This is a genomic window from Microbacterium sp. MTN4-26 (assembly GCF_042846595.1).
Lineage (GTDB): Bacteria > Actinomycetota > Actinomycetes > Actinomycetales > Microbacteriaceae > Microbacterium > Microbacterium luteum.
The window spans coordinates 57,672-115,342 of sequence record NZ_BTGO01000006.1; the positions used below are offsets into that span (position 1 = coordinate 57,672).

Below are 57,671 nucleotides of genomic sequence, written 5' to 3' on the forward strand. Positions count from 1 at the left end.
GCGGCATCGAGCAGAGTGAGGTGGGTCATACGTCAGTCCAGGCTCAGGGCGGGCAGCTCGACCTTGCGGCCCTCGCGGCTGGATTCCAGGCCGGCCTCGGCGAGGAGCACGCCGCGTGCGCCGGAGAGCAGGTCGAACGCGTAGTCGGTGCCGAGCACGTACGACTCCAGGAACTCCTCCCACTGCTGGCGGAAGCCGTTCTGGAACACGTCGTTCGTCGGAACGGCGGCCCAGTCCGCGTCGTAGTCGTGGTCGTCGGCGAGGTCGGGATTCCACACCGGCTTCGGGGTGGCGTTGCGGTGCTGGATCTTGGCGCCGAACAGGCCCACAACGGCCGAGCCGTGGGTGCCGTCGACGTGGAACTCGACCAGCTCGTCCCGGTTGACCCGCACGGTCCACGACGAGTTGATCTGCGCGACGATGTTTCCGTGCTCGGGGTCGCCTTCGAGCTCGAAGATGCCGTAGGCGGCGTCTTCCGCGGTGGCGGTGTAGTGCTCGCCGTTCTCGTCCCAGCGGTCGGCGATGTGCACGGCCGCCTGGGCGTAGACGCTCTTGACCTCGCCGAACAGGTTCTCCATGACGTAGTTCCAGTGCGGGAACATGTCGACGATGATGCCGCCGCCGTCTTCGGTGCGATAGTTCCAGCTCGGACGCTGCGCGGGCTGCCAGTCGCCTTCGAAGACCCAGTATCCGAATTCGCCGCGCACCGAGAGGATGCGGCCGAAGAAGCCCGAATCGATGAGGCGCTTCAGCTTCTGCAGGCCCGGGAGGTAGAGCTTGTCGTGCACGACGCCGGTCTTCACGCCGGCTGCCGCGGCGAGCTTGGCCAGCTCGAGTGCTTCGGCCGCGGTCTCTGCGGTCGGCTTCTCGGTGTAGATGGTCTTGCCGGCCGCGATCGCCTTGCGGAGAGCCGCCGAACGCGCCTTGGTGACGAGGAAGTCGGCGTAGATCTCCCAGCGGGGGTCGGCGAGGGCCGCGTCGAGGTCGGTGGTGTAGTCCTCGATGCCGTGCTTGTCGGCGAGGTCGGCGAGCTTCGCCTCGCTGCGGCCGACCAGCAGCGGCTTGACCGTGACCTTCGTGCCGTCGGAGAGCACGATGCCGCCCTGGTCGCGGATCGCGAGGATCGAGCGCACCAGGTGCTGCCGATACCCCATGCGTCCGGAGACGCCGTTCATGATGATGCCGATCTCGCGGACGGCCGGGCGGACCTCGGCCTGGGGCGGGGCGATCGTGGTGTCGGTCATGCGGTCCTTCTCTCTCGTATCCGGCGACGTCACGGTCGCGGAAAAGCCGGGGAACCCCGAGGGGTAAACGCTTTCCCCAGTGTGCCACGCCCCTGTCTGCCACGCAAGCGCTTTCCCGTGCGTGGCCACGCCGCCCCGCGCGCCCGCCCGGCCCGCACCGCCGCCGCACGGCGCCCCCGCCGCCGCCGCACGCCGCGCGGCGCTCGCACGGCGCCGGCCCGCACCGCCGCCGCCCACCCCGGCGCCGTCCCAGGCCGCCCACCCCGGCCCGCACGGCCGCACGGCGCCGGCCCGCACCGCCGCCGCACGCTGCCCACGCCACGAGAGTCGCTCTGCAGTCACTTTGTGCGGGTGCGTGGCCTCTCCACCCACACAAAGTGACTGCGGGAGGGCGGGGTGAGGTGACTGCGGAGGGTGGGATGGGTGACTGCGGAGCGGGGCGAGGTCGGCCGGAATACGGCCGGTCGCTCAGCTCAGGCGGATGCATCCCCACGACACCGCGGGAAGGGGAATGCGCAGGGTCGTGTCCTCGATTGTTGCCTCCAGTGCCGTGATGCCGACCCGCTCGGGGCTCTCCAGGGTGTTGGCGGCGTAGATGTCGTCGTCGTGCAGCAGGTGCGCCTCGTCGATGGCCATCTCGCGGCCCAGGTCGCCGAGGAGCGGCCGCAGGTCGACCGACAGGGTCGTGGGCTCGGCCGTGGACCGGTTGACGACGAAGAGCGACACACCGTCGTCGTCGATCGTCGCGACGGCGTTCACGGTTGCCACCTCGCCCAGCGCGGGACTCGTGAAGGTCGGTGCCGACACCGGAACGCGCACCGCGCGCCCCTGCGCCCAGCGCGAGGTGAGCGAGAAGGGGAAGAACGTGGTCTGGCGCCACGCCGGGCCCCCGGGCTCGGTCATGATCGGAGCGATGACGTTCACCAACTGCGCCAGGGATGCGGAGCGCACGCGGTCCGCGTGCTGGAGCAGGGTGATCATCAGGTCGCCGAACACCACGCCGTCCAGAACGCTGTAGCGGTCTTCGAGCAGGCGCGGAGCGACCGGCCATCCCTTCTCCTCGGGCTTGTCGTTCTGCCCGCCGTCGTCATCGTGGAGGTACCAGACGTTCCACTCGTCGAAGGAGATCATGATGCGCTTGTCGCTCTTCTTCGCCGCCGCGACCGCGTCTGCCGTGGTCACGACCGACTCGATGAACCTCGCCATGTCGACGCTCGACGCGAGGAACTCCTGCGCGTCGCCGTTCCGCTCTTGGTAGTACGCGTGGCAGGAGATGAAGTCGACGTCGTCGAGGGTGTGCTCCAGCACGGTGCGCTCCCACGAGCCGAAGGTCGGCATCGACCGCGCCGACGAGCCGCAGACGACCAGTTGCAGTCCCGGATCGATCATGCGCATCGCCTTGGCCGTCTGGGAGGCGAGCTTGCCGTAGTCGTCGGCGTTCTTGTGACCGATCTGCCACGGTCCGTCCATCTCGTTGCCGAGGCACCACATCCTCACGCCGAACGGCTCCGGATGCCCATTCGCCGCCCGCCGGTCGGTCCATGCCGTCTGTGCGTCGACGTTGGCGTATTCGAGCAGGTCGAGCGCCTCCTGGGTGCCCCGGGTGCCGAGGTTGACGGCGAGCACGAGGTCGCTGCCGACGAGCTCGAGCCACGCGGCGAATTCGTGCAGGCCCACCTCGTTCGTCTCGGTGGAGTGCCACGCGAGGTCGAGGCGGCGGGGTCGTTCGTCGACGGGGCCGATGCCGTCTTCCCAGCGGTATCCCGACACGAAGTTGCCGCCCGGGTAGCGGATGGTGCTGACGCCCAGTTCGCGCACGAGCTCGATGACGTCCCGCCGGAAGCCGTCGGCTCCGGCTGCGGGATGACCCGGCTCGTGGATGCCGTCGTAGATGTGGCGGCCGAGGTGCTCGACGAACCCGCCGAACAGGCGACGGTCGATGTCGGCGATCTCGTGATGGGGATCGAGGCGGGCGGCGGCGACGGCCATGGTTCCTCCGGGGATGGTCGGGGAGATGTCTGGTGGGGATGAGGCAGAGCCCCGCCCCCACCAGGGGTTCACTCGAGGATGACGTCGGCCTCGGTGAAGAAGCGGTCCACCGCCTCGTCGACCGTGATCGTCCCGAGCCCGAGCTCCTTGCCGACGTCCCAGAACGTCTGCTCGAGCGAGCCGTATCCGATCACGGGCACGGGCGGGGCTTCGCCCACGCGGTCCGCCACCGACTCGATGTAGTCGGCGACCTGCTTGTCGACGCCTTCGAGCGTCGTGCCCGCGAGCTTGCTCGACGAGGCCGGGAATCCGAGGGTGGTGCCGAAGATCTCGCCGGCTTCGGGGCTGTTGACGACGTAGTCGAGGAAGATCGCCGACGCCTCGGGGTGGTCGGTGTTCGACGCGATGGCCATCTGCAGACCGCCCTGCTGGTAGAGGTCCTTCGAGCCCTCGACGGCGGTCGGGGGCGCGACGATCGAGATCGACTCGGCGCCGGAGTCCGCGAGATAGCCGCCCAGGAAGTTGCTCCAGCTCATCTCGCTCGCCGTCAGGCCGGCCCCGAAACCGGACACGGGGCTGATCGCCTCGAGCTCGACCTGCGGAACGGTCACGCCGTCGCGGATGTCGTCGCCGGAGGCCCAGAAGTCGCGCAGCTCATCCTCGGTGAAGCCGAGCTCGCCGTCCTCGGTGTAGAGGTTTCCGCCGTTCGCCCGGAGAACCAGTTCGAACACCTGGATCCGCTGGGTGTAGTCGGTGCCGCCGTAGACCGTGCCGTCGGTCGCATCGGTGACCCCGGCCATCCACTCGTCGAACGCGTCGAAGGTGGAGCCGCCTTCCGGGGCGGCGATGTCGTACTCGGCCAGCACGTCGTCGTTCACGAAATTCGCCCACATGCTGTATCCGGTCGGCAGGGAGTACTGCACGTCGTTCAGGCGACCCGTGCCGAGCAGGGCGTCGTCGAAGGTGGAGAAGTCGATGTAGTCCGACACCTCGCCGAGATCGAGCACGTGGCCGGGCTCGGCGACTGCCGCAGATAGCTGTCGGAGAACTGGAAGACGTCGGGAAGGCCCCCGCCGGCCACTTCGGTCTGCCGCTTCTCCCAGTAGCTGGGGAAGTCGGTGAAGGTCGTGTTCACCGTGATGTTCGGATGCTCGGTCTGGAACGCCTCGATCAGCTGGTTGTAGCGGTCGGCGCGATCGTCGTTGCCCCAGAAGGCGAAGGTGAGCGTCACGTCGGCGTCGGGGTCGTACTCTCCCGAGCTCCCGCCATCGCCCGCGCACGAGGCGAGGGTGAGGGCGGCGGCGGAAACGACGGCGGCGGTGACGACGAATCGAAGGTGTCTCATGGTGGTCCTGTCAGGAGGAGAGGGATGCGAGGGCGCCGTTCGCGTCGGACGGCGCGGGCGAGGGATGCGCCGGGATGGGCGCGAAGGCGAAGACGACCTGCTGCGGTGACAGTGCGGTGCGTCCGAGGGCGGCGCCGGTTTCGGCGTCGCTGCCGTTCAGGGAGACCGTGACGGTCTCGTCGGAATGGTTGATCACGGTGACGAGGGCGCCGCGACGCGCGACCTCGACGCCCGCGGGGAGGTCGTCGATGACCGGTCGCACGCCGCGGTCGGCGACGAGGCGGCCGACGATCGCGTCGACACCGGCGGCGTCGGGCATCGTGGCGACGTACCACGCGGCGCCGTCGCCGTGGCGTTGACGGGTCACCGCCGGTCGCGCCGCGTTCGGACCGTCGTCGAAGGTCGCGATCACCTCGGCGGTCTCGGCGTGGACGGCCTCGGCGACGAGCGTGCCGCGAGCGGCACAGCCGTCGAGCGTGAACGACACCGTCTCGGGCTCGCCGTCGCCGACCGCACCGAGCGCGCCGACGCCCGTGCCGCTCGCGGGAGGGCCCGCCAGTGCTCCGAAGTCCTCGTAGCGGATGCCGAGTGCGGCGCCGAGGCGCGTGAGGAACCCGCCGTCGCAGAACTGGTCGTGCTCGTCGACGATGTCGCTGAAGGGTCCGGTGAGCAGCGTTCCACCGGCTCGCGCGAACCGGTCGAGCGCGGCTGCTCCCTCCTCGCGCAGCAGGTAGAGGGCGGGCGCCAAGACCACCTCGTACCCGCGCTCCGCCTCCTCGGGCCCGATGATGTCGACCATGATGCCGCGGCGATGGAGTGCGCCGTACCACTCCAGGGCAACGGCGAGGTAGTCGATCCGGAAGGGATGGTCGCGCTCCTCGACCGCCCACCAGTTCTCCCAGTCGAAGACCAGCGCGACCCGCGCATCCGAGCCCGGTGCCGGCAGCTCGCCGAGCTCGCGCAGGCGCTCGCCGAGGGAGACGACCTCGCGCCACGTGCGGGTGCGCGTGCCGGCGTGGGGGAGCATCGCCGAGTGGAACTTCTCGCTGCCGGCGCGGGACTGCCGCCACTGGAAGAACATGATGCCGTCGGCGCCGCGCCCGATCGACTGCGCGGTCTCGGCCGCGAGCGCCCCCGCGGCCTTGCCGGGGTTCGCCGGGCGCCAGTTCACGGCATCGGTGGCCTGCTCCCACAGCAGCCACGGCACGCCGGGCTTGAGCGAGCGCACGAGGTCGCGCTGGAACGCCGAATCGCGCACACGCGTGGGATGCGCCGGGTCGGGATAGCAGTCGTCGGCGATGACGTCCATGTGCGGCGCCCACCGGCGATAGTCCGCCGGCTTGAACGGGCCCATGAAGTTCGTCGTGATCGGCTGCGTCGCGCCCGCCTGCAGCAGGATGCGCCGCTCCGCCAGGTAGCACTCCAGCAGCATGTCGGAGGTGAACCGGCGGAAGTCGAGCATCGACGACGGATTGTGGCTGTAGGGCGCCAGCCGCGGAGGGAAGACCTCGTCGAACGTGCTGTACCGCTGCGACCAGAAGTTCGTGCCCCACGCCGCGTTGAGCGCGTCGACGGTGCCGTACTTCTCGCGCAGCCAGCGACGGTACGCATCCCGCGCGGCATCGGAGAAGTCCATCCAGAGGTGGCAGCCGAACTCGTTTCCGACGTGCCACATCACCACCGCCGGGTGGTCGACGTAGCGCTCGGCGATGCGTCGCACCAGCTCACCGGCGAGGCGTCGGTAGACAGGGGAGGAGGGTGCGAAGTGCTGCCGGCTTCCCGGCCAGTACGACGCGCCGGATTCGTCTGCGGGCAGCGTCTCGGGGTAGTTCGCGCTCACCCACGGCGGCGGCGAGGCCGTTGCCGTGGCGAGGTTCACGGCGATGCCGCCGGCGTGCAGGGTGTCGATGACCCGGTCGAGCCAGGCGAAGTCCCACACGTCTTCGGCGGGCTGGATGCGCGACCAGGCGAAGATGCCGAGGCTCACGATGTTCACGCCCGCCTCGTTCATGCGGCGGACGTCGTCTTCCCAGACCTCTTCGGGCCACTGGTCGGGGTTGTAGTCGGCGCCGTACAGCACGCATGACTCCTTCGAGGATGGGGGTGGAGGCTTCAGCCGGCGTGGCGCCGCGGGCGCTCGGGAACGGCGACCACGGCCAGTGCGGCGCATCCGAGGGCGGGGATCACGAGGGGCACGAGCGCCCACGTGACGATGACGACGAACGCGGCGGTCGCGGCCAGGTAGAGCGCTCCCGGCACGTCGTGGCGCACAAGCGAGGGGACCGCGCCGATCGCGCCGCGCCATCCGGTCTCCGGCGTCCACGCCCCCGCGGCGGTGAGCACGGCGATCGCGAGGGCGGCCAGGCCGGCCCATCCGACCACGGCGATGACCGGGCCGCCCGGCAGGGCGCCCGACGCGGCCAGGTCGATGTCGAGCACGAACAGGCCGGTGAGCACGAGCACGGCGAGGCCCAGGAGCGCGCCGCCGGCGAGTCCGCGGCGCACATCCGACCAGAACGCCGACAGCGGCGAGCCCTCGGCGCGCACGAACCGCCGCAGATGACGGATGCCGGCGGCCAGCGCGACGGGCAGGGTGATGACCGGCACCGCCACCAGCGTGACGAGCAGACCCGTCATGAGCACCTCGCCGAGCAGGCCGAACTTCGCCGTGGCACCCGGGAAGCGGGCGGGAGCGCGCTCGTCGAGCGTCGGCCCGCTCCCGTCGCGGTCTCCGCGACGGGCGGCCCTCAGCTCGCGACGCTCCCGCGCCCGCTCCGACGATGTGGTCATGGGCGTCAGCCTTTCAGGCCTTGGGTGGCGACGCCGTCGACGAGGAAGCGTTGGAAGACGATGAAGAAGATCAGGATCGGCACCAGCGCGAGGAACGATGCGGTGACCGTGGCGCCGTAGTCGCTGGTGGAGGTCTGGTCGTTCCAGAGGCGCAGCGCGATCGGGAGGGGGTAGTTCTCGGGGCTGGTGAGGTAGATGAGGGGGCCGAGGAAGTCGTTCCAGGACCAGATGAAGGAGAAGATCGCGCAGGTGATGAGGGCGGGTTTGATCAGCGGGACGATGATGGCCCAGAAGATGCGGAGGTGTCCGGCGCCGTCGATGCGGGCGGCTTCGTCCATGTCGCGGGGCATCTGTCGCATGAACTGGACGAGCAGGAAGACGAAGAACGCTTCGGTGGCGAGGAATTTCGGCAGGACCAGCGGCCAGAAGGTGTCGATCATGTCGAGGGTGTTGAACAGCAGGTACTGGGGGATGATCACGACGTGGAACGGCAGCAGCAGGGTGCCGATCATCGCGGCGAAGAGGATCCCGAGGCCTTTGAACTGCACGCGGGCGAAGGCGTAGGCGGCGAGGGCGGAGCTGAGGACGGTGCCGATGACGGCGAGGGTGGCCAGCACGAGGGAGTTCCAGAAGAACTTCCACATCGGGATGCCGGCGATGCCTTCCATGACGGTGAGGTAGTTGCCCACGGTGGGGTTCTCGGGGAGGATGCCGGGGTTCTGGCCGAACTCGGAGGTCGGCTTGAACGTCGCGAACAGCAGCCACACCAGCGGGTAGAGCACGACCGCGGTGATGACGATGAGGACCGTGAACCAGATGATGGTCTGCCAGGTCTTCCGCTTGACCTTGCGGCGGCGGGGCGGGGTGCGGTCGGGGAGGTCTTCTTCGATGTCCTGCTGTTCGAGGACCTGGACGGCCGGTTCGCCGAAGCTCTGCGTGCTCATCGGTTGTCTCCCGAGTAGTGGACCCAGTTCTTCTGGGTGCGGAAAAGGATCACGGCGATGATGGCGACGACGACCAGCAGCACCCAGGCGATCGCGGCGGCGTAGCCGTACTGGCCGTCGGAGAAGCCGCGCTTGTAGAGGTAGAGGGTGATGAAGTTCGTCATGCCGGCGGGGCCGCCGGTGCCGTTGGAGATGATGTAGGCCGAGGCGAACACCTGGAACGCGCCGATGATGCCCAGCAGCAGGTTGAAGAAGATCACCGGGGAGAGCATCGGCATGGTGACCGCGCGGAAGCGGTGCCAGGGTCCGGCGCCATCCATCTCGGCGGCTTCGTAGAGCTCTTTCGGGATCTGCTTGAGACCGGCGAGGAAGATGACCATCGTCGCGCCGAACTGCCACACCGCGAGGATGATCATCGCCGGGAGCACCAGCGAGGGGTTGCCGATCCAGGAGCCGAGGTTGATGCCGAAGAAGCTGAGGAAGTTGTCGACCGGGCCCTCGCCGGCGAACATCGCCCGCCACACAATCGCGACCGAGACCGACGCGCCGATCAGCGACGGGGCGTAGAACGCCGAGCGGAAGAACGCCGCCCCGCGGTCGCGGTAGTTCAGCAGCATCGCGACCGCGAGAGCGGCGGCGAGCATGATCGGGGTTCCCACCAGCACGTACACGAGGGTGATCTGTGCGGACTGGATGAACTGCGGGTCGTTGGTGAACAGCCGGATGTAGTTGTCGAAACCGACCCACCGGGGCGGCTGGAAGATGCTGTACCGGGTGAAGGAGAGGTACAGCGAGTAGACCATCGGGATGATCGTGAGCCCGAAGAACCCGATCAGCCAGGGCAGCAGGAACCCGTACCCGGCAAGGGTCTCCTTGCGCTGACGACGCTTCTGACCCGGACGAGTCGCCTCGTTCTCAGCCCGCCGACGCTGCATCAGCGAACGCCGCGAACTCTTTCCCGTGACGATCACTCTCGTCGCTGTCGTACTCACTGCTCACTCCATCCACAGAGGGGAAACGATGGGCGGGGGCCCGGCCGTGGCGGCCGGACCCCCGGCGTGTGTCACGCGTTGTTGCTGAGGACCACGTCCATCTCGGTGAAGAAGCGGTCGACCGCTTCGTCGACGGTGATGGTTCCGAAGCCGAGCTCCTGCCCGATCACACGGAACTCCTCCTCCAGGGTGCCGTAGCCGACGATCGGCACCGGCGGGGCGTCGCCCAGGCGGTCCTGGATCGAGACCTCGTAGTCGGCGATCTGCTGGCTCAGCGGGTCGAGCTCGGCGGCGGCGAGGGCCGTCTCCGAGGCGGGCAGGCCGCGGTTGGTGCCGAAGATCTCACCCGACTGGGGCGAGTTCACCAGGAAGTTCACCAGGGTCGCAGCGGCCTCGGGGTGCTCGGTGTTCGCGCCGATGGTGTGGAGCATCGAGGGCTTGAGGTAGAGGTCCTGCGCCCCCTCGACGGTGATCGGCGGGGCGATCAGCCCGAGCTCGGTGTAGTCCTCGCCCAGCTCGCCGAGGTAGCCGGCTCCGAAGTTGTCCCACGTCAGTTCGCTGGCCGTCTCGCCGGCGCCGAATCCGGAGGTGGGGAAGAGCTCCTCGAGGCGCTGCGACGAGATGACGGCGCCCGAGTCGATGAGCTCCTGGCCGTCCTCCCAGAACTGCGCGAGGCGCGCCTCGTCGAAGCCGGGCTCGCCGTCCTCGGTGAACAGGGCGCTTCCCTCGGCGCGCAGCTGGATCTCGAAGTTCTGGATGCGCCCGGCGTAGTCCGAGCCGCCGTAGACATCGCCGCCGCTGGCGTCGGTCACCTCGCCCATCCACGCGCTGTAGTCATCCCACGTGCCGCCGGCGAACTCGTCCACGCCGACCTGCTCGAGCAACTGGGGGTTGGTGTACATGCCCCACGCGTTGGTCGACGTCGCGATGCCGTACGTGGTGCCGCCGACGACGCCGATGTCGAGGATGTTCTGCGGGATCGGGTCGGTCTCGATGATGCCGCCCAGGAACGGGTCGAGATCGAGCAGCAGGCCGTTCTCGGAGTACTGGCGGAGGTACGAGTAGTCGAACTGCATGACGTCGGGCAGGTTGCCGCCCGCGGCTTCGGTCTGACGACGCTCCCAGAAGGCGGGGAAGTCGAGGAACGAGGAGTTCACCGTGATGTTCGGGTACTCCTCCTCGAACGCCGCGATGACCTCGTTGTAGAGCTCGGCGCGCACGTCGTTGCCCCAGAAGGCGAGGTCGAGCGTGACCTCCTCGTTCGGGTCCATCGTGTCGGCGGGCTCGGATCCTCCCGAGCAGCCGGCCAGGACGAGTCCCGCGCCGGTCGCCAGCGCGACGGCGGCCATGGTCCGCTTCTTGCTGAACATCCTTGTCCTCTCTTCGAACGCCTGTGTTCTCTCACCAAGACGCTCGTTGTCCGTTGATGCGGTGTCGGCACGTTCCCTGTTGCAGGTGGTGCGGGATGGGAAAGCGCTTGCCTGATACCGTAGGCTACGGAAAAACGTTTCGCAAGCGGGGTCGCGGAAAAACCTTTGAACGATTCATAACGGTCGGATCACAAACCCGGCCCGTCGCGTCTCGAAGGGTCAGCGCACGCAGACCAGCACGTCGTCGACGACGTGCAGGCGCGCACGCTGCACGGAACTGCGTCGATGCAGGTCGTCGGAGGCGTCGGCGATCTCGGATCCGTCCCACCACGGGTGGGAGAAGAAGTAGATCCACGCCGCGTCGTCGCCGTCGGCGAGGGCCATCGCGTGGCGTCCGATCTGCAGGCCGGATTCCGGGGGTCCGACCGTGTCGAGGAGGAGCCCCTCCTGCCGCTCCCACACGACCGCATCGGCCGAGCGGTGCACGGCGAGCCCGCGCCACTCGTCGGTGAGCATCCACCACCATCCGCCGAGATCGATCACGAACGGCCCCTCGTGCGGGCGGCCCTCGATAGCGGTTCCGCCTGCCGACCAGTCGGCGAGATCCTGCGACACGGCCACCTTCGTGACCGAGTCAGCCGCCTCGTCCTTGTACCAGAGCCGCCATCGGCCGTCGGGGCACCGTCTGACGGCGGCGTCGATCACGCGGTCGCTGTCGAGGGTGACGGGGCCCACGCGACGCCAGGTGCGCAGGTCGTCGGAGGTGTACTCCACGATGTGGCGCGCGTGGCCCTCCCACCGATCGGGGACGCCGGCGATCTCGGTCAGGTACATCCGCCAGCGAGTGCCGTCGTGGATCACCTCCGGTGCCCAGTGCGTGCGATCGACCTCGAGCGGCGGCGGTCCGGGTGTGAGTGCGAGGGCGCTCCCGTCGCCGGGCGCGAGCGTTCCCTCGTATTCCCAGCGATCGCCGTCACCGCTTCGCGCGACGCCGATGCGGCTGCCGTGCACCCACGCGACCCCCGGGCCGGGTGCGGGATGCGTCGCACGGCGCTGCGTGTAGAACATCCACCACCCCCCGGGTGCGCGGACGACGGTCGGGTCGGTCGCGCCGTCGTAGACGGGGTCGCGGTACACCTCGCCGGGTGCGGGGACAGCGGGATCCCAGGGCGATGCCGGCATGTCAGCGCGGCCGCAGATCGGTCACCGGGCTCTCGAAGCCCGTGCGGTGCGTCGGATGCGTCGCGAGCTCACCGGGGGTGATCGGGCGCCCGTCGGCGGCGGCCGACGCATACATCGCTGCGACGATCTCCAGCGACCGTGCCGGCGCATCGGCGGTCGGCGGGAGCGGCCCGCCGGCGCGCAACGCGGTGAAGACGTCGTGCAGCAGGGGCGCATGACCGCTCGGGATCTCACGCGACGGCAGCTCCCACGTGGCCGCCTCGTGCTCGAACCCGGGCGCCGGGGTGATCGCCCAGTTCTCGTGACCGTGGCCGTAGAGGTGGTCGACCGTCACGGTGGCCTTCTGCGTGTCGATGCGGATCGAGCTGGTCTGGCGCGGGGAGACCGTGCTCGCGACGACCTGCGCGACGGTGCCGCCGGCGAAGCGAACCGTGGCGGTGGACGCGTCTTCGGTCTCGGTCTCGCGGTCCAGCCGCCACATCCGCGCCTCGACGCTCGCCCAATCGCCGAGCAGGAACGCCAGCAGGTCGAGCTGATGGATGCCGTGCCCGAGCGTGGTGCCCCCGCCCTCCGTGCTCCACCTGCCGCGCCACGGCACGGCGAAGTAGTCCGCGTCGCGGAACCACAGCGTCTGGCACTGGGCGATCAGCGGGCGGCCGAGGGCGCCGCTGTCGAGGAGGTGCTTCACGTGCGCGGCGGCGGTGCCGGTGCGCTGCTGGAAGACCACCGCGAGGCGCCGATCGGCTGCGTCGGCGGCGCGCCGCATGTCGTCGAGCTCGTCGAGGCTCGGTGCGGGGGGCTTCTCGACCACCACGTGCGCTCCGGCCGCGAACGCCGCGAGCGCCTGCTCCCGGTGCACCGCCGGGGGCGTGCAGATCAGTACGACGTCGGGATGCTCACTCGTCAGCAGGGCCTCGAGGTCGTCGTGAACGGCCGGAACGTCGTGCATCTCCGCGAACGCGCGGGCGGCCTCGGCGGAGAGGTCGGTCACCGCCACCAGCCGGGCGGCGGGGTCGGCGGCGACGGCCTCCGCGTGCAGGCGGGCGACGTTGCCGGTGCCCACCAGGGCGCACCGCAGAACGCGGTCGGGGTCGGTGGTCATGAGCTCTCCTCCATGGGAAGACGTTCGGGGTCGGCGGGGGACGGAGGGGGTCAGCCCGCGGGCCATCGCCAGGTCTGCAGGCGCCCGCACATCCCGAACCCCCGCGGGCCGGGGGTCGGCTCGGCGCGCACCACGGCCGCGTCGGACATCAGGCCGGGGCTGCCCTCGGCGAGGGCAGCGAGCTGGTCACGCGTGCGCTCCGTCTCGGCGACCACGGTGCGCGTCCACTGCTGCTGCCACTGCGCGACGCGGGGCTGCACGAGCTTCGCGGCGCGGCGGTGGAACTCCGCGTACGCCTCCGGTCCCCGGTCGCGGATCTGCGCGCGCAGCAGCCCGTAGCCCTCGAGGGCGAGGTCGCGGCGGCGACGCGCGGCCGAGGCCCGCACATCGGGGTCGCCGTCGGGAAGGGTTGCGGCGGCGGCGTAGGCGTCGGGATCGTCGAGGACGTCGGGCGGAAAGGTGAGCACCGCATCCCCCGCCTCGGGGAGGCCCGCATTCTGCATGACCACGACCAGGCGCAGATCGCCGCGGTTCACCAGCCGGTGCACGGTCCCGGGCGAGAAGTGGACGACCTCCCCGGGAGCGAGCGGATGGATGGCCGCGCCGGCGTGCGAGAGGGTGTGCACCTCGCCGGTGCCGCCGGTGACCACATAGCCCTCGCTCGAGGCCGTATGCAGGTGCGGCGAGCCGCCCGCCAGCCCGTCGGCGCCCTCGGTGTCGTAGACGCACAGGTCGCTCACCGCGACTCCGCCGGGGAAGAGGGGCGGTACGCGGATCGGCCCGGTGAGGGGGTGACCCGCGGTCACGGTGCCAGCTCCGTCGCGATCGCGCGGGCCTCGTCCTGATCCCACATGCGGTCGCCGAAGACGTATCGGTGCGCGAGGGTGATCTCGGTGTCGGGCGCGAAGGCGATGTGCTCGTCGAACGACGGCGAGGGGCTGAGCACCGGGAACGGCTCGGTGCGCACGAACCACTTCACTGGAGGCGGCGCCGACGACCGCCCGGCGTAGCAGAGCACCGTGCCCCCGCCGTCCACGTCGTCGTGCTGGCCGGAGAAGGCGACCCACGGCGCCTCGGCGCCCATGAGCGCGCCAGGATCGGAGGTGACGGGCGAGGTCACCGTCCCCCCGGTCCACGCCCGCGGCATCCGCAGGAAGAAGCCCGTGTAGCCGGCGTTCGGTCGCCCCTGCGTGGTGGGACTGCCGAGTTCGAGGGTTCCGCCGCTGACGTTGTGCAGCGTCGTCTCGAAATCGAGGACCCACAGGCCCCGCTCGCGGTCGACGCCGCCGAAGCGGTGCGTGCGCCGCTCGGTGATCCACTCCCGGCCGGCCTGGGTGATCCACGTGAGGTCTTCGCGGAACGAGACCTCGTCGCCGGCGGTGCGCATCGCGGTGAAGCCGTCATGGCGCATGCGGCCGACGTTGTCGCGAGCGACGTAGCCCTCGCCGTCGATGTAGGTCGGGCCGCCCCAGAAGTTCTCGCCCGAGACATGCGTCCACGTGAACTGCAGTCCCTTGTGCCAGCGGTGGTCCCACGGGCGGAAGCCGGTGAGCAGCCCACCATCGAGGGCGCGGATCGGATGCAGGTAGGGCTTGGGTCCCTCGAAGGCCGGCGCATCGGCGTCGAAGACGTAGGTCGCGATCTCGACCGTGTCGGCGGTCACTCTCAGCCGGGTGTCCTCGCGCGTGATCATGAGCGTCATGCCGCGGTCTCCTTCACCGGCGCCCAGGGCGCCCCGTCGCCGTCCATCCGGGTCATGAAGGCATCGTCGCCCGAGATCTCGCCCGCCGCCACCCGCACGCCGCGGAAGGCCGAGGCGTAGGTCGCCGCGGCGAATTCCAGCGTGCGTCGCGCATCCACGATCGACACCTCCGGTTCGCCGCCGTCGGCGAGGGCGTCGATGATCGCCGCGAGCTGCAGGCGGTGCCCGCTCACGACGTCGTCGTCGCCGGCGCCCGTGTGCCACAGATCGGCGAGGTGCTCGTGGCCGGGAGCGGGGGTGAACCTCCAGTCGGCATCGGTGTAGCCGTAGAGGTGCTCGAGTTCCACCGTCGCGAAGGCGAAGTCCACGCGCAGCCGCGTGGTCTCTCGCGGCGACACGACCGAATTGACGACGGTGGCCAGGGCGCCGTTGTCGAACCGGGCGAGCACGAGCGACACGTCCTCGGTGTCGGTCGGCCGCGACTGCCGTGCCGCCATGGCCGACACCTCCGACCACGGCCCCAGGATGCTCAGCAGCAGGTCGAACTGGTGGATGCCGTGCCCCATCGTCGGCCCGCCGCCCTCGGTGTCCCAGCGCCCGCGCCACGGCACGGCGAAGTACTCGTCGGGGCGGTGCCAGAGCGTCTCGCACGTCGCCACCAGCGGGCGTCCGAGCACGCCGTCGGCGACGAGCCGGCGCAGCCGCAGCGCCGCCGCGCCGAACCGGTGCTGGTAGACCGTGAGAACCGGAACCCCGGTCGCGTCGCTGACGGCGGCAAGCTCGTCGACCTCGGCGAGGCTGAGGGCGGTGGGCTTCTCCACGAGCACCGGCACCCCCGCCCGCATCGCCGCGATCGCCAGGGGCGCGTGGGTCTGCGGCGGTGTGCACACCGAGACGATGTCGAGGTCCGCGGCGGCGAGCAGCTCATCCGCGGTTGTGTAGGTCGCCGGCGCACCGAAGCGATCCGCGAACTCGACCGCGCGCGCAGGGTCGAGGTCGGCGACGCCGACGAGGGTGATCCGGGGGGCGAGCTCGGCGATCGCGGTCGCGTGGGCCTGGGCGATGGCGCCGGCGCCGATGATGCCGGCCCGCAGCGGTGGGGATGCGGTGGTCACGAAGACTCCTCCTCGAGTCGGTGTCGGTTCAGATCGACCCGGCCTGCGTGAGGTGCAGGTCGGCGTAGCGGCCCTCGAGATCGAGCAGCTCGGCGTGATTGCCCTGCTCGACGATGCGTCCGCGTTCGAGCACGACGATGCGGTCCGCCTGGCGGATGGTCGACAGCCGGTGGGCCACGATGAGGGTGGTGCGCCCGGCCATGAGGCGACCGAGCGCCTCCTTCACCAGCTGCTCCGACTCGGGGTCCAGCGCGCTCGTGGCTTCGTCCAGGAGCAGGATGCGCGGGTCGCGGATGAGCGCCCGGGCGATCGCGAGGCGCTGACGCTGGCCGCCCGACAGGCGCGCACCGCGCTCGCCCACGAGGGTGTCCAAGCCGTGCGTCTGCGCCTGCACGAACTCCAGGGCGTTCGCGTCGGCGAGCGCCTGCAGGATCAGCTCTTCGGAGACGTCGTCGAGGCCGTATCCGATGTTCTCGCGGATCGTCCCCTCGAACAGCACCGATTCCTGCGGCACCACCGATACGAACCGGCGCGCGGTGCGCAGGTCGAGCTCCTGCATGTCCACGCCGTCGAGCAGGATGCGCCCACCCGTGGGGCGCAGGAAGCCCAGCACGAGGTTCAGCATCGTCGACTTGCCTGATCCGCTGGATCCGACGAAGGCGACGGTCTGCCCCGCGGGGATGCCCAGGTCGACCTCGTGCAGGGAGTCCTCGTCGGCGCCGGGGTAGCGGTGCGACACCTGCGCCAGGGTGATCTCGCCGCGGACGGCGTCGACGGGGCGCTTGCCCTCGTTCATCTCGAGGTCGGGCTCCTGCATGACCTCGGCGATCGATCGCACCGATTCCAGCCCGCGGGCGCCCACCGGGATCAGCATGAGCAGCTGGGTCAGCCCCTGGGTCAGGAGCGTGAAGTAGGTCGACAGCAGCACCACCTCACCGGGGGTGATCGGGAGGAACCCGGTCAGGGCGAAGACTGCCGCCAGCACGAGGCAGCCGACTCCGAGGAGCTGCATCGCCACCCACGAGATCGAGGCGACGTGTCCGTTGAGCATGTCGAGGTTGAGGCCGGCGCGCCGCACGCCGTCTGCGCCGGTCGCCACGCGCGTGACGGCGGTGCGCTCGAGGCCGTGCGCGCGGGTCACCGGCATGAGCGAGGCCATTTCGCCCACGCGCGCCGAGAGCACCTCCACCTCGCGTCGGAACAGCTCGTTGCGGCTGCGCGAGCGCTTGCGCAGGCCGTAGCGGATGCCGATCGCGATCGGCACGGCGAGTGCGTACACGGGAAGAAACTGCGGCACCGCGATCGCGGTCATCGCGAGGGCCCCGATCATGACCATCGTCGCCGACAGCAGCGGGTGGGTCACCTGCTGCAGCATCAGCTCGACGTTCTCGACGTCGCGCACCACCTTGGTCTGCACGATCGAGGAGCTGACGCGGGAGTGGTATCCGATCGACAGACTCTGCAGGCGCTGCGCGAGAGCGTTGCGCAGATCGGCGCCGGTGTCGCGCACCACGGTCATGAACTGCCGCGTGTAGAGGATGTGGTTGGGGTAGTTCTGAGCGAGGAGCACCACCGCCAGCAGGAACCACCACAACACGGCGGAGACGTCGCCGCCGTCGGCGACGATGTCGATGATCGCGGCGGTGATCACCGGCAGGAACCACAGCGGGATCTCCTTGAGGGCGAACGCGAGAACCGCCACGAGCATCCGCCACGGGCGTCGCAGCAGCAGCCGGAGCACCGACCGGGTCGGGCGCTGGCCGTCGATGGCGTCCGACAGGTCGGGAAGCGTTTTCCGAGACATCGTGTCCATGGTAGCGCCGATGCTGCGCGCCGTCACCGGCGGATGCGCCGCGGTCGCTGTTGCTCCGCGGTCGCTGTTGCTCCGCGGTCGCTGTTGCTCCGCGGTCGCTGTTGCTCCGCGGTCGCTGTTGCTCCGCGGTCGCTGTTGCTCCGCGGTCGCTGTTGCTCCGCGGTCGCTTTTTGCGGGTGCGTGGCCTCGTCACCCGCACGAAGTGACTGCGGAGCAGGGTGGCGGGTGCGGCCGTCGACGCGGCGCGCTGGGAGATTCCCGGGAGCGTCAGCCTGCCGTGACGAGCGCCCCGGTCGTCGACGCGCGCACGACGAGCTCGGGTTCGAACAGCACCGTCGCACCGTCGCGCTCGTCGCCGGCGATGCGGGCGATGAGCAGCTCCGCGGCGCGACGCCCCATCTCGCGCGCCGGCTGACGCACCGAGGTGAGGGGCACCGCCGCGACGGAGGCGAACTCGATGTCGTCGTAGCCGACGACGGCGATGTCCTCGGGCACCCGCACACCCGATGCGATGAGCCCGAACACGATGCCGCAAGCGAGGTGGTCGTTGGCGGCGACGATCCCGTCGGGGCGGCGATCGGTGGGCGCGGCGGCGATGCGCTCGCCGAGTTCCCGGCCGAGCTGCGCCGTCGTGCGCGCCGACCAGACGACCTCGAGTGTCGCGTCGGGATGCGCGGCGACCGCCGCTCTCGCCCCCTCGAGGCGCTCGCGCACCTGTCGCACCTCCTCGCGCGCGCCGACGAAGGCGAGTCGGCGGCGGCCGGATTCCAGCAGGTGATCGGCCGAGAGTCGGCCGCCGGCGACGTCGTCGAAGGAGACGGCGGGCAGCGCGCCCTCGTCGTCGACCGCATCCACCAGCACGACCGGGATGCCCCGCGCGCGCAGGTGCGAGATCGACTCGCCCGGAGCGCCGTAGGGGGAGACCAGCACGCCCTCGACCTGCACGCGCTCGAACAGGCGCAGGTGCTCGCGCTCCTTCTCGGCGTCGTCGTCGTCGTTGCCGACGAGGATGCGATACCCCGATGCGGCGGCGGCCTCCTCGGCACCGGCGACCATCGCGGCGAAGAACGGGTTGGCGATGTTGATCACCGTCATGCCGAGCATCCCGCTGCGCCCGGCGCGCAGCTGCTGAGCGGCCTGGAGCGGCACGTAGCCGAGGTCGTCCGCCGCCTGGCGCACGCGTGCGACCAGCTCGTCGCGCACCCGCTCCGGGCGGTTCAGGGCGTTCGAGACGGTGCTGATCGACACGCCCGCGCGCTCGGCGACATCGCGGATGCCCACTCGCTTCATCGCGTCCTCGTGATTCCGCCGGGCTCGTTCGTCCGGCATCCCCATGGTAGGCGTTTTCCAGAAAAACGTTTCGCATCTGTCCGCCGGTCGGAGAATCGCGTCGATGTCGGAGGATTCGGCCGGTATTCTCCGACCGACGCGCGATTCTCCGACGATCAGGAACGGACACCATGACCGAGACGTACTCCGCCGCCTTCGACTGGGCCCGCCGACAGGTCGACACCGGGGCGCTGCCCACCGCGGTGCTCGGGGTCGCCGACCGGTCCGGCATCGTCGCCCTCGACGCCTTCGGCGCCACCGACGGGCGCCCGGCACGTGTCGACGACCACTACTTCCTGTGGTCGATCACGAAGGTGCTCGTCGGACTCACCGCGGCGCGAGCGGTCGAGCGTGGCCTGCTCACCCCGCAGACCCCGCTGGCCGAGGCGCTGCCGTCCTTCGGGCAGGGACGAGAGGATGCGGTGCTCCTGCGTCACCTCGTCTCGCACACCGCCGGCATCCCCGAGCCGGCGCTCGACGTGCGCGGTGGCCTCCGCGACGCCCTCCTGGCGCCGGGGCGGGACTTCGCCGCCGGCACGGCGTCACGCTATTCGTCCGTCGCCTTCGACGGTGTCGCCGCGATGATCGAGCACGCCGCCGGCGCGCCGTGGGAGGCGCTGCTGGGGGAGTGGGCCTCGGCGGTCGGCGCCGACGGGGTGACCCTCGACACGGACTGCGAACCGCACGCGGTGCCGGATGCCGCCGAGAAGGGCGTGGACATGGCGGCCTTCGCGGCCCTCCGTCACCCCGGCGCCGGCGCCATGGCCCGCGCCGGCGACCTGCTCGCGATCGGATCGTCCCTGCTGCGTCAGGGCGAGGGGATCGTCTCGCCGGTCACCCTCGACATGATGCGCCGGCCGATCACCGGCGCCATCCCGCGCCTCGAGCCGTATCCCGTCGAGCGCGGCCAGGACTGGGGCTTCACGTGGAATCTCCGCACCCGCGCGCCGGGCCTGCTGGACCGCGACGTCTACGGGCACGGCGGATGGGCGGGCACCGAATTCTGGATGCATCCGACCCTCGGCGTCGCCTACGTGCTGCTCACCAACCGTGCCGAGCGCCCCACGGTCGACACCGACCGTCTCGACAACGCCGTCGCCGCAGCCGCATCCCGCTGACACCGAGCCGATCTGTGGCGACGACGCGTCAGGCGTCGCCGAGCGCCGCGGTGATCACCGTGCGCGCCTCATCCTGCACCTGTCGCAGGTGCTCCTCGCCACGGAGCGACTCGGCGTAGAGCTTGTAGACGTCTTCGGTGCCCGACGGGCGGGCGGCGAACCACGCGCTGCCGGTCTGCACCTTCAGGCCGCCGATCGCCGCACCGTTGCCCGGGGCGTGCGAGAGCTTGGCCGTGATCGGCTCGCCGGCGAGCTCCGTGGCGGTCACCGACTCGGGCGCGAGCTTGCCGAGGGCGGCCTTCTGCTCGGGCGTGGCCGGCGCGTCCACGCGCTGATAGACGGATGCGCCGTACTCGGCCTCCAGCTCCGCGTACCGCTGCGACGGGGTCTTGCCCGTCACCGCCAGGATCTCCGCGGCGAGCAGGCACAGCAGGATGCCGTCCTTGTCGGTGGTCCACACCGTCCCGTCGGTGCGCAGGAACGAGGCGCCCGCGGACTCCTCGCCGCCGAACGCGACGGAGCCGTCGAGCAGTCCCGGCACGAACCACTTGAAACCGACCGGCACCTCGAGCAGGGTGCGTCCGAGAGCCGCGGCGACCTTGTCGATGATCATCGATGACACCAGCGTCTTGCCCACGGCGGCATCCGCGGGCCAGTCCGGCCGGTGGGAGTAGAGGTAGTCGATCGCGACGGCGAGGTAGTGGTTGGGGTTCATGAGCCCCGCGTCGGGGGTGACGATGCCGTGGCGGTCGGCATCGGCGTCGTTCCCGGTGAGGATGTCGTACTCGTCCCGGCGTGCGACGAGTGAGGCCATCGCCGACGGCGACGACGGGTCCATCCGGATCTTCTCGTCCCAGTCGAGCGTCATGAAGCGCCAGGTCGGATCGACGTCGGGGTTGACCACGGTCAGGTCGAGGCCGTAGACCTCGGCGATGAGGGCCCAGTAGTCCACGGATGCGCCGCCGAGCGGATCGGCGCCGATGCGCACTCCGGCGGAGCGGATGGCCTCGACGTCGATGATGCCGGCGAGGTCGCGCACGTACGCGTCGCGGAAGTCGTACTCGCCGATCGTGGACTCGTCGAGGTCCTTGAACGGCGTGCGGCGAACGCCGTCGAGGCCGGCGGCGATGAGGTCGTTCGCGCGGTTCGCGATCCATCCCGTCGCGTCGGTGTCGGCCGGGCCGCCGTGCGGCGGGTTGTACTTGAAGCCGCCGTCGCGGGGCGGGTTGTGGCTCGGGGTCACCACGATGCCGTCGGCCCGGGCGGGGTCGGATGCATCGCGCCCGGCGTTGTGCACGAGGATCGCGTGGCTGAGTGCCGGCGTGGGCACCCACGAGTCGCGGGAATCGCGTCGCACGTCGACGCCGTTGGCGACGAGCACTTCCACGGCGGTGCGCTCGGCGGGCAGCGACAGCCCGTGCGTGTCGCGGCCGAGGAACAGCGGACCGGCGATCCCCTGAGCCGTGCGGTAGTCGACGATCGCCTGCGTCGTGGCGAGGATGTGGTCCTCGTTGAAGCTGGTCGACAGCGACGATCCCCGGTGGCCGCTCGTGCCGAAGGCCACGCGCTGCGCGGGAACCGACGCGTCGGGTTTGCGGTCGTAGTAGGCGGCCAGCAGCTCGTCGATGTCGATGAGGTCAGAGGGTTCGGCGGGCGTTCCTGCGCGACTCATGGGTCCTAGTCTGCCCTGTCGGAGGCCGACGGGCACCCGCGAGGTCGCCGTGTGTTCCCTCGCGCCCGCGTCCGCGTGCGCTCGGGGCCCATCGCTACCGCGGGCGCTCGCCGGGCAGGCCGGAACATCTAGGCTGGGTGCCCGTGAGCACCGCGATCTCCGAAACCTCCGCCGAGCCCCGGCACTACAGCTACCTCGGGCCCGCCGGAACCTTCACCGAGGCCGCCCTGGCGCAGGTGCCCGAGGCCCGCGGTCAGCGGTGGCGATCGGTCCACAACGTCGGTGAGGCGCTCGCCGACGTCGTCGAGGGGCGCTCGCACGCGGCGATGATCGCGATCGAGAACTCCGTCGACGGCGGCGTCTCCACCGCCCAGGACGCCCTCGCCACCATCCCCGGACTCCGGATCATCGGCGAGTACCTCGTGCCGGTGGACTTCGTGCTCGTCGCGCGACCCGGAACCAGCCTCGAACACGTGAAGCTCGTCTCGGCGCACCCGGTCGCCTACGCGCAGTGCCTGCAGTGGCTCACGCGCACCCTTCCCGCACACGCTCACATCCCGGCCGCCAGCAATGTCGCCAGTGCCCTCGGCATCCTCGAGGGAACGAGCGACGCGGATGCGGCCATCGCCCCGCCCGGCATCCTCGACCACCACGAGCTCGACCTGCTCGCCGAGAAGATCGGCGACAACGAGAACGCCGTCACGCGCTTCGTGCTGGTCGGCCGCACCGTCGCACCGCCGCCCGCGACCGGCGCCGACAAGACCTCCCTCATCGTGGAGCTGCCCGACGACCACCCCGGGGCGCTGCTGGAGATGCTCGAGCAGTTCGCCACCCGCGGCATCAACCTGTCGCTGCTGGCCTCACGCCCGATCGGCGACTCGCTCGGCCGCTACCGGTTCGTCATCGATGCCGACGGGCACATCCAGGACGAGCGCATGGCCGACGCCCTCATGGGACTGCGACGCTTCAGCCCCAAGGTGATCTTCCTCGGCTCCTATCCGCGCGCGGACCGCTCGATCGTGCGGTACTCCAACCGCTACGCCGACGACGTCTTCGTCGAGGCCCGGGACTGGCTGCGGGGGCTGCTTTCGGGCGAGCCCGGCGTCTGACCGGTCAGGCGAGCGTGCCGCCGCGCACGAGGCGCACCTCGCGGATCGCGGCGCCGTCGACCGTGTGCGTCTTGACCGCGCCATCCGGATCGAACCCGTGCCGGCGGTAGAAGGCCCGGGCGCGAGGATTGTCCTCGAGCACCCACAGCGATGCCGGATCGTCGCCGAGGGCGGCATCCATGAGCATGTCGCTCGCGCCGGTGCCGTAGTCGGCCTCGAGCACGTACACGGCGTAGAGCTCGCGGCGCCCGGCGACCGCGTCGTCGTCGCGGCATCGGCCCGCCGAGGCGAATCCGATCACGTCGCCGGCGAGCTCGGCGACCCAGACGTCGCCGGCTTCCCCGTCGATCTCGCCGGCCAGGATGCGGCGCCAGGTCTCGGCGCGCGCGGCGACATCCATGCCGTCGAGCACCTCGTCGGGGATCCGGCCGGCATACGCCTCGCGCCAGCTCGTCACGTGCACCGCCGCGATGGCGGCGGCATCCGTCGACCGAGCGCGGCGCACGGTGTAGGCCTCAGTCAACACCCGCCCCCTCTGTCGGGTCGGTGGCGAGGTCGAGATCGTCGGCGGTGTCGGTCGTGTCGGCCGCCGGGTCGTGCGCCCACGACGACGCCAGCGCGCGGATGCGGGCCCCGCGCCACTGCCAGATGGCCCACAGTACCGGCCACAGCAGCGCCGCCCCGGGCCCGTCGAAGACGAGCCGGTCGCGCCACAGGGTGCGGGTGGGGTCGCCGGGGGCCGGCGAGACCGCCATCTGGTGGTCCCACACGTCGAGGAAGGCGAGCGGCCCCGTCAGCGGGATGCCGCTGTCGCGGAAGATGCGCACGGCGCCGCCCGGCTCATCCACGTGACGGTGGCTGACGTGGATGAGCTGGCGCCCCAGCGGCATCGGTCCGCTCTCGAGGCTCACCGGCACGTCGTCGCCCTCCTCCCACTGCGTCGGCAACCCGGACGGGACGACGGGCGACATCGACACCATCGGGCCGTACAGCTCCGCGACCGCGCGCGGCGAGTGCAGGGCGCGCCACGCGGCGTCGGGGTCGCAGTCGATGACGAGCTTCAGCAGAACGCGCATGCTCCATCGTGTCATCGTGCGACACCGCTGGCGCAAGGGCGGATGCATCCGCCCGCTCCGCCGCGCACCGCTTCGGTCGCCGGCGGATGTCGCCATTCGGCCGCGATGCGACATCCACCGGCAAGCGAACGCACCGGATGCGGCATCCGCTGCCAGGCGAATCGCGCGCACGTTTCGCGGTGTGACGCCCGGGCCGCGCACCCGGCGCGCTCGCCGTAGGCTTCTGCGGGTGAGTACGCCGTTCGACCAGCAGCGCTATCAGGTCCGTCACGAGTGGGGGAGTGCGGGATTCGCGCGCCTCGCTCCCGCCGACGTGGTGGTGGTCGTCTCCGTCCTGGGTGAGCACGACGCCGTCCCGATCGCGGATGCCGCTCTCGCGGCGGGGTCGATCGTCCTGCTGGGCGGGCTGCGCAACGCGACGGCTGTGGCATCGGCGATCGCCGACGAGCAGGCGCGCCGGGGAGCGCGCACGAGCGTCTCGATCGTCTCGGCGGGGGAGGAGACCCCGCACGGCGTGCGCTTCGCCGTCGAGGACCAGTTCGGCGCCGGCGCCGTCATCGACGCTCTGGGGAACCGGGGGATCGACCACACGTCGCCCGAGGCTGCCGCAGCCGCCGAGTCGTATCGCGGGCTGGCACGCGCCGTGCGACACCTGCTCACCGCCGGCGGGACCGGACAGCGTCTGGTCGCCGAGGGTCGTCGTGCCGACGTGCTGCGCGCCGCAGAACTCGACGCGAGCGACGACCCGGGCCGCTACGGGCCGTCGATCAGCGCGGCGTCATCGCCGCAAGCTGTGTCGCAGGGGTGATCTCCCGCCGGGTCCACGTCAGCAGGTGACGCTCGTCGAACCGCGGCGCGCATCGTGCGCATGAGGTCGGACGCGATGCCCGACGATGACGGTAGGCCACATGCCCGGCCGGACACACCCCGACCCAGGGGGCGAGTTCGACGGCGGTCTCGCCGCGATGGGTCGTGCCGCCGACGTAGCCGAGGCCGCGGGCGATCGACTTCCACCTCGGTCCGTGGCCGGCCGTCGCCCCCGCCAGGGCATGGGCGACCTCGTGCAGGAGCGTCTGATGGTTGGTGTCGTCGTCGTAGCGGGCCGACAGGTAGCGCGACACGGTGATGCGCCGCCGCGTGTAGTCGCACTGACCGGCGCGGCGCTTGGCGTTGTCGAAGCCGAACGTCCACGACGAGTCGAGGTGCGACGAGATCAACGCCTCCGCCCACTGGCGTACGCGATGCGGTTCTGACATGCCGGAAGAGTAGAACAGACCTACGACACTGCGGCGATCAGCTCGCGACCGCGGTCTGCGCGCGCCGGCGGTCGCAGAGATCGATCGCCAGCAGCACGGTCTGCAGCTGCGACTCCGGGGCGCCGGATTCCTGACGCAGGAAGAGCGCGCGCTTGAAGTCCTTGCGGGCCTCCTCGAACTCCGCGGCGTCGAAATTCACCTTGCCGCGATGCTGGAGGGCGAAGGCCGCGATCGCGGCCCATCCCTGCCCTTCGGCCTCTTCGGCGCACGTCGTGAGCTCCTGCTCGGCGGCGGCGTAGGCTCCGCGCGCCTGCACGACCGTGGCATGCAGGATGCGGGCGCGCAGGAGATCCTTGCGGGTGCCGGCCATCCGCGCGAAGCGCACGGCGTGCTCCGACAGGGTGAGGGCGTCGTCGGTCTCGCCGAGTACCTTCAGCAGCCACACGCGTTCGAGCATCGACACGAGGCTGCGCTGATCGCCGAGCTCGGCCAGGCGCTCCTTGCACTGGGCAGGGTCGACGATCTCCCGCAGCGTGTCGGGGTCGTATCCGTGGATGAAGCTCACCGTCGACTCCCTTCGCGTGCGGCTCGCCTCCTCAGTGTGCCCTCCCGCGCCGTCGGTTCCGGGTGGCCACGCCGACAGGCGGCATCCCGTGTGCGCGGATGCGTCGTTCCGTCTCGCTCCGCTCACTCCGCGCCGCCGCGTCCGAGCACCCCAGCGGCGTTCCGCAGTCCGAGCACCCCAGCGGCGTTCCGCAGTCCGACACCCCAGCGGCGTTCCGCAGTCAGGATGTGTGGGTGCGGCACCGGGGTCAGCGCGTGTTGTGACTGCGGAGCGTGGGGTGTCGGCGGAGCTGGTCAGCGCTCGAACAGCTTCGAAGACGGCTTCGGCGACGGCACGGCGTCGGCGTCGGTCGCGGGCCGCGCTCCGCGGACGAACTCCTCGATCTCGGCCCCCTCGGCGACCTTCGCCGGATGCGGTCCCGCCGCCATCAGGCGCGGCAGCCACGCCGTCGGCAGCGGCGACGCCGAGGCCGCGACGACGAGGTTGCCGAATCGTCGCCCCTTGAGGGTCTGCACCTCGGCGAGCACGATGACGTTCGCGAGCACTTCGCGCACCGTCGCGACCTGCCGACGCGCGAAGGCGAGTCCCGCGCCGTCGGCGACGTTGACCAGCAGCACGCCGTCGGGACCCAGAAGACGCGCGGCGGCGGCGTAGAACTCGACCGACGTCAGGTGCGCGGGAATCTGCGCGCCGGCGTAGACGTCAGCCACCAGCACGTCGACCTGGCCGACCAGTCCCGCGGGAAACCGGCCGAGCGCCTGGCGCGCATCCCCGATCCGCACGCGGATGGAGGCGCCGCGCGGCAGCGGCAGCCGCTCGCGTACGAGGGCGATCAGCTCGGGCTCGAGTTCGACGACCTGCTGGCGGGAGCCGGGCCGCGTCGCGTCGATGTAGCGGGGGAGGGTCATGGCGCCGGCGCCGAGGTGCACCGCGGTGAGCGGCTGCCCGGGCAGCTTCAGCCGGTCGATCACGGCGGCCATCCGCGCGACGTACTCGAAGTGCAGATGCGTCGGGTCGTCGAGGTCGACGTGCGACTGCGGGGTCCCGTCGACGACGAGTTCGTAGCCCGATGTATAGGGCGACGGTTCGACGGATGCGAGCGCCCCGTCGCCCAGGCGCACCGGCGGTTCGGTGTGCTCATTGCGCGCGCGGGCCATGTTCCCAGCTTGCCCGATGCCCGGCTGCGAGTGCCGCCGGTACCGTGAGGACATGTCCGCCATCGACCTGAACGCCGACCTCGGCGAGACCGTCGACGGGGTGCCGACCGCCGACGACGAAGCGATGTTCGCCGTCGTGTCCAGCGCCTCCGTCGCGTGCGGCGGCCACGCCGGCGATGCGGCATCCATGCACGAATCGGTCACCCGGGCGGCGCGGTACGGCGTCGCCGTTGGGGCGCATCCGTCTTACCCCGACCGCGCCGGTTTCGGCCGGTCAGCCCTGACGCTGACGGAGGTCGAGCTGCGCGCCACGCTCGACGAGCAGCTCGAGGCGCTCGCCGCGGCGGGCGGGGACATCCGCTACGTGAAGCCGCATGGCGCGCTCTACCACGCCGTCACCGCCGACGCTGCGACCGCCCGCGTCGTCGCCGCCGCCGTGCGGCGACTTGCCGATCGTCTCGGTCGCGAGCTGCCGCTCCTCGGTCTCGGCGGTGCCGGCAGCCGCGCCGCCGAGGAGGCCGGCCTGCCGTTCGTGCGCGAGGCGTTCCTCGATCGCGGCTACCTCGCGGACGGCGGCCTCGTGCCGCGCGGCGAGGCAGGCGCTCTCCTCGACGATCCTGATCTGGTCGCGCGCCGCGCGGTCCGCCTGGCGATCGACGGGGTCGTGGATGCCGTCGACGGCCACATGCTCGCCGTCGACGCGGCCTCGATGTGCCTGCACGGCGACAGCCCCGCCGCGGTGGCGATGGCGCGAGCGGTGCGCACGGCGCTCGATGCCGCCGGGGTGAACGTGAGGGCGCCGTGGTGAAGGGGGCATCGTCCGGTGAGTCGTGGCGCATCCTGCCGATGGGTGAGCGAGCGCTGCTGATCGAGGCCCCGGGGCTCTCCGAGGTGCTGGACCTGCACGCGGCGCTCGTCGCCGCGTCGCCGGATGGCGTGGTCGACGTGGTACCCGCCGCCCGCACGGTGCTCGTGCACGTGGACCCGGCGATCCTGTCTCTCGCGTCGGCGCGCGCGTGGATCGACCGTGCGCTGACGGGTGACGTGCGGCGCATCCCGTCGGAACGTGTCGAGGCGCAGACCGTCGAACTCGCCGTGCGGTACGACGGTGCCGACCTCGCTGACACCGCTGCGGTGCTCGGCATCTCGCCAGACGAGCTGGTGCGCCGCCACGCTGCCGCGACGTGGAGCGTGGCGTTCACCGGATTCGCGCCCGGCTTCGGCTATCTCGTGAGCGACGCGTGGTCGTTCGACGTGCCGCGTCTGGAGTCCCCGCGCACACGCGTTCCGGCCGGGTCGGTGGGCCTGGCCGCCGGCTTCACCGGCGCTTACCCGCGCGATACGCCAGGCGGATGGCGCCTCATCGGCACGACCGACGCGCCCCTCTTCGACCCGGCCGCGGCCCAGCCCGCCCTTCTCGCGCCGGGCACCCGCGTCCGTTTCGTCCCCGTCCCTTCCACCCCGCCGAAATCCCTTGCTTCCCCCGCCTCGGCTTCCCCCGCCTCCGCCTCTTCGACGGCGTCCCCGGCTTCTCCGGCCTCCGTCTCTTCGACGGCGTCCCCGGCTTCTCCGGACTCCGTCTCTCCGGCCTCCGTTTCGAGTCCTAATTCAGGCTGGGCGCCGCCGGCACCCGCCGAGAACCCCGGTTCACCACCGTCCGCCCCGACGCAGCCTGAGTCAGGGCACACGTCGGGCGGAAGCCCGGCCGCGGACGCCGTCCTGAGCGACGCCGCGGCCTCGGAGGCAGGTGCCGCCACGCAGCCGGGTGTCGCCACCGTTTCGAGCCGTAACTCAGGCTGGAAGACGTCGCCGCCCGCCGGAGACGCCGGAACGCGGCCGCCGGTGCCCGCTCAGCCTGAGTTGGGGCACACGACTCCCGGTGCCGAACCCGGTACCGGTACCCAATCCAGGGCCGGGACCGCGGCCGGTACCGAACACAGGACCGCACCCGGCGCCGGGACCGCACCCGGGGCCGGTGCCGAACCCGGTACCGGTACCCAATCCAGGGCCGGGACCGCACCCGGTACCGAACACAGGACCGCACCCGGCGCCGGGACCGCACCCGGGGCCGGTGCCGAACCCGGTACCGGTACCCAATCCAGGGCCGGGACCGCGGCCGGTACCGAACACAGGACCGAACCCGGTGCCGAAGCCGCGCCCGGAACCGCACCCGCCGGCGCCGGCCGGGGGATCGAGGTGATCGAGGCGGGGCTGCTCGCGACCGTTCAGGACCTCGGACGCCCGGGTCACGCGGCCCTCGGCGTTGCCCGCTCGGGTGCACTCGACCGGGCGGCGCTGCGCGCGGGCAACCGGCTCGTCGGCAATCCCGAGGGTGCCGCCGGCATCGAGATCACGATGGGCGGATTCCGGGCCCGTGCAGCGGCGCGGCTGTGGTTCGCGGTCACCGGCGCGTGGGGACCGGTGACGCTCGACGGGCGTCCGGTCGACCCCTACACGGCGCACGAATGGCCCGCCGGCGCCGAGCTGCACGTGGACTGGGCCGAGCACGGCGTCCGCGCGATGCTCGCGGTGCGCGGCGGCGTCGCGGGTCCGCGTGTGCTCGGATCCCGCAGCACCGACGTCATGGCGGGGCTCGGACCCGATCGTCTCGCGGCCGGCGCGCACGTCGAGGTGGGGCCCGATCCGGCCGCGCCGGTTCCCGTCGCGCCCACGGCCACGTGGGGCGCACCGCCCGACGAGATCGAGCTCCGTCTGGCTCCCGCGCCTCGGTCCGACTGGTTCGACGACGACGCACGCGTCGCCCTGTTCGACGGGGAGTGGACCGTCGCCGCCGACGCCGACCGGGTCGGCGTGCGACTGGACGGCCCCGTGCTGACGCGGCGCCGCGCCGGCGAGCTGCCGAGCGAGGGGATGGTGCCCGGTGCTCTCCAGGTGGCCCCGACCGGACGACCCACCGTGCTGCTGGCCGACGGCCCGGTCACCGGCGGCTACCCGGTGATCGCGGTGGTGGCGGATGCCGATCTCGACCTGCTCGCACAGGCGCGCCCGGGCTCCCGGATCCGCTTCCGGCACGTGCGCCACGCGGGCTGACGCCGCGTCACCACACCGCGAGCGTGTCGGCGAGGATGGCCCGGTCCGAGGGTGGGAGAGCGCACGCGACCGCCTCGGCGAGACTCAACGACGCGCCGCGGTGCTCGCCCGCCGCGACCTCCTCCGGCGCTGCCGCGCGCGCCGCATCCAGCGACAGTGAATGCACGGTGAAGGCCTCGACGTCGAAGACGCCGATCCGGTGACGGATAGCGGCCGCGGCGGCCGAAAGCTCGCCGGCTCGTTCGGCGTCGCCACGTGCGGCCGCGATGGCGCAAAGGCCCTCGAGGCCGTAGGCGACGCCCTCTTCGTGATGCAGGCGCACAGCGTCGACCAGGGTGCGGCGGAACACCCCCTCGGCCTGGTCGGTCTCTCCCCGCACGAGCAGGAGCCGACCGATCTGATTTCCGGCGATTGACCCTGTGAAGCGGTCGCCGCCGCGCTCGGCGATGTCGGCGGCGCGCTCGAAATGGTCGATGGCCCCGTCGAGGGAATGTCGGAGCCATGCCACGCGGCCCAGGGATACCTGGCTGATCGCCTCGCCCCACCCGTTGCCGAGCTGCCGCAGGGATGCCACAGCCTCGGTCAGCTCCCGCTCGGCGGCATCGAGATCGGGGTCGGGCAGCTGCACGCGCGCCGTCGCTCGCGCAGCGACCGCCATCGCCGCTGCGTCCTCGTCGCCGCTTTCGGTGAACAGGCGCACGCATTCGGCGAGACCGGCGACGACCTCCGGTGCCGGGCGCTGCCACATCTCGCCCCAGAGCGCGAAGAACCAGGCCACCGCCCGGGTGTGCGGGCTGATCGGCTGCTGCTTGTCGAGGAGCTCGAGCATCCACATGCGCACGCCTGCGAACAACCCCATGATCCACCAGTAGATGAGCAGGCTCCAGGCGAGGTCGGCGGCGTCATCCAGTCGGTCGATGTAGACGAGGTGACGGACGGCCGCCCGCAGGTTCGACAGTTCGATGCCGAGAAGTCCCAGGGCTGCGGTCTGACCGGCTCCCCGCAGATCCGGCGCCACACGCGCGGCCAGGGCCACGTAGTGGTCGGCGTGACGCTCGCGCATCAGATCGGCGTCGCCGCGCTCCTTCAGTCGCGCGAGCGAGTACTCGCGCACGATGGACAGCAAGGACAGCACGACACGGCCGCCGATGGCGACGCGGCGCACCAGCGAGGCGTCGACGAGAGCGGCGATCGCGTCGATCTCCTCGCCCTCCCAGCTGCGCCCCGCCCCGATCGCCTCGACCGCTTCGATACCGAACCGCGGGCCGAAGACGCCGAGATCCTCCAGGAGAGCGCGCTGCGCAGGGGCGAGCAGGTCGACACTCCAGTCCAGCGTCGCGCGGAGGGTGCGGTGGCGGTCCGGCATGTCGCGCACCGTCGCGCTCAACACCGGCAGGCGTCGCTCGAGTCGTTGAGCCATGACCTGCGGCGTGAGCAGGCGCGCCTTGGCGGCGGCCAGCTCGATCGCCAGTGGCAGCCCGTCCAGACGGCGGCAGATGTCGATCACGGCGGCGGCGTTGTCCTCGGTCAGAGCGAAGCCCGGGTCGGCGGCGCGAGCGCGATCGACGAACAGCGCGCAGGCGTCGCACGTCTCCGCGCGGGACAGCGTGCTCACCGTGCCGGCGTCCGGGAACGGCAGCGAATCGACGTCGTAGACGCGCTCGCCCCGAATGCGCAGCACGACTCTGCTGGAGACCAGGAAGCGGGCGCTCGGGGCGGCCGCGGACAGTCTCACGAGCGCCGGAGCGGCATCGACGATCTGCTCGAAGTTGTCGAGCACGACGAGCACTCGTCTGGACTCCAGCGACCGCGAGATGCGATCCTCCAGCGGTGCCTCGCCGTTGTCGCGGATGCCCAGTGCGTAGCCGATCGTCGGCAGCAGCAGGGCTGGTTCCAGCACACCTTCGAGGGCGACGAAGTAGACGCCGTCGGGGAAGAGGTCTTCGCAGGCTCTGGCGGTCTCGGTCGCGAGGCGGCTCTTGCCGATCCCGCCCGGGCCGATCAGGCTGAGCACGCGGTCGGACCCCTCCGCGAGCAAGCAGCGCAACCGTGCGATGTCATCGTCCCGGCCGATCGTCGTCGTCGCGGGGGCGGGCACGCGCGAGAGCAGGGCCGCGGTGGCGGCCTCCGTGCCGGTACCCGCCTCCTGCGACTGCGCGAAGCGCTCGGCGAGCAGGGTGGCGAGGTCTGCCGCGATCTGCTCCTCGAGATCGGCTGGGTCGTCGAAGGGCAGGTAGGCGGCGGTGTTGTCGTCGCGGATGCGTTCCAGCAGGCGATTCAGGCGTTCGTCCCGGTGATCAGCGGATTTGACGTAGATCAGCTTGGGCAGAGTGGGCGGGGAGAGGTTGTACTCGTCTTCGAGTCCGGACACGTCCTCTCCCGGTGCCACCCAGCCGTAACTGGCGTGATAGATCCCGACGAAGACGTCGCTCTGGGCGAGATAGGAGCGATAAAGGGTGCGGGGTGGATGCGGTCGGGCGCCGAGCTCGAACATCACCGGCGCCAGGCGCAGACGCTCGATGGCTGCGCGGGCGGCACGGCGCTCGCCCTGCAGCTCGCGCAGGGTCGAACTCACGAACACCCGTATCCGCTGGTCAGGCGTGCGGATGACGGGCGAACCCCCAGTCATGAGCGGTTTATACCCCACCGGACGGGCCGGGTCAAGGATCGGCTGGACATGGCGCGTCGCGGGGCGTATAGTGAGTCTTTGCGCTTTGGATTCCCCCTGCCCTCATATGGTGGTCGGCGGTGTCCGTGTGCCCCCGCTTCACGAGATCGACACGAAGCGGCGTGCGGCTCGCGGACTTCGGGGACGACTGAGCACTCCACCTGACGACAAGGAAACAGGCCCCGCCCGGGCCCACGGAGGTAATCCCCTTGGCTGCTGCGAGCAACGCATCCACCACCACCCCCAAGAACGGACGCGGAGCTTCCCGTCTCTCGTTCGCCAAAGTCTCCGACACGCTGACGGTCCCCGACCTGCTGGCGCTGCAGACCGAGTCCTTCGACTGGCTGGTCGGCAACGAGGCGTGGCGCGACCGCCTCGCCGAGGCGCAGGCCGCGGGCCGCACCGACGTCGCCCTGCAGAGCGGTCTCGAGGAGATCTTCGAGGAGATCTCGCCGATCGAGGACCTCTCCGAGACGATGCAGCTGTCGTTCACGAACCCCTACCTCGAGCCCGAGAAGTACTCCATCGAGGAGTGCAAGGAGCGCGGCAAGACGTACGCTGCCCCGCTCTACGTCGAGGCCGAGTTCATGAACCACCAGACCGGTGAGATCAAGACCCAGACGGTCTTCATGGGCGACTTCCCGCTCCAGACCGACAAGGGCACGTTCATCATCAACGGCACCGAGCGCGTCGTCGTCTCGCAGCTGGTTCGCTCGCCGGGCGTCTACTTCGACAAGACCCCCGACAAGACCAGTGACAAGGACATCGTCTCGGCCCGCGTCATCCCGTCGCGCGGCGCCTGGCTCGAGTTCGAGATCGACAAGCGCGACCAGGTCGGCGTGCGCATCGACCGCAAGCGCAAGCAGTCGGTCACCGTCTTCCTGAAGGCCCTCGGCCTCACCAGCGAAGACATCCTGAACGAGTTCGCCGGCTTCACCTCGATCGAGGAGACGCTCGAGAAGGACACCATCCTCACCAAGGAGGATGCGCTCCGCGACATCTACCGCAAGCTCCGTCCGGGTGAGCAGGTCGCCGCCGAGGCCGCTCGTGCGCTGCTGGACAACTTCTACTTCAACCCGAAGCGGTACGACCTCGCCAAGGTGGGTCGCTACAAGATCAACCGCAAGCTGGGCCTCGAGGGCGAGCTGACCGACTCGGTGCTGACCGTCGACGACATCGTCGCGACGATCAAGTACCTGGTCCGCCTGCACCGCGGCGACACGACCTTCACCGGCACCCGCGCCGGCAACGAGGTCGAGATCCGCATGGACGTCGACGACATCGACAACTTCGGCAACCGCCGCATCCGCGCGGTCGGCGAGCTCATCCAGAACCAGGTCCGCACCGGTCTGTCCCGCATGGAGCGCGTCGTCCGCGAGCGAATGACCACGCAGGACATCGAGGCGATCACGCCGCAGACCCTGATCAACGTGCGCCCCGTCGTCGCCGCGATCAAGGAGTTCTTCGGCACCTCGCAGCTGTCGCAGTTCATGGATCAGAACAACCCGCTCGCGGGCCTGACCCACAAGCGCCGTCTGTCGGCCCTCGGCCCCGGCGGCCTCTCCCGTGAGCGCGCCGGCGTCGAGGTGCGCGACGTGCACCCCTCGCACTACGGCCGCATGTGCCCGATCGAGACGCCGGAAGGCCCGAACATCGGCCTCATCGGCTCGCTCGCCTCGTTCGCGCGCATCAACGCGTTCGGCTTCATCGAGACGCCGTACCGCAAGGTCGAGAACGGCCGCGTCACCGACGATATCCAGTACCTCACCGCCGCGGAGGAGGAAGACTTCATCGTCGCCCAGGCCAACGCGCCGCTGAAGTCCGACGGTCACTTCGAGGAGACCCGCGTCCTCGCCCGCTCGAAGGGCGGCGAGGTCGAGCTCGTGCCCGCCGAGGACATCGGCTACATGGATGTCTCGCCGCGCCAGATGGTGTCGGTCGCGACCTCGCTCATCCCGTTCCTCGAGCACGACGACGCCAACCGCGCCCTCATGGGTGCGAACATGCAGCGTCAGGCCGTGCCGCTGCTGCGCAGCGACTCGCCCCTGGTCGGCACCGGCATGGAGGGCTACGCCGCCGTCGACGCCGGAGACGTCATCACCGCGCAGAAGCCGGGTGTGGTCATGGAGGTCTCGGCCGACGTCGTGACCGTGCAGCTCGACGAGGGCGGCACGCAGGACTACTACCTGCGCAAGTTCGACCGCTCCAACCAGGGCACCAGCTACAACCAGCGCGTCGTCGTCTCCGCGGGTGACCGCATCGAGGCCGGCGAGGTCATCGCCGACGGTCCCGCGACCGAGAACGGCGAGCTGGCGCTCGGCAAGAACCTCCTCGTGGCGTTCATGACGTGGGAGGGTCACAACTTCGAGGATGCGATCATCCTCAGCCAGGACCTGGTGAAGGAAGACACCCTCTCCTCGATCCACATCGAGGAGTACGAGGTCGACGCCCGCGACACCAAGCTCGGCAAGGAGGAGATCACCCGTGACCTCCCCAACGTGAGCCCCGACCTGCTGAAGGACCTCGACGAGCGCGGCATCATCCGCATCGGCGCCGAGGTGCGTCCCGGCGACATCCTCGTCGGCAAGGTCACGCCCAAGGGTGAGACGGAGCTCTCGGCCGAGGAGCGCCTGCTCCGCGCGATCTTCAACGAGAAGAGCCGCGAGGTGCGCGACACGTCGCTGAAGGTTCCCCACGGTGAGCAGGGCACGATCATCGCCGTCAAGGAGTTCGACGCCGAGGAGGGCGACGACGAGCTGGGCTCGGGCGTCAACCGCCGCGTCGTGGTCTACATCGCCCAGAAGCGCAAGATCACCGAGGGCGACAAGCTCGCCGGCCGCCACGGCAACAAGGGCGTCATCGCGAAGATCCTCCCCGTCGAGGACATGCCGTTCCTGCCGGACGGCACCCCGGTGGACATCGTGCTGAACCCTCTCGGCATCCCCGGTCGAATGAACTTCGGCCAGGTGCTGGAACTGCACCTCGGATGGATCGCCAAGCAGGGCTGGAAGGTCGAGGGCACCCCCGAGTGGGCCGCCCAGCTGCCGGAGCAGGCCCGCGAGGCCGCCCCGGGCACGAAGGTCGCCACCCCGGTGTTCGACGGCGCCTTCGAGTCGGAGCTCGTCGGTCTGCTCGACTCGACGCTGCCCAACCGCGACGGCGACCGCATGATCGACTCCAGCGGAAAGACGCAGCTGTTCGACGGTCGCTCGGGCGAGCCGTTCCCGGCACCGATCTCCGTCGGCTACATGTACATCCTGAAGCTGCACCACCTCGTCGACGACAAGATCCACGCGCGTTCGACGGGTCCGTACTCGATGATCACCCAGCAGCCGCTCGGTGGCAAGGCGCAGTTCGGCGGTCAGCGCTTCGGTGAGATGGAGGTGTGGGCCCTCGAGGCCTACGGCGCCGCGTACGCGCTGCAGGAGCTCCTCACGATCAAGTCCGACGACATCCTCGGCCGCGTCAAGGTGTACGAGTCGATCGTCAAGGGCGAGAACATCCAGGAGCCCGGCATCCCCGAGTCCTTCAAGGTGCTCATGAAGGAGATGCAGTCGCTCTGCCTGAACGTCGAGGTGCTCTCGGCGGACGGCACGGCGGTCAACCTCCGTGACACCGATGACGACGCCTTCCGCGCAGCGGAGGAGCTCGGCATCAACATCTCCACCCGGTTCGAGTCTTCGTCGATCGACGAGATCTGACCCGCGGCATCCGACCCACTGATCTCGATACGCCGCGTCGCGGCTACTCGATCACCGGAATCTCACAGGAGTAAACACACGTGCTCGACGCAACAACTTTTGACGAGCTTCGCATCGGCCTGGCCACCGCCGACGACATCCGTCGCTGGTCCTACGGCGAGGTCAAGAAGCCCGAGACCATCAACTACCGCACCCTGAAGCCCGAGAAGGACGGTCTGTTCGGCGAGCAGATCTTCGGACCCAGCCGCGACTGGGAGTGCTCGTGCGGCAAGTACAAGCGCGTCCGCTTCAAGGGCATCGTCTGCGAGCGCTGCGGCGTGGAGGTCACCAAGTCCTCCGTGCGTCGCGAGCGGATGGGCCACATCGAACTGGCCGCCCCGGTCACTCACATCTGGTACTTCAAGGGCGTGCCCTCGCGCCTGGGCTACCTGCTCGACATGGCGCCGAAGGACCTCGAGAAGGTCATCTACTTCGCCGCCTACATGGTGATCTCGGTCGACGAGGAGGCGCGTCACCGCGACCTCCCCACGCATGAGAACAACCTCCGCCTGGAGATGAAGAACCTCGGCGACCGTCGGGATGCGCGCATCGCGACCCGGCTGCAGAAGCTGGAGGAGGAGCTCGCCTCGCTCGAGGAGGAGGGCGCCAAGGCCGACCAGAAGAAGAAGGTCAAGGACGCCGCCGAGAAGGAGATGACCTCGATCCGCAAGAACGCGGACGACTCCATCGCCAAGCTCGAGCGCGTGTGGGAGGAATTCCGCACGCTGGAGGTCGGCTCGCTCAAGGGCGAGGACGAGATCTTCCACGAGCTGCAGGACCGCTTCGGGCAGTACTTCGAGGCGCACATGGGTGCCGAGTCGATCCAGCGCCGCCTGTCGGCGTTCGACCTGCGTGCCGAGGCTGAGAGCCTGCACCTGCAGATCGCCGAGGGCAAGGGCCAGCGCAAGATCCGCGCGATCAAGCGCCTGAAGGTCGTCAACTCCTTCCTGCAGACGGGCATGAACCCGTCGGCGATGGTGCTGGATGTCGTCCCGGTCATCCCGCCGGAGCTCCGCCCGATGGTTCAGCTCGACGGCGGCCGCTTCGCGACCTCCGACCTGAACGACCTGTACCGCCGCGTGATCAACCGCAACAACCGCCTCCGTCGCCTGATCGACCTCGGTGCACCCGAGATCATCGTCAACAACGAGAAGCGGATGCTGCAGGAGGCCGTCGACGCGCTGTTCGACAACGGTCGTCGCGGCCGCCCCGTCACCGGCACCGGCAACCGCGCCCTGAAGTCCCTCAGCGACATGCTGAAGGGAAAGCAGGGGCGCTTCCGCCAGAATCTGCTCGGAAAGCGCGTGGACTACTCGGGCCGTTCGGTCATCGTCGTGGGGCCGCGCCTGCAGCTGCACCAGTGCGGTCTGCCCAAGCAGATGGCGCTGGAGCTGTTCAAGCCGTTCGTCATCAAGCGCCTGATCGACCTCGGTCACTCGCAGAACATCAAGGCCGCCAAGCGTGCCGTCGAGCGCTACCGCCCCGAGGTCTGGGACGTGCTCGAGGAGATCATCCGTGAGCGTCCGGTTCTGCTGAACCGTGCCCCCACGCTGCACCGCCTCGGCATCCAGGCCTTCGAGCCGCAGCTCGTCGAGGGCAAGGCCATCCAGCTCCACCCGCTCGTGTGCGCGGCGTTCAACGCCGACTTCGACGGCGACCAGATGGCCGTGCACCTGCCGCTGTCGGTCGAGGCGCAGGCCGAGGCCCGCGTGCTGATGCTCGCGTCGAACAACATCCTGAAGCCGTCGGACGGTCGCCCGGTGACCCTGCCCTCGCAGGACATGATCATCGGTCTGCACCACCTGACCACGGTCATCGAGGGTGCGACCGGCGAAGGCCGCGTCTTCGGCTCGGTCTCCGAGGCGATCATGGCCAAGGACGAGGGCACCCTCGACCTGCAGGCCAAGGTGCGCATCCGGGTTCCGGGGCTGACGTTCCTCGAGGGCGAAGCGCCCGAGGGCTACGACCGTCACGGGCTGCTGGATGCCTCGCTCGGCCAGGCGATCTTCAACGACGCCCTGCCCAAGGGCTACCCGTTCGTGCGCGAGCAGGCCGACAAGGGCAAGCTGTCGCAGATCGTGAACAAGCTCGCCGAGGAGTACCCCAAGGTGGAGGTCGCCGCGACCCTCGACCGCATCAAGGACGCCGGCTTCTACTGGGCCACGCGTTCGGGTGTGACGGTCGCGCTGAGCGACATCCTCACCCCGCCGGAGAAGCGCGAGATCGTCGCCAAGCACGAGAAGCAGGCCGCCAAGGCGCAGTCGCAGTTCGAGAAGGGCCTCATCACCGACGCCGAGCGTCGTCAGGAGCTCATCCAGATCTGGACCGAGGCGACCGACGAGGTGCAGAAGGCGATGCGCGCGCACTTCCCGGAGAGCAACACCATCAACCGCATGGTGTCCTCGGGTGCACGTGGTAACTGGCTGCAGATCCGCAATATCGCGGGTATGCGTGGCCTGGTGAACAACCCCAAGGGTGAGATCATCCCGCGCCCGATCATCTCCTCGTACCGCGAGGGCCTGTCGGTGGCGGAGTACTTCATCGCCACGCACGGTGCCCGCAAGGGCCTGGCCGACACCGCCCTCCGCACCGCGGACTCCGGTTACCTCACGCGTCGCCTCGTCGACGTCTCGCAGGATGTCATCATCCGCGAAGAGGACTGCGGCACGAACAAGGGTCTGGAGTTCGTCATCGCAGCCGCCGATTCCGACGGCGAGCTCGTGCGCGACCCGAACGTCGAGAACTCGGTGTTCGCCCGCACCCTGGCCGTCGACGCGGTCGATGCGAAGGGCGCGGTCGTGCTCGAGGCGGGTTCGGATGTCGGCGACCCCGAGATCAACCAGCTCATCGCGGCCGGTGTCGAGAGCATCAAGGTGCGCTCGGTGCTGACCTGCGATTCCGCGGTCGGTGTCTGCGCGCAGTGCTACGGCCGTTCGCTGGCCACCGGCTCGCTGGTGGACATCGGCGAGGCCGTCGGCATCATCGCGGCCCAGTCGATCGGTGAGCCCGGTACCCAGCTGACGATGCGCACCTTCCACACGGGTGGTTCGGCGTCGGCGGATGACATCACGCAGGGTCTGCCCCGCGTGCAGGAGCTGTTCGAGGCGCGTACCCCGAAGGGTGCCTCGCCGATCGCCGAGTCCGACGGACGCATCACGATCGACGAGACCGAGAAGAGCAAGAAGGTCATCCTCACGCCCGACAACGGCGACGAGCCGCACGTCTACCCGGTGCTCAAGCGCGCGACGCTGCTCGTCGAAGACGGCCAGCATGTCACCGTCGGTCAGCCCCTCCAGGTCGGCACGCTCGACCCGAAGGAGATCATGCGCGTGCAGGGTGCCCGCGAGGTGCAGAAGTACCTCGTCGGCGGCGTGCAGGGCGTGTACCGCTCGCAGGGTGTGCCGATCCACGACAAGCACATCGAGGTCATCGTGCGCCAGATGCTGCGGAAGGTCACCGTGGTCGACCACGGCGACACCCCGCTGCTGCCCGGTGAGATGGTCGACTTCAAGCGGTACCAGCAGATCAACCGTGAGGCCGTGACCCAGGGTCAGCGTCCCGCTTCGGGCCGCCCGGAGCTCATGGGTATCACCAAGGCGTCGCTCGCGACCGAGTCGTGGCTGTCGGCCGCGTCGTTCCAGGAGACGACGCGCGTGCTGACGCAGGCTGCGATGGAGGGCAAGAGCGACCCGCTGGTGGGCCTGAAGGAGAACGTGATCATCGGAAAGCTGATCCCGGCCGGCACGGGGCTCGCGAAGTACCGCAACGTGACGGTCGAGGCCACCGAAGAGGCGAAGAGCGAGCGGTACCCCAACCGTATCTTCGCGTCGGACGGTGCCTACAGCGACACCGACCTGAGCTACGTCGACTTCGACAGCTTCTCCACGGACGACTTCAGCGGCAACTACAACTGAGCTGAATCCACGAACGACGACGGGCCCCGGCAATGCCGGGGCCCGTCGTCGTTCCGACGTACGGTGGAAGGCGCGACGGAAGGGGTCGACGGATGGCGCGCACGGGCGGACGGAGCCTGTGGCTCGCCGTACCCATCGGGATGATCTGCCTCGCCGTGGTCGGTGCGCTCGGGTGGCTCGCCGCCCCGCAGGTTCCCGGCGTCGTGGGATTCATCGGCGATGCCCTCCGGTTCGGCAGTGCTCAGAACGTGCAGGCCGAGCCGACGGTGCCCCCTGCCGAGGTCATCACGGCCGAGGACTTCTCCGACATCGACTGCCGCGCGCTCTACGCCGACGACCTGTGGGCCGAGCTCGTGTGGAGTCCGGACGCCCTGCTGTCGCAGACCGGCGCCGCGCCCGTCACGGCGGTGGAGGGGCTGAACGATCTGCTGGCACCCGTCGTGGCCGTCACGTGCGGATGGCGCTCGGAGTACGGCACCATCACGACGACGCTCGCGACCGTCGCCGACGACGCGGTGACCGTCGCCGACGCGGCCCTGCGCGGACAGGGCTTCACGTGCGACACCACCGAGACGTCGCTCACGTGCTCGCGCACCGCATCCGGCGAGGTCGAAGTGCACCGCATCCGTGACGGGGTGTGGGTGGCGAGCCGGGAGAGCGCGTGGCATCCCGAGGACTACGCCGCGCGGGTCGCCGACCAGGTCTGGGGTTAGTCCTCGCCCCAGATCGAGGTGATCACCGAGGAGGTGTAGCCGGTCGGGGCGAGGTTGGAGTACCGGGTGTCGATCATCAGGTCGGCACGCCAGAACAGGGTGCGCCCATCGGTGACCGGATAGTCCGGGTTGTCCCACGTCTTCTCGCACCGCGTGCCCCCGTCGGGGGTGTAGCACGTGAACCCCTCGTCTTCGACGAGCGCGTTGAGCTGCTCGAGGGCGGGGTCGCGCGAGAGAGTCTCGATGGTCGTGACGAGGCTCGTCGTATCCGCCGCCGGGTCGCCCCAGATGCAGATGAGCGACCCGTCGGCCTGTACGCCGCTCGGCCCGAACGCGGGGTCGTTCAGCGGGATGCCGTACAGCTGCGCACGCACCTCGTCGTTCAGCAGGGACTCGCAGTCGCTCGGCACCGCCGCGGCGGGCTCGACCGTCGGTGTCGGGGTCGCGCCGGGCGTCATCGACTCGATCGGCGACGGCAGGCCGGACGGGTCTTTCGCGCTGACGGTCGGATCGGGCGTCGGCGTGTCGGCCGGGTCCGGAGCGCACCCGGCGAGGGCGGCGGCGACCAGCACGGATGCCGCCGCCAGGGCGGCGCGGGAAGCGTGGCGGCGCAGCATGATGACACCCTAATCCGATGCCGTGACGCGTGGGAGGCATCCGGGACGAATCCGGTGCCGCAACGCCCGGCACGCCTGCGGGCCCCACGCGCATCCCCGCGATATCTTCGCAACTGCGGGGATCGTCCCCGCGTGAGGAGTGCGATCACGATGAGTGACCCCAAGTCGTCGTACGGGGAGCCGGTCGAAGAGCCCGGCCCGGTGGATGACGTGGTCGGACAGGCCAACGCCGGTCTCGCCGACGCCGAGGCCGCCCGTCGCGAGGAAGCCGCCGCGCAGGCCGCCGCCGACCCCGATCCCCAGGAGCCCGCCGCCGAGCCGACATCGACGGAGACCGCCGAGCCGGTGACCCGCGAGCCGGTCTCGGACGAGCCCGCCGCCACGGCCTATGACGCGCCCGTCGATGAGACGGTCGTCGCCGCCGACGAGCCGTCGTACACCGAGCGGACCTACGACGTCCCCTCGTGGGCCGAGGAGCCCGCCGCCCAGCCGGCGGACGCCGGACCCGCCCACGCGGAACCCGCCTACGTCGCGCCCGCCGCCAGCCCGCAGCCGATCTTCGTTCAGGCACCCGAAGCCCCCCGCCCGCGCGGGAACCGTGCCGCCGCCGGCGCCATCGGCGTGCTCGCCGCTCTCACCTTCGCCGTGCTGTACCTCGCGGCGTGGCTCGGTTTCGGCGCCATCGAGGGGTCGGTCACCGCCGAGACGATCGGCACCGATGCGCTCGAGGCGCTCGCCACGGCATCCCTGTGGGTGCCTGTCGTCGTCTTCTTCCTGTCGTTCTGGCTGCTGGGCGCCATCATCAACCGCGGTCGGTGGGGTGCGTGGGTGATCTTCGGCCTGCTGGTGGGTCTGGCGTCCTACGGCGGTCACATCCTCGGGCAGCTCTTCCAGGCGCCGTTCTGGCTGCTGACCGCCCGTGAGGGCGCGGCCCTCGTCGAGGAGCAGGTGCTCGCCCCGCTGGCGATCGTCGCCTTCGTCCTCGGCCGCGAACTGACCATCTGGTACGGCGCGTGGGTCGCATCGCGCGGCAAGCGCGTCACCGAGCTCAACACCGAGGCGCAGCGCGAGTACGAGCGCACCCTCGAGGCGGGACCCCAACTGGTCCGCCCGTAAGACCGTGACCGCGACGCCCGGCGCACCGGACCCCTCCGCCTCCGGCGGGGGACCCGTGCGACCGGGCGTCGCCGTCGTCTTCGCCACCGTCGGCGACCTCGCGCTGCTCATCTTCGGGCTCGGCATGACGAGCCTGGTCACCGACGAGTCCGTGATCGCGATGCCCGGCCTCGGTCAGGCGCCCGGGGCGGTGGCCGTCGCCGCGTCGATCGCCGCATTCGCTCTGACGCTGCTGACCGTCGTGCGCCGACCGCATCCCTCGTACATGTCGTCGCTGTGGATCGCCGCCGCAACGGGGCTCGCCTATCTCGCCGGCATGTGGATCACGCTGGTGATCACCGGGTCGGGACTCGGGGCGGCGTCGGCGGTGGCCGGTCGCGTGGCCACGACCTGGTTCGGGCTCGTCATCATCGCCGCGGCGCTCGGGGCGGCGTGGGCGGGTATCGCGCTCGTGCGCACGCGCGCATCCCGCCCCCACTGGTCGTGGGAGGACGAGGACGACGCATGAATCCGGAGGGCGCAAACCCCGTCGGATCGGGGACGGACGGCTACCGTGGAGGGGTGGAGCGGTCGCTCGAGACGCAGGTGAGCCAGGCGGTGGACGCCTGGCTGCGCTGGCTGCCCCGCTGGGAGCCGGCGACCCACCGCGGCCGCGTCGCGCCGTGTCGGCGCTGCTTCGGATCTCCGGTGCTGTCTGCGGCCGGCCTCGGTGCGGACGTGCCCCACGGCGTGCAGCACGGCCTCTCCACCCGGGTCAAGACGATCGTCGACCACACCGTCGCCGACTACACCGCGCGGAACCTCCCCATGCTGCAGGCGGAGCTCGACCAGCAGGCCGCACGCAACCGCGCCCGCAGCTACCGGCCCGCCGAAGACCTCGACCCCGAGTTCGAGGGATTGCCGCTCGACCCGGATCCGGTGCCCGGGGCGCCCTTCCTCTTCACCATCGCCGGGCTCGCGGAGGAGGCCGACGCCGACGTTCCGGCGCTGCCGCCGCTGACGGACGAGGCGAAGGCGGCGCTGCGCCAGGAGGTCGGGCTGGCCGACGACTACGCGAACATGGTGGGCCGAGAGGTGTGCTCGATCCTCCTGCACCACCGGTTGCGCATCCAGGCGGCCGTCGCCGAGCTCGTCGAGCCGCAGATCGCCGCGATGCTCGAGGAGCTCACCCGCTCCCTCGACGCCCCCTTCGACGATCCGCCGCCGCTGACCTGAGCCCTGCGTCGGGCGGGTTGAGCCCTGCGCCGAGGCGGGATGCGCGGTGCGAGCAGGTCTGCTTGTTAGCATGGGCGGGCTTGCGCCAGGGCAACAGGGGGAGGAACGGTGGCCGCACGCCTGCCTTCTGCGCCGCCGATACTCCCGGGGCTCGCCTACATCCGTCCCCTCGGCTCGGGCGGCTTCGCCGACGTCTTCCTCTACGAGCAGGACATGCCCCGGCGCGACGTCGCGGTCAAGGTGCTGCCGAGCGACGTGCGAGAAGCAGACCTGCGCCGCATGTTCAACGCCGAGGCCGACGTGCTCGCGCGGCTGTCGGCGCATCCGTCGATCGTGACCGTGTACCAGGCGGGCATCTCCGCCGACGGCAGGCCGTTCATCGTGATGGAGTTCTGCCCCGGGTCGCTGTCGCAGCGCTACCGCGTCGAGCGGATGCCGGTGACCGAGGTGCTCTCGATCGGGGTGCGGATGGCCTCCGCGTTGGAATCGGCCCACCGCGCGGGGCTGGTGCACCGCGACGTGAAGCCCAGCAACATCCTGGTCACGACCTTCGGCACCCCGGTGCTGGCCGACTTCGGCATCTCGTCGTCGCTCATCGGCACGCAGGCCGACGAGGTGCTCGCGATGTCGATTCCGTGGTCGGCGCCGGAGGTGGTCGCGGAGGAGACGGCCGGCACGATCTCGAGCGAGGTCTGGAGTCTGGGCGCCACCGTCTACTCGCTGCTGGCCGGCCGCAGCCCCTTCGAACGTCGTGAACGCGGCCAGAACTCCAAGGATCTGCTGCGCCGTCGCATCGCCCGAGCGTCGTACACGCCCATCCCGCGCACCGATGTTCCGGATGCGCTGCAAGACGTGCTCGCGCGGTCGATGAGTCGTATTCCGGCACAGCGATATGCCTCGGCGCGTGAGTTCGCCGAGGCGCTGCAGTCGGTGCAGGAATCGCTCGGGGTGTCGCCGACGCCGCTGGAGGTCCCGGCGTCGGAGTGGGCGCCGGGCGCTGACCCGATCGACTTCGCCGACAGCGCGCTGCGCGGGCCGGCCCGGTCGCGCATCGAGCGGGAGGTGCGCCGCAAGACCGCGCCGCGCACGGGCGTCGCCTCGCTCGCACGCGATGAGGACACCGAGTTCACGTCGCCCGAGCGGGCCCGACAGCGGATGCTGCCGTGGGCCGTCGCCGTGGCGGCGCTCGTGGGCGCGGTCGGCGTCGTCGCATCCTTGCTGATCGCGGGGGTGATCTGACGTGCGGCGCCGCACTCTGGTCGGCATCGTCGCGGGCGTCGCCGCCGCGGGCGTCGTGCTCACGGCCGGCATCGTCTGGCCGGGTCTGGACGCGCAGGAGACCCCCGAGGTCGACGCGTCCGTGTGGGCGCTGCAGACGGGCGAGGGGTCGCGCTACGCCCGCGTGAACACCGCGATCGGCGAACTGGACACGGTGCGCACCGTGTCGAATCCGAGCGAGGTCACCCAGAACGCCGGCGGGGCGTTCCTGTTCACCGACAGCTGGTCGAAGGTCACGCCCATCGACGGCGCACAGCCGGTCGATCTGGACGACGAGACGGTGCGGGCGTCGCCGTCGACTCCGGCCGGCACGACGGTCGTTTCCACCGCCGGAGACTACGTCGCCTATCTCACCGACGCCGGCACCGTGTTCGCGGGCGAGATCGCAGGCGACGCGGTGCAGCTCGACCCGTTCGCGGCGGGCGATGACGATGCGCCCTACACCGCCGACGCGATCGCCGTCGCCGACGACGGCACCCTGTTCGCCTACTCCGCCGGCGACGGGTCGGTGCTGCGGTGGGACATCCCCGCGGGCCGGTCCGAAGTCCGCGACCCGATCGACGCCGGCGACCTCGCGCAGCCGCTGATGACGGCAGCGGGGGAGTCGTGGGTGCTCGTCGATGCCGACACCGGAACGGTGTGGCGACAGGGCGTGGCCGAGCCGGTCACGGTCGACGTGGCAGGCTCCGTGGTGGTCGGACGCGCCGCGGCCGAGGGCGACTCCGTCTACGTCGCCGACGAGACGGCGCTCGTGCGCATCCCCGTCGACGGATCCGCCCCCGACACGGAGCGCGCCGGCACGTCGGTGCTCGGCCTGCCCGCCGAGCCGGTGACCGTCGATGGCGAGGTGTACGCCGCGTGGCTGCCGCAGGGGACCGCGGGCGGTCTGCTCTGGAGTTCCGCCGACGGCGAGACGCCGCTCGACTACGCCGGCGAGACGCTCGGGGAGCAGCGGCGGCCGGAATTCGTCGTGGGGCAGGGGGCGGTGATCCTCAACGAGACCCGCAGCGGATGGGTGTGGACCGTTCCCGACGGCGGGCTGGTCGCGTCGAGTCAGAACTGGGCGCTCGATGACCGGGTGAATCCGGATGCCGAGCCGAGCGACGAGCAGCTCGCGGTGCAGGTCGACCCCCGCCCGCCGATCGCAGAGCCCGATGCGTTCGGCGTGCGCGCGGGTGCGCTGACGGCCCTGCCGGTGCTGCTGAACGACCACGACCCGAATGAGGACGTGCTCGCGATCGCCGCCGCGTCGGTCACGGGGCTCGACCCCGCCTTCGGCGTCGTCGGCATCACCGACGACGGGCAACGGCTCACGGTGCAGACCGAGCCCGGCGCGAGCGGCTCGGCGACGTTCTCGTACGCCGTGACCGACGGGACCGCCGACGACGGGCTCGCATCCGAACCTGCCACCGTGACGCTCACCGTGGCAGCGCCCGAGGCGCAGACCGCGCCGCGCTGGTGCGGGGTCGAGGGGTGCCTGGTGACGTGGCCCGCCCCGGAGGTCGCGCGAGGCGGCACGGTCACCGTCCCGGTGCTGCCGGGATGGGTCGACCCCGAGGGCGATCCGCTGCTGCTGCTGTCGGTGGAGAACCCGAGCGGCGTCGGCAACGTCGCGGCGACACCCGCCGGAGAGGTCGTCTACCAGCACGACGACGACGGCGGCGGCACGGAGGAGCTCATCGAACTGATCGTGACCGTCGCCGACACGGCGGGGGCCACGGCCGCGAAGTCGCTCATGGTGCGCGTCTCGCCGCAGCCGCTCCTGGCGGCGCAGTCCTTCGCGGTGATCGACTCGATCGACGCCGCGACGAGCGTCGACGTGATCGACCACGTGACCGGCACGGCCGGGGCCATCTCGCTCGAGTCGGTGCGCGTGCTCGACGACGCCGCAGCCACGGCGACCGTCGTCGGCGGGTCCACGACGTTCGACGTGGCCGCCGAGGAGCCCGGCACCTACCGGGTGGATTACACGGTCACCGACGGCGACAGCTCCGCCACCGCCACGGCGCGCATCACCCTGCTCGCCGCCGACGCGCCGGCCGATCTCGCGACCGCTCCGGTCGTCGCGTTCGTCCACCCGCAGGAGGATGCGACCCTCGACGTCTTCGCGGCGGTGTCCAACCCCACGCGCCGGGTGCTGCTGCTCAGCGACGTCGAGGCGCGCCCCGACGAGGGGGCGAGCCTCAGCGTCGACGGCGTCGGACAGAACTATCTGCGCGTCTCCGGAACGACGGCCACGGGCGAAGCGGGCCGGCTGGGCACCGTGACCTATACGGTGAGCGACGGCACCCAGGACGGCGGCGCCTCAGTCAGAGGCGAGGCCACCGTCTACCTGCTGCCGCCCGCGCCGGAACTGGCCCCGATCGCGGTGGATGACGCCGTCGTCGTGCGCACGGGCGCGCAGGTGGACATCCCCGTGCTCGAGAACGACGTCGCCCCCTCGGGCGGGCGTCCGGTGTTGAATCCGGCGTCGGTCGTGTCGTCGACCGGTGACGCCCTGGCCTTCGCCTCCGCCGATCGCCTGCGATACTTGGCGCCGGACGAACCCGGCAGCTACACCGTGGAGTACGCCGCCTATCTCACGGGCGCGCCGAGCCTCGAGGACACCGCGACGGTGCGCATCGAGGTGCTCGACTCCGACGCCAACCGGGCCCCGTCGGCCGACACGCTCGAAGCCCGGGTGCTCAGCGGCGAGAGCACCCGCATCGCCTTCGACGGCTTCGGGATGGATCCGGACGGCGACGTCGTGCGGCTCGATGCGGTCATCGCGCAGCCGGCGTCGGGTGTGGCGACCGTCTCGGCCGACGGCACGGCGCTGGTGTACTCCAGCGTCGCCGGCGACAGCGGGCAGGACGAGTTCCGCTACCGGGTCGTGGACGAGTTCGGCGAGACCGGCGAGGGAACCGTGCGCGTGGGCGTGCTCGACTCGGAGGCCAATCCGAGCCCGATCACGTTCACCGACTACGTGCAGGTGCAGGTCGGCGCCCAGAACGTCGTGCGCGTGGATCCCGTCGCGAACGACATCGACCCCACCGGGGGGGAGCTGGAGGTCACCGCCGTGCGCCCGGATCAGCCCACGGCGCTGGCCGACGGATCGATCAACCCCGAGTACACGCGGCTGGACGCGCTGGTGGATGTCGCGGGAGAGCGCACGCTCGTCGTCGAGGCGGGCGAGCAGGTCGGCACGATGTCGTTCCTCTACGACGTGGCCTCGTCGTCGGGAAACACCGGTCGGGGCCTGGTCGTGGTCAAGGTCGTGCGCGACGCCGTGCCCGACTACCCGGTCGTCGACGACACGGTGCTCACCGTCGAGACCCGTGACGACTTCGCCGACGGGGTGGATGTGCTCGCGGGGAAGACCGTCTGGTCCGGCGGCGACGTCGGCGAGCTCGAGGTCGGTCTCTGGGGCGAGGTCGATGACGTCGAGGTGGAGGGGGCGTCCCTTCGGGGCGAGCTCCCGGAGCGCACCCGCATCATCCCGTTCTCGGTCACGGGCGAGGGCGCCTCGGGGGAGGTCACCACCTACGCGTTCCTGCGGGTGCCCGGCGACGACGACATCGAGCTGGCGCTGCGCGCCGGAGTGCCGGCGCCGGAGGTGACCGAGCTGGAGTCGGTCACGTTCGATCTCGCCGATCACGTCGCGCTCCCGCGCGGCGCCTCGCTCGAGGTGGGCGACGACGTGCGCGCCGCCGGTGCGCGGGCCGAGGCGGCCTGCCGGGCGGCGTCGGGGACCGAGGTGACGTACGACGCGGGTGCCGGTGCCCCCTTCTCCGATGCGTGCCAGGTGCCGGTCCGGATGGTCGGCCAGCAGGAGTGGACCTACCTCTCGGTCCCCATCACCATCGTCGCCCTCGACCCGCAGCCGGAGCTCGCCCCGGCGTCGCTCACGGTCGGCCCCGGCGAGACCGAGGCGTTCGACCTGCGCGAGATGACCTCGTGGCAGCTGCGCGAGGACTGGGCCGGCATCTCGTACGCCGTCTCCAGCGAGGGTCGGGCCTTCGAGATCGCCCTGTCGGGGTCGACGCTGTCGATCACGGGCGCCGACGATGCGGTGCCCGGCGGCCAGGAAGCCGTGGTGGTGTCGGTCACGAGCCACCCGGGCGTGGCGTCGGCGCGCCTGCTGCTGCGGGTCGGGGCGGCGCCTTCCACGCTTCCCCGCGGCGGGTCGGTGACGCAGCAGTGCTCGCAGGCCTCCGGCGGGCAGTGCACGATCGACGTCGTGGGCGCCGGGGGAGAGGTCAACCCCCTGCCGGGCACGCCGCTCGAGGTCGTGGGCGTCGCCCCGACGGGCGCGTGCACGGGCGTCACCTTCGCGGTCGCGGATGCCTCGAGTGTGGTCGCGTCGTGGTCGAGCGACGCTCCCGGCGCCACGTGCTCGGCGTCTTTCGCGGTTCGCGACGCTCAGGGGCGCGTGTCGGCGGGTGAGCGCAACGGCGCGCTGCTGCTGGATCTGCAGGGATACCCTCGGGCGCCGGCGTCGGTGACGCAGACCGCGTATGCGGACGGTCGCATCACCCTGCGCGTCGATCCGGGCGCCGCCCGACAGGCCTACCCCTCGCTCACGGGCTTCGTCATCCGAAGCGGTGGTCAGGTGGTGGCGCGGTGCGGGGCCGATGGCACGTGCCCGGCGATCTCCGCGCCCAACGGCGAGCAGCGGGTCTACGAGGCGCGCGCGGTCAACGGCGTCGGCGAGTCCCGCAGCGCGGTGGGAACGACCGCGTGGGCCTACGACCCGCCGCCGGCGCCCGACGCCGTCTCCGCGGCTCCGGTCGCCACCGCGTCGGGCGAGGGTGGTGTCATCCGGCTGGAGATCACCGGCATCGACACCGCCGAGACCGGCAGTCTGCGCCTCACGAGCCCGTCCGGCGACGAGTCGACCGTGTCCGTGTCGCGATGGGACACGCGCGTCACCGTGCCGGAGTACCGCATCGGCACGAACGCCGCATCCACGGTCACGGTCACCCCGCTGTCGCGCTTCGACGTGCCGCCCGGCCTCGGCGGCAGCGCATCCGGCTCGTCGGTGACGGTCGCCGCGAACGGCGTCGGCGCGCCGCGGAACGCCCAGCTGACGCTGACGGCGACCAACAATGGCGATGGCACGGCCACGATCGTCGCCACCGGCAGCGCGACCGTCAACGGCCAGGGGTCGAGTCTGCGGTACGACATCGTCGAGGCGGGCAGGTTCTGCCGGCCCGACGACGACGGCGCCCGCGCGGAATTCGAGGTGGACGACGGCGAGGAGTACTCCTACGACATGTGCGTGACCTCGACGTACGGCGGGCGGTCCTTCGGCGAGGTCACCGTCACCAAGGCGGTGTACGCCGTGCAGGACGACGACGCGCCGCGGGGGTACACCTTCGTCGTCGACGCCCGCCCCGACGTCACCTCCAATCGCGCCGAGTGGCGCATCCGCGATCTGCCCACCTCCGACGAGGACCCGCCGCGCTTCAACGCGGCCGAGTTCTCCGGCGGTCCGCCGACGAGCGTCTTCGACGGCGACCCGGGCATCCGGGTGCGCTACGTGCACCAATGGCGCGGCCCGACCACAGACTGGGCGGGCGTCACGTCGCGCGCGGGGAGTGCGCCTTACCAGGTGCAGGCGACATGGTCGGTGACCTCTTGTGTCGGCGGCGGCACGCTCCAGCGCACGAGCTCGTCGTCGAACGCCCCGGGCGGCGGCACGGCCGCGATCACCTTCGGCAACGGATCGCTGCGCTACTTCGACGCCGAGAACAATCCGCTGCCGCACGAGGCGGGAACCTGGCAGGTGCCGGTCGGCGCGGCGTACGTCGAAGGCATCTCGGTGACGGTGGACTGGAGCGCGCAGGGATGGGGACTCCGCAACGCCCAGACGACCTTCGCCGCGACCTGTCAGCCCGGCGAAGCGCCGTCGGAGCCCCCGGCCGGCTGAGGCCCGAACGAACGAGGAACGATGACCATCACGCAGGAACAGGCCACCTGGTTCGCCCAGACCTTCGCGCAGATCGCCGACAACGTCGAGCGCGCGGTGCTGGGCAAGCGCCACGTGGTCGAACTGGTGCTCACCGCGATGCTCAGCGACGGACACGTGCTGCTGGAGGATGTGCCCGGTACCGGCAAGACCTCGCTCGCCCGCGCCATCGCGCAGTCGGTGCAGGGCACCAACACGCGCATCCAGTTCACGCCGGACCTGCTTCCCGGCGACATCACCGGCATCAGCGTGTACGACCAGAAGCAGGGCGTGTTCGAGTTCCACGCGGGACCGATCTTCGCCAACATCGTGCTCGCCGACGAGATCAACCGTGCGAGCCCGAAGACGCAGGCGGCGCTCCTGGAGGTCATGGAGGAGGGGCACGTCACCATCGACGGCGTGAGCCGTGCCGTGGGGGTGCCGTTCCTGGTGCTGGCGACCCAGAACCCGGTCGAGCAGGCCGGCACCTACCGGCTTCCGGAAGCCCAGCTGGACCGCTTCCTCATGCGCACCTCGCTCGGCTACCCCGACCACGCTGCCACGGTGCGCATCCTCGACGGCGCGGCCATCGCCACCGAAGAGCTCCACCCGATCATCACCCCCCAGGCGCTGGTCGGCATGGCCGACCTGGCCGCCACCGTGTACGCCGACGCTCTCGTGCTCGACTACATCGCACGCCTCGTGGACGCGACGCGCTCGGCCGACGAGGTGCGCCTGGGCGTGAGCATCCGCGGGGCCCTCGCCCTCACGCGCGCGTCCCGCGCACGCGCCGCCGCGCAGGGGCGCACCTTCGTCACGCCCGACGACGTCAAGGCGCTCGCCGTGCCGGTGCTCGCGCATCGCCTGATCCTGCACGCCGAGGCCGAGTTCGACGGTGTCACCCCGGAAGCCGTGGTCGGCCAGGTGCTGCTGGATGTCGAACCGCCCACGCGACGCGAGGCGGTATGACGCCCACCGACTCCCGACTGACCCGCACATCCACCCGCGGCGACACCGCCGGCGGGTCGACGACGTTCGGCGCGACCGGCACGCACGTGTCGGGCACGCGACGCGATCGGGCGCTCGTCGGTGCGGTCGTGGGGCTCACGCGCGTGACCCGCGTGGTCGTGGCGGCCGTCGCCCAGGCGGCGCGGTGGTCCGCGCGCACCGTGCGTCCGGCGGGCGTGCTCGTGGTCGTCGCCGCGACCGTCGGCCTGGTCTTCGGCCTCGTCTTCGGGTGGGTGGAATGGCTGGTGGCCGCCGTCATCGCGCTCGTGCTGCTCGCGACGGCCGTGCCGTTCCTCTTCGGGGCGCGCTCCTACGCCGTGGATCTCTCCCTCGCGCACGAGCGCGCCGTCGCGGGATCGGCCGTCGCCGGCGCGATCGGCGTGCGCAACACCGGCCCGCGTACGACGCTCCCCGGGCGCCTGGACATCCCCGTGGGGGAGGGCCTGGTCGAGGTGGAGGTGCCGCTGCTGCGGCCCGGTCACGCGGTGGACGACCCGCTGGAGCTTCCCGACCTGCGCCGCGGGATCGTCTCGGTCGGGCCCGCCACGACCGTGCGGGCGGACCCCCTCGGCCTGCTGCGACGCGAACACGCCTTCCCCGACGTGCACGACCTGTACGTGCATCCGCGCACCGTGGCCCTCCCGTCCACGAGCGCCGGGCTCATCCGCGACCTCGAGGGTTTCCCGACGCGGCGGCTCGTGGATGCCGACATGGCCTTCCACGCCATCCGCGAATACGCGCCGGGCGACAGTCGCCGGCAGGTGCACTGGAAGTCCACCGCCAAGACCGGGCGGCTCATGGTGCGGCAGTACGAGGAGACCCGGCGATCGCGCATGGCCGTCATCCTCGCGATCGCGCAGGACGAATACGCCGATGCCGACGAGTTCGAGCTCGCCGTCTCGTGCGCGGCCTCCATCGGCCTGCGGGCGGTCCGTGACGCGCGGGAGGTCGACATCGTGGCCGGCGGCGACGTGCCGCGGGTGATCCGCGGTCGCCTGCGCGCCGTGCAGCGCGTGCCGGCGGTGTCCCCGCGTGGGATGCTCGACGGCTTCAGCGGGATCGACCTTCTCGAGACGACGATGCCGGTCGGCGAGGTGTGCCGTGTGGCGGGGGAGTCGGGCGAGCGCCTGTCGATCGCGTTCGTGGTGACCGGTTCCCGCGTGCCGCTGTCGCGCCTGCGTCAGGCCGCGCTGCACTTCCCCGCCGATGCGACGGTCGTCGGGGTGCGCTGCGACGAACGGGCGCACCCGCGCATGCAGGCCGTCAGCGGCATGACGGTGCTCACCGTCGGCACGATCGACGACCTCGCCGGCCTCCTCGTCCGCGGGGCGACCGCGTGAGCGGCTCGAGCGCCGCGGCGCGCCCGGCACGGCAGCCGGTCGGCGGTCCGGGACGATTCCTCGCGGGCGCCGCCTTCACGCTCGCGATCGTCGTGATCGCCGCGACCGCGGCTTGGCCGGTGTACGCGGCACCGCACTTCCTCGTGGTCGTCGCCGCCGGAGCCGCGATCGGCGCCGCCGTGGCGGTGTGCGCGCAGCGGTTCGGGTGGGGCGGATGGATCGTCGCGGCGATCCTGATCGGTGCCCTGTTCGCGGTCGGCGTCGTCGTCGCCGCTCCGACGCGGCTGTCCGATATCGCCCAGTTGCCGCTCGCGTTCGGTGATGTCCTCACCGGAGCCGTGTTCGGGTGGAAGGACCTGCTGACCGTCGATCTGCCCGTAGGGTCGTACCGCAACCTGCTGGTGCCGGCGCTGGTGGTCTTCCTCGGCGGAACGTGCGCGATGCTGCTGCTGTCCTGGCGGCGCGATGCACGCGCGTACGCCGCCGTGCCCGTCGGGCTGGCGATGGTCGGATTCGGCCTGCTCTTCGGGCGCACGACCGTGAGCGAGACCCTCGTGATGGGCCCGGTCGCGCTGCCGGCTCCCGTGGAGACCGCGGTGGGGGCGTCGGCTCTCACGGCCGCGCTGCTGTGGCTCGTCTGGCGCGGGCGCGCCCAGCGTGCCGGCGCCCTCGAGCGTGCCGGTCGAGCGCGCGTGACGCGCCGCGCCGCCAGCGGATCTGCGGCACGGGCCTGGACGGCCGCCGGGATGCTCACCCTCGCCGTGATCGTCGCCGTCGCGGTCGTCCCGCTCGGCGCGCAGGGGCTGAACCGCGACGTGCTGCGCAGCCTCACCGCACCCGAGATCGACCTGTCCGCCGAGATCAGTCCGCTCGCGGCATATCGGGCCTCGTTCGACGACGAGCGCTACGACGACGTGCTCTTCACCGTCGACGTCGAAGAGGGTGAGGTCGACCGCATCCGCATCGCCACCCTCGACGGGTACGACGGTGAGGTCTACCGCACCGAGCCGGAGACGCGCTTCGTGCGCGTTCCGTCCACCCGTGCGGCGGAGCCGGGTGAGAGCGCCGTCCTCGAGGTCGGCATCGCGGATCTCGGAAGCGTGTGGATGCCGACGGCCGGCGATCTCGTCGAGGTCGCCTTCGTCGGCGAGCGTGCGAGCGCCCTCGCCGACGGGTTCTACTACAGCGCCGACGACGCCGCGGGCGTCCAGACCGCCGGCGGCGGGCTTCGCGCCGGTGACGGCTATCGCCTCGTCGCTTCGGTGGCCGAGACCGTCGACCCGGCGGCGATGACCGCACCCGGCACGACGCCCGCGGTTGAGGCGCCGGAGAGCCTGCGCACGTGGGTCGAGGAGCACCGCACCGGATCGGACGGTGCGGCGCTCGTGGGACTGATCGACCTGCTGCGCGACCGCGGATACCTCAGCCACGGGCTCACCGAGCCGGAAGCGGGTTCGCGGTGGGTCGAGGACCTCGTCGACTACCGGTTCCAGCCCGCCGCTGCAGGCCACTCCCTCGCTCGCATCGATCAGATGTTCACGCGCCTGCTGCAGCGCGAGTCCGACCCCCAGGCCGTCGCCGCCGACAACTTCGTCGCCGCGGTCGGCGACGACGAGCAGTTCGCCGTCGCCGCGGCCCTCATCGCCGAGGAGCTGGGCTTCCCCGCCCGCGTCGTCGTCGGCACACGACTCCAGTCCGAGGACGACTCCGCGTCGGTGTGCGACGACGGTGTGTGCACCGCGGGCGATCTCGCCGCGTGGGTGGAGGTGCAGACCGCCACCGGGGCGTGGGTGCCGATGGACACCACGCCCCAGCACACGCGCTCGCCGAACCTGGACACGACCGAGCAGCGTGACCCCGAGAACGTCACCGACGTGCGCCCCGACGCCGTCGAGGAGGTCGTGCCGCCGGATCCCACCCAGCAGGATGACGCCGCCGCCCGCGACGACGAGGACCGCGCCGGGCTCGATCTGGCGTGGCTGTGGCCGGTCCTCCGGACGACGTCGATCGTGCTCCTGATCGCGCTGCTTCTGCTCGGCCCCTTCGCGGCCGTCATCGCCGCGAAGGCCGCGCGCCGGCGCGGACGACGCCGCGCCCCCACGCCGGCGGAGCGGATCGCCGGCGGGTGGGACGAGATCGTCGACGCGGCCGCCGATGCCCGCCGCGAGGCGCCCGGTGCCCGCACCCGGGTCGAGGTGGCCGAGCTCTGGGAGCTGCCCGACGGCGGTCGGATCGCGGCGGCCGCCGATGCCGCGACCTTCTCCGGACGCGGCGCGACCCCCGACGAGGCCGAGAGCTTCTGGCGCGACGTCGACGCGCGGCGACGCGCGCTGCGCACCGAGCGGGGTGTGTGGCGCGCGCTCGCGGCATCCGTTTCTCTGAGATCATTCATGCGTCAGGCCGCCCCGGCGGGCGGCCGCCGCCGACGTCTCGCCGAAAGGGGGGAGCGCGGCTCGCCCCGGCGAGCGCGCACCGCACCATGAACACCGACTCCACCGCACTCGTCGCCGTCACGGCGACCTCGCTCGTGGTCAGCGTGCTGCTCTACGTGTGGACGGCCATCGCGCTGTCGGCGCTGTTCCGCAAGTCCGGGGAAGCGGCCTGGAAGGGCTGGGTGCCGGTCTACAACCTCGGCGTCCTCTTCCAGCTCGCCGGCTACCCGTGGTGGAGCGTGCTGCTCATCCTTCTGCCTGTGGCCGGTCCCGTGATCGTGTTCGTGGTGTTCGTGCTCGCCGCTCACCGGGTGGGTCGCGCGTTCGGCTACGGCGGCGGAATGACCGTGCTCGCGGTGCTGCTGCCGCCGGTCTGGGCGACGGTGCTGGGCTTCGGCTCCGCCCGCTGGATCGGGGCCGATGACGCCGGTGCGCCGCGACGCCGTACCCACGGCGATGTGGCCGACCCGGTCTACGCCCGCGGCTTCGACGGGACACCCGCATCGTTCGGCGTCGCCGAGGAGGCGGCCGAGAGTCAGGACGGCGAGCGCCCCGCCGCGGCGGGCCTGGCCGGCTGGGCGCCCACGCGCGCACCGGAGCAGCCACCGGCCGACGCCGCATCGACGCCGGCCGCCGAGACGTCCGAGGCGCGGTCTCCTTTCGCGGACTGGTGGCCGGAAGTGCTCGATGAGGACCCCGACACCGACTCGGCCGTCGACGATCCCGTGCCCGGCGCCCTGCTCGATGAGAAGCCGTCGGGCGATGACGATGACGATGACGATGACGGTGGCGCGGCCGCCCCGCCGCCGCCCGTCACGGCCGCGCCCGTCATCGCGCCACCGCGCCCGGCCGACCTCCCCGGGGTCGATTCCGCGGCGGAGCCGGCGGTCGAGGATCGTGAGGAGGTGCCGCCGCCGCTGCGCCGGTCGACGGCGCGCCCGGCCTGGAACGGCTTCGACCTCAGCGTGCCGGGGGAGTTCACCGGCGAGGTCACCGACGCCGTGCCCGGGGCTCCGGCCCCGATCTCCGCCGTGCCGTCCGCGCCCGTCGTGGACGAGTCCCATCCGCCCGTGCCGCCCGAGCGCCCCGCCCCGCGTGAGTTCGTCGAACCGTCCGTGCCGCCCGAGCCCGCCGAACCGGCGGCGTCGCCCGAGAACGCCGAGCCCGCCGCGCCCGGCGAGCCGACATCCTCGCCCGCCGTCCCCCCGGCACCGCCGGCTGCGCCCACCCCGCCGCCCGTGACCCGTGCTCCCGCCGTCGCGCGCGATGCCGCCGCCCCCTCGTCGTCCGACGACGACGCGTTCCCCGACGACGGTGGGGTCTCCGCCATCGTGGGAGCGCCCGTGGCGGGCTCCCCGCTGTCGGCTCGATCCTCGGTGTCCGCGCGCTTCGCCGACGTCAGCCGTGACGAGGAGCTCGCCGACCACACGATCGTCACGCGACGTCGCCGCACCGGCTGGGTGCTGGTGGCCCCCGACGGGGAGCGCATCCCCCTCAGCGAGGAAGTCGCGATCGTCGGGCGCCGGCCGAGCGTCGATGCGGCCTTCCCGCAGGCGCAGCTGATCACCGTCGGCGACCCGACCCGCACCGTCTCCAAGACGCACGCCCGGCTCGAGCTGCGCGGTGACGTGTGGGCCGTGGTCGACCTCGACTCGACCAACGGCGTCGTGCTCATCGCCGACAACGAGGACGAGACGGACGTGGAGCCGGGTGCGGTCACCCGCCTCACCCCCCGCTTCCTGCTCGGCGACGCCGAGCTCCGCCTCGAGGAGGCCGCCGC

The 57,671-nt window shown here is 71.2% G+C and carries 42 protein-coding genes (2 of these 42 cut by a window edge); 17 read left to right on the plus strand and 25 right to left on the minus strand.

What is annotated here, in order from left to right; genetic code table 11:
• From ACGG9C_RS06500 to ACGG9C_RS06580, 17 genes are all read right to left on the minus strand, one after another.
• On the minus strand, positions 1 to 29 hold the beginning of the coding sequence (locus ACGG9C_RS06500) for a dihydrodipicolinate synthase family protein (RefSeq protein ID WP_071044962.1). The gene continues 1,282 nt to the left of window position 1, outside the view; the window shows 29 of its 1,311 coding nt (coding positions 1–29); its start codon is at positions 27 to 29; the stop codon falls past the left edge of the window.
• Positions 30 to 32: 3 nt separating this feature from the next.
• Positions 33 to 1,244 carry a Gfo/Idh/MocA family protein gene (locus ACGG9C_RS06505; RefSeq protein ID WP_071044961.1) on the minus strand — a complete coding sequence of 404 codons (1,212 nt, stop codon included), beginning with the start codon at positions 1,242 to 1,244 and terminating at the stop codon, positions 33 to 35.
• A gap of 468 nt (positions 1,245 to 1,712) precedes the next feature.
• Entirely contained in the window at positions 1,713 to 3,233 is a 1,521-nt protein-coding gene (locus ACGG9C_RS06510; RefSeq protein ID WP_194383837.1) for an alpha-N-arabinofuranosidase, read from the minus strand.
• Positions 3,234 to 3,301: 68 nt separating this feature from the next.
• Entirely contained in the window at positions 3,302 to 4,240 is a 939-nt protein-coding gene (locus ACGG9C_RS06515) for an ABC transporter substrate-binding protein (RefSeq protein WP_237673307.1), read from the minus strand.
• Complete coding sequence (locus ACGG9C_RS06520) at positions 4,162 to 4,578, minus strand: ABC transporter substrate-binding protein (protein ID WP_272872940.1); 417 nt, start codon at positions 4,576 to 4,578, stop codon at positions 4,162 to 4,164. Before ACGG9C_RS06520 ends, ACGG9C_RS06515 begins: the two co-directional genes overlap by 79 nt.
• A 10-nt stretch (positions 4,579 to 4,588) precedes the next feature.
• A complete protein-coding gene (locus ACGG9C_RS06525) occupies positions 4,589 to 6,658 on the minus strand; it encodes a beta-galactosidase (protein WP_228480835.1) in 2,070 nt (689 codons plus the stop codon).
• Positions 6,659 to 6,690: 32 nt separating this feature from the next.
• Positions 6,691 to 7,368: a hypothetical protein gene (locus tag ACGG9C_RS06530; protein ID WP_194383835.1), complete on the minus strand. Its 678-nt coding sequence runs from the start codon at positions 7,366 to 7,368 to the stop codon at positions 6,691 to 6,693.
• Between the two features lie 5 nt (positions 7,369 to 7,373).
• The gene (locus tag ACGG9C_RS06535) at positions 7,374 to 8,312 is read right to left on the minus strand and encodes a carbohydrate ABC transporter permease (RefSeq protein WP_083336659.1); all 939 of its coding nucleotides are present in this window, start codon (positions 8,310 to 8,312) and stop codon (positions 7,374 to 7,376) included.
• On the minus strand, positions 8,309 to 9,247 hold the full coding sequence (locus ACGG9C_RS06540) for a carbohydrate ABC transporter permease (protein ID WP_071045948.1): 939 nt from the start codon (positions 9,245 to 9,247) through the stop codon (positions 8,309 to 8,311). Before ACGG9C_RS06540 ends, ACGG9C_RS06535 begins: the two co-directional genes overlap by 4 nt.
• Positions 9,248 to 9,375: 128 nt before the next feature.
• Positions 9,376 to 10,674, minus strand: coding sequence for an ABC transporter substrate-binding protein (locus tag ACGG9C_RS06545; RefSeq protein ID WP_071045913.1), 1,299 nt, complete (start codon positions 10,672 to 10,674; stop codon positions 9,376 to 9,378).
• Between the two features lie 219 nt (positions 10,675 to 10,893).
• Entirely contained in the window at positions 10,894 to 11,856 is a 963-nt protein-coding gene (locus ACGG9C_RS06550; protein ID WP_390178417.1) for a family 43 glycosylhydrolase, read from the minus strand.
• 1 nt (position 11,857) lies between these two features.
• Complete coding sequence (locus ACGG9C_RS06555; protein WP_286721518.1) at positions 11,858 to 12,958, minus strand: Gfo/Idh/MocA family protein; 1,101 nt, start codon at positions 12,956 to 12,958, stop codon at positions 11,858 to 11,860.
• A 50-nt stretch (positions 12,959 to 13,008) separates the two neighbouring features.
• Positions 13,009 to 13,764 carry a cupin domain-containing protein gene (locus ACGG9C_RS06560; RefSeq protein ID WP_228480834.1) on the minus strand — a complete coding sequence of 252 codons (756 nt, stop codon included), beginning with the start codon at positions 13,762 to 13,764 and terminating at the stop codon, positions 13,009 to 13,011.
• A complete protein-coding gene (locus tag ACGG9C_RS06565; RefSeq protein ID WP_194383833.1) occupies positions 13,761 to 14,660 on the minus strand; it encodes a PmoA family protein in 900 nt (299 codons plus the stop codon). The genes ACGG9C_RS06560 and ACGG9C_RS06565 overlap by 4 nt, the downstream gene beginning before the upstream one ends.
• Positions 14,657 to 15,775 (minus strand): Gfo/Idh/MocA family protein, encoded by a 1,119-nt coding sequence (locus ACGG9C_RS06570; RefSeq protein WP_228480833.1) that lies wholly within the window; start codon positions 15,773 to 15,775, stop codon positions 14,657 to 14,659. The genes ACGG9C_RS06565 and ACGG9C_RS06570 overlap by 4 nt, the downstream gene beginning before the upstream one ends.
• A 28-nt stretch (positions 15,776 to 15,803) precedes the next feature.
• A complete protein-coding gene (locus ACGG9C_RS06575) occupies positions 15,804 to 17,579 on the minus strand; it encodes an ABC transporter ATP-binding protein (protein WP_194383832.1) in 1,776 nt (591 codons plus the stop codon).
• 276 nt (positions 17,580 to 17,855) lie between these two features.
• Positions 17,856 to 18,917 carry a LacI family DNA-binding transcriptional regulator gene (locus tag ACGG9C_RS06580; RefSeq protein ID WP_228480832.1) on the minus strand — a complete coding sequence of 354 codons (1,062 nt, stop codon included), beginning with the start codon at positions 18,915 to 18,917 and terminating at the stop codon, positions 17,856 to 17,858.
• A gap of 131 nt (positions 18,918 to 19,048) precedes the next feature.
• Between ACGG9C_RS06580 and ACGG9C_RS06585 the strand changes: the two genes are divergently transcribed.
• Positions 19,049 to 20,035 (plus strand): serine hydrolase, encoded by a 987-nt coding sequence (locus ACGG9C_RS06585; RefSeq protein WP_194383831.1) that lies wholly within the window; start codon positions 19,049 to 19,051, stop codon positions 20,033 to 20,035.
• Between the two features lie 28 nt (positions 20,036 to 20,063).
• Here ACGG9C_RS06585 and pgm read toward each other — a convergent pair whose 3' ends face one another.
• On the minus strand, positions 20,064 to 21,707 hold the full coding sequence (gene pgm / locus ACGG9C_RS06590; protein WP_194383830.1) for a phosphoglucomutase (alpha-D-glucose-1,6-bisphosphate-dependent): 1,644 nt from the start codon (positions 21,705 to 21,707) through the stop codon (positions 20,064 to 20,066).
• 143 nt (positions 21,708 to 21,850) lie between these two features.
• On the opposite strand from pgm, the gene pheA reads away from it, so the two are divergent.
• Entirely contained in the window at positions 21,851 to 22,816 is a 966-nt protein-coding gene (gene pheA, locus ACGG9C_RS06595) for a prephenate dehydratase (protein ID WP_071045932.1), read from the plus strand.
• A 4-nt stretch (positions 22,817 to 22,820) separates the two neighbouring features.
• Here pheA and ACGG9C_RS06600 read toward each other — a convergent pair whose 3' ends face one another.
• Positions 22,821 to 23,339: a GNAT family N-acetyltransferase gene (locus ACGG9C_RS06600; RefSeq protein ID WP_194383829.1), complete on the minus strand. Its 519-nt coding sequence runs from the start codon at positions 23,337 to 23,339 to the stop codon at positions 22,821 to 22,823.
• Positions 23,332 to 23,892, minus strand: a complete 561-nt coding sequence (locus ACGG9C_RS06605) for a hypothetical protein (RefSeq protein ID WP_194383828.1) — start codon at positions 23,890 to 23,892, stop codon at positions 23,332 to 23,334. The genes ACGG9C_RS06600 and ACGG9C_RS06605 overlap by 8 nt, the downstream gene beginning before the upstream one ends.
• 229 nt (positions 23,893 to 24,121) lie before the next feature.
• Between ACGG9C_RS06605 and ACGG9C_RS06610 the strand changes: the two genes are divergently transcribed.
• Positions 24,122 to 24,700 (plus strand): 2-phosphosulfolactate phosphatase, encoded by a 579-nt coding sequence (locus ACGG9C_RS06610; RefSeq protein WP_228480831.1) that lies wholly within the window; start codon positions 24,122 to 24,124, stop codon positions 24,698 to 24,700.
• Here ACGG9C_RS06610 and ACGG9C_RS06615 read toward each other — a convergent pair.
• From ACGG9C_RS06615 to ACGG9C_RS06625, 3 genes are all read right to left on the minus strand, one after another.
• Positions 24,660 to 25,148, minus strand: coding sequence for a SprT-like domain-containing protein (locus tag ACGG9C_RS06615; RefSeq protein WP_390178418.1), 489 nt, complete (start codon positions 25,146 to 25,148; stop codon positions 24,660 to 24,662). The genes ACGG9C_RS06610 and ACGG9C_RS06615 overlap by 41 nt on opposite strands.
• 37 nt (positions 25,149 to 25,185) lie before the next feature.
• Positions 25,186 to 25,713, minus strand: coding sequence for a hypothetical protein (locus tag ACGG9C_RS06620; RefSeq protein WP_194383825.1), 528 nt, complete (start codon positions 25,711 to 25,713; stop codon positions 25,186 to 25,188).
• 293 nt (positions 25,714 to 26,006) lie between these two features.
• Positions 26,007 to 26,870, minus strand: coding sequence for a spermidine synthase (locus ACGG9C_RS06625; protein WP_194383824.1), 864 nt, complete (start codon positions 26,868 to 26,870; stop codon positions 26,007 to 26,009).
• Between the two features lie 52 nt (positions 26,871 to 26,922).
• Between ACGG9C_RS06625 and ACGG9C_RS06630 the strand changes: the two genes are divergently transcribed.
• Both ACGG9C_RS06630 and ACGG9C_RS06635 read left to right on the plus strand, forming a co-directional pair.
• Positions 26,923 to 27,678 carry a 5-oxoprolinase subunit PxpA gene (locus ACGG9C_RS06630; protein ID WP_194383823.1) on the plus strand — a complete coding sequence of 252 codons (756 nt, stop codon included), beginning with the start codon at positions 26,923 to 26,925 and terminating at the stop codon, positions 27,676 to 27,678.
• Entirely contained in the window at positions 27,675 to 29,921 is a 2,247-nt protein-coding gene (locus tag ACGG9C_RS06635; RefSeq protein WP_390178419.1) for a 5-oxoprolinase/urea amidolyase family protein, read from the plus strand. The genes ACGG9C_RS06630 and ACGG9C_RS06635 overlap by 4 nt, the downstream gene beginning before the upstream one ends.
• A gap of 7 nt (positions 29,922 to 29,928) precedes the next feature.
• Here ACGG9C_RS06635 and ACGG9C_RS06640 read toward each other — a convergent pair whose 3' ends face one another.
• The gene (locus tag ACGG9C_RS06640; RefSeq protein WP_194383822.1) at positions 29,929 to 32,550 is read right to left on the minus strand and encodes a DUF4062 domain-containing protein; all 2,622 of its coding nucleotides are present in this window, start codon (positions 32,548 to 32,550) and stop codon (positions 29,929 to 29,931) included.
• A 248-nt stretch (positions 32,551 to 32,798) separates the two neighbouring features.
• Here ACGG9C_RS06640 and ACGG9C_RS06645 point away from each other — a divergent pair, with 248 nt between their 5' ends.
• The 3 genes from ACGG9C_RS06645 to ACGG9C_RS06655 all read left to right on the plus strand — a co-directional run bounded on the left by ACGG9C_RS06645 (position 32,799) and on the right by ACGG9C_RS06655 (position 40,956).
• Positions 32,799 to 36,290 (plus strand): DNA-directed RNA polymerase subunit beta, encoded by a 3,492-nt coding sequence (locus tag ACGG9C_RS06645; RefSeq protein ID WP_194383821.1) that lies wholly within the window; start codon positions 32,799 to 32,801, stop codon positions 36,288 to 36,290.
• Between the two features lie 80 nt (positions 36,291 to 36,370).
• Positions 36,371 to 40,243, plus strand: coding sequence for a DNA-directed RNA polymerase subunit beta' (gene rpoC, locus ACGG9C_RS06650; protein WP_194383820.1), 3,873 nt, complete (start codon positions 36,371 to 36,373; stop codon positions 40,241 to 40,243).
• Between the two features lie 92 nt (positions 40,244 to 40,335).
• Complete coding sequence (locus ACGG9C_RS06655) at positions 40,336 to 40,956, plus strand: hypothetical protein (protein ID WP_194383819.1); 621 nt, start codon at positions 40,336 to 40,338, stop codon at positions 40,954 to 40,956.
• On the opposite strand, the gene ACGG9C_RS06660 is transcribed toward ACGG9C_RS06655, so the two are convergent.
• On the minus strand, positions 40,953 to 41,573 hold the full coding sequence (locus ACGG9C_RS06660; RefSeq protein WP_194383818.1) for a hypothetical protein: 621 nt from the start codon (positions 41,571 to 41,573) through the stop codon (positions 40,953 to 40,955). The two genes, ACGG9C_RS06655 and ACGG9C_RS06660, sit on opposite strands and share 4 nt — an antisense overlap.
• Before the next feature lie 150 nt (positions 41,574 to 41,723).
• Here ACGG9C_RS06660 and ACGG9C_RS06665 point away from each other — a divergent pair, with 150 nt between their 5' ends.
• From ACGG9C_RS06665 to ACGG9C_RS06705, 9 genes are all read left to right on the plus strand, one after another.
• Positions 41,724 to 42,689, plus strand: coding sequence for an ABC transporter (locus tag ACGG9C_RS06665; RefSeq protein WP_194383817.1), 966 nt, complete (start codon positions 41,724 to 41,726; stop codon positions 42,687 to 42,689).
• Between the two features lie 4 nt (positions 42,690 to 42,693).
• A complete protein-coding gene (locus ACGG9C_RS06670) occupies positions 42,694 to 43,197 on the plus strand; it encodes a hypothetical protein (protein ID WP_228480830.1) in 504 nt (167 codons plus the stop codon).
• A 53-nt stretch (positions 43,198 to 43,250) separates the two neighbouring features.
• A complete protein-coding gene (locus ACGG9C_RS06675) occupies positions 43,251 to 43,904 on the plus strand; it encodes a spermidine/putrescine ABC transporter substrate-binding protein (RefSeq protein WP_071044905.1) in 654 nt (217 codons plus the stop codon).
• 108 nt (positions 43,905 to 44,012) lie between these two features.
• A complete protein-coding gene (locus ACGG9C_RS06680) occupies positions 44,013 to 45,143 on the plus strand; it encodes a serine/threonine-protein kinase (RefSeq protein WP_194383816.1) in 1,131 nt (376 codons plus the stop codon).
• Between the two features lies 1 nt (position 45,144).
• The gene (locus ACGG9C_RS06685) at positions 45,145 to 51,093 is read left to right on the plus strand and encodes an Ig-like domain-containing protein (RefSeq protein ID WP_194383815.1); all 5,949 of its coding nucleotides are present in this window, start codon (positions 45,145 to 45,147) and stop codon (positions 51,091 to 51,093) included.
• 21 nt (positions 51,094 to 51,114) lie between these two features.
• Complete coding sequence (locus ACGG9C_RS06690) at positions 51,115 to 52,080, plus strand: MoxR family ATPase (RefSeq protein ID WP_071044908.1); 966 nt, start codon at positions 51,115 to 51,117, stop codon at positions 52,078 to 52,080.
• A complete protein-coding gene (locus tag ACGG9C_RS06695; protein WP_194383814.1) occupies positions 52,077 to 53,459 on the plus strand; it encodes a DUF58 domain-containing protein in 1,383 nt (460 codons plus the stop codon). The genes ACGG9C_RS06690 and ACGG9C_RS06695 overlap by 4 nt, the downstream gene beginning before the upstream one ends.
• Positions 53,456 to 55,942 (plus strand): transglutaminase-like domain-containing protein, encoded by a 2,487-nt coding sequence (locus tag ACGG9C_RS06700; RefSeq protein ID WP_194383813.1) that lies wholly within the window; start codon positions 53,456 to 53,458, stop codon positions 55,940 to 55,942. The genes ACGG9C_RS06695 and ACGG9C_RS06700 overlap by 4 nt, the downstream gene beginning before the upstream one ends.
• A protein-coding gene (locus ACGG9C_RS06705; RefSeq protein ID WP_194383812.1) for a DUF5684 domain-containing protein crosses the window boundary here: on the plus strand, positions 55,939 to 57,671 show its 5' portion. 7 nt of this gene lie beyond the right edge of the window; 1,733 of the gene's 1,740 nt are visible here — the first part of the coding sequence; it begins with the start codon at positions 55,939 to 55,941; the stop codon falls past the right edge of the window. Before ACGG9C_RS06700 ends, ACGG9C_RS06705 begins: the two co-directional genes overlap by 4 nt.

Coding starts and splice junctions, on each gene's coding strand:
- ACGG9C_RS06505 (WP_071044961.1), bottom strand. CDS start 1,244: ATGACCGACACCACGATCGCCCCGCCCCAGGCCGAGGTCCGCCCGGCC.
- ACGG9C_RS06510 (WP_194383837.1), bottom strand. CDS start 3,233: ATGGCCGTCGCCGCCGCCCGCCTCGATCCCCATCACGAGATCGCCGAC.
- ACGG9C_RS06520 (WP_272872940.1), bottom strand. CDS start 4,578: ATGAGACACCTTCGATTCGTCGTCACCGCCGCCGTCGTTTCCGCCGCC.
- ACGG9C_RS06530 (WP_194383835.1), bottom strand. CDS start 7,368: ATGACCACATCGTCGGAGCGGGCGCGGGAGCGTCGCGAGCTGAGGGCC.
- ACGG9C_RS06535 (WP_083336659.1), bottom strand. CDS start 8,312: ATGAGCACGCAGAGCTTCGGCGAACCGGCCGTCCAGGTCCTCGAACAG.
- ACGG9C_RS06540 (WP_071045948.1), bottom strand. CDS start 9,247: ATGCAGCGTCGGCGGGCTGAGAACGAGGCGACTCGTCCGGGTCAGAAG.
- ACGG9C_RS06545 (WP_071045913.1), bottom strand. CDS start 10,674: ATGTTCAGCAAGAAGCGGACCATGGCCGCCGTCGCGCTGGCGACCGGC.
- ACGG9C_RS06550 (WP_390178417.1), bottom strand. CDS start 11,856: ATGCCGGCATCGCCCTGGGATCCCGCTGTCCCCGCACCCGGCGAGGTG.
- ACGG9C_RS06555 (WP_286721518.1), bottom strand. CDS start 12,958: ATGACCACCGACCCCGACCGCGTTCTGCGGTGCGCCCTGGTGGGCACC.
- ACGG9C_RS06565 (WP_194383833.1), bottom strand. CDS start 14,660: ATGACGCTCATGATCACGCGCGAGGACACCCGGCTGAGAGTGACCGCC.
- ACGG9C_RS06575 (WP_194383832.1), bottom strand. CDS start 17,579: ATGTCTCGGAAAACGCTTCCCGACCTGTCGGACGCCATCGACGGCCAG.
- ACGG9C_RS06580 (WP_228480832.1), bottom strand. CDS start 18,917: ATGCCGGACGAACGAGCCCGGCGGAATCACGAGGACGCGATGAAGCGA.
- ACGG9C_RS06585 (WP_194383831.1), top strand. CDS start 19,049: ATGACCGAGACGTACTCCGCCGCCTTCGACTGGGCCCGCCGACAGGTC.
- pgm (WP_194383830.1), bottom strand. CDS start 21,707: ATGAGTCGCGCAGGAACGCCCGCCGAACCCTCTGACCTCATCGACATC.
- ACGG9C_RS06605 (WP_194383828.1), bottom strand. CDS start 23,892: ATGCGCGTTCTGCTGAAGCTCGTCATCGACTGCGACCCCGACGCCGCG.
- ACGG9C_RS06615 (WP_390178418.1), bottom strand. CDS start 25,148: ATGTCAGAACCGCATCGCGTACGCCAGTGGGCGGAGGCGTTGATCTCG.
- ACGG9C_RS06625 (WP_194383824.1), bottom strand. CDS start 26,870: ATGGCCCGCGCGCGCAATGAGCACACCGAACCGCCGGTGCGCCTGGGC.
- ACGG9C_RS06630 (WP_194383823.1), top strand. CDS start 26,923: ATGTCCGCCATCGACCTGAACGCCGACCTCGGCGAGACCGTCGACGGG.
- ACGG9C_RS06640 (WP_194383822.1), bottom strand. CDS start 32,550: ATGACTGGGGGTTCGCCCGTCATCCGCACGCCTGACCAGCGGATACGG.
- ACGG9C_RS06655 (WP_194383819.1), top strand. CDS start 40,336: ATGGCGCGCACGGGCGGACGGAGCCTGTGGCTCGCCGTACCCATCGGG.
- ACGG9C_RS06660 (WP_194383818.1), bottom strand. CDS start 41,573: ATGCTGCGCCGCCACGCTTCCCGCGCCGCCCTGGCGGCGGCATCCGTG.
- ACGG9C_RS06665 (WP_194383817.1), top strand. CDS start 41,724: ATGAGTGACCCCAAGTCGTCGTACGGGGAGCCGGTCGAAGAGCCCGGC.
- ACGG9C_RS06690 (WP_071044908.1), top strand. CDS start 51,115: ATGACCATCACGCAGGAACAGGCCACCTGGTTCGCCCAGACCTTCGCG.
- ACGG9C_RS06695 (WP_194383814.1), top strand. CDS start 52,077: ATGACGCCCACCGACTCCCGACTGACCCGCACATCCACCCGCGGCGAC.